The following is a 49,806-nucleotide window of genomic DNA, read 5'->3' on the forward strand; positions in this document are numbered from 1 at the left end:
GTCTTTCTCAGATGGAAAAAAGCGTAAATGCAAGGCTAAATCTTTTGCTTTGCAGAAGTTCTGGACTATTACTTGCTCAATTTATGAAAGAGAGGTTTTCAATACCGTATATGGAGGTCTCTTTCTACGGAATTGAGAATACTATAACCTCACTTAAAAAGATAGCAAAATTTTTTGGAAAAGAAAAGGCTGCTGAAATTGTTGCAGATGAAGAGTTTTCAAAGATAAAACACAAGATACAGTTTTTCAAAAGCAAATTGCAAGGCAAAAAGGCAATCGTACTTTTAGGGGCATCGCGCATAGGTTTTATGACAAATGCTTTCAAAGAAGCAGGGCTTGAAATCTTGGTTTGTGGTAGCCAGTTTGGATGTTCGAACGACTACGAGATGGCGCGCTGTATACTTCCTGACAGCATATTGGTGGACGATTTTAACTGTGCAGAGGTTGAAGAGATAATATTAAGATTTTCGCCCGACCTTTTCATTGGTGGAACAAGAGAGTGGTACCTTTCTCATAAGTTTGGCGTGCCGTTTTTGGTTTTGCCTCAAGAGACAAAGCCGTATGCCTGTTTTGAAGGTTTTTTGCATTTGCTTATTGACGTATACAAAGAAGTCTTTGCACCTGTTTGGAGGCTGATTTGAGATGGGAAATAGAAACTATGGTCATCCATGTTTTGGAAAAGATGCAGCAAGCAAGATTGGAAGAATACATCTTCCTGTTGCAAAAGCGTGTAATATAAAGTGTAACTATTGTGATAGAAACATCTCATGCATGAACGAAAACCACCCTGGTGCCTGCCTTGAGGTTTTGACACCTGAGCAGGCGTTAGAAAGATACAAAAGGTATGCTTCATCAGACAGCAGGCTAAAGATTGTTGGAATTTCAGGGCCTGGCGACCCACTTTTCAACCCCGAGACTTTTAAAACCTTCGAGCTCATAAAAAGCTATGACAAAGGTGCTATATTTTGTATCAGCACAAACGGGCTTTTGCTTGAAGACAGAACTGAAGATCTTTTGAAAAGCAGTGTAAGGTTTGTAACCGTAACTGTCAACGCAGTAAACTTTGAGGTAGCAAAAGAGATTTATGAGTTTGCCTTGTACGATGAGGTTTTGTACTTTGGCGAGGATGCAGCAAAGCTTTTGGTTGAAAAACAGCAAAAGGGTATAGAAAAGGCGTGCAAAGCAGGGCTTGTTGTGAAGGTAAACACTGTCTTGATTCCTGATATCAACCAGGACCACATAGAAGAGATTGCAAAGACGGTCAAAGCACTTGGAGTCAGTGTTATGAACATCATGCCATTGCGACCGTATGCCAAGTTTTCGCATCTGAAAAGGCCGTCTTGCGATGCAGTAAATAACATCAGAAAAAGGTGTGAGAGTATCATTGACCAGATTAGCCACTGCAACCAGTGCAGGTCTGATGCAATTGGCATGCTTATGATTTGAAAAAATTTTTGGTGGTGGGATAAAAGATGAAAAGAAAAAGAGTTGCAATTGCCACCAGTGATGGAAAGCTTGTGAACAGACACTTTGGTAACAGCGAGAATTTTTTGATTGTTGATTTGTTTGACGATGGCAGCTGCGATCTAATCTGTGTTAGAGAGTTTAAAGACCAAGGAATTGAGAGTTGCAGCAGCCAGGAGAGGATGGAAAAGAGAGTTGAGATGCTAAAAGACTGTGATGTGATAATAGCAAACAAAGTTGGACTTTGTGCCTTGGAAAAGCTTTCTGACAAGATTGTTTTAGAAAGACATGGGCTTGTGAAAGATGCTATCAAAGAGGTTTTGGATCTTTTTATGACTTAAAAAATGACCGTTTCTTCAGGAAGAAAAGGAGAGAATAGAATGAAAAATAGAACAAAATGGATAAAATTATTTGTAATCTCAATTTTTGTAATAGCTGTACTTGTGGCAGCTTTGTTTTGTACCTATTCTCGATTTGCTTTTTCAAAGACTACCAAAGCTCAAAGCTCTAAAAATGATAAACTTGTCATTTTTGTACCAAATACTTTAGAAGCGGTTATAGAAAAAATAGCTGACCAGTTTGAAAAAGAGAAAAATTGCAAGATTGAAATGAATGTTGCAGGCACTCATGTACTTGTGACGCAGCTCAAAAGTGGCGCTTCTTGTGATATATTCTTTTCAGCAGACAAAAGATACATTGATGAAATAAAAGGAAAGAGGTATATAAATAGTTACTTGACATTTGCTAAAACTACTCTTGCTATTGTCAGCTCATCGAAAAAGGTGAAAAGCTTTGAGGATATATCTAAAAAGGGTGTAAAGCTTTGCATAGCAGACACTGTTTCACCAATTGGTATGTGGACACAACAGTTTCTAAACAAAGTAAAAAGCAAAGACCCTGCCCTGTACAAAAAGATTTTGCAAAATGTCATCTCACAAGAGTTTCAGATTACTGATGTTATCCAAAAAGTTAAGGCAATGCAGGCTGACGCAGGTGTTGTTTATTTCACAGATGCCATAAATTCAAAACTGGGTATTGTTTCTATTCCTGATGAGTACAATGTTCAGGCTTATCATTATGTTGGGGTAATCAAAACATCTGAGAAAAATAGGCTTGCAAAGGAGTTTATAAAGTTTTTAAGTTCAAAAAAAGTCAAAGCTATTTTAAAGTCAGCAGGATATGAATAGCAAAGAAAACCGATCAAGTTTCTTTTGTGAAAGCGTGTGAGCTTATTATGAAAAAGGTATTTATTCTTTCAGTTCCGTTTTTAATATTTTTGCTTTTACCTTTTTTAAATTTACTTTTTGTTGTACCATACTCAAAACTTTTTAATATGATAACAAAAAAAGAGACCATCACAGCCTTTGGGCTTTCTTTTTTTACAGCCAGCATCTGCTGTATTTTGGCATTTTTAATAGGCACACCTTTTGCATATCTTCTTGCCAGCACAAAAAGAAGAATCGCTTTTCTTGAGCTGATAATAGACCTTCCAAACGTCCTGCCACCGATCTTGATGGGAGTGCTCTTGCTTCTTTTGTATGGCAAAGTCGGATTTGTAGGGAGAATACTTGACAAAGCTTCTCTTGAGATACCTTTTACCACCTTTGCAGTAATACTTGCTCAGCTTTTTGTTAGTATTGGATACTATTTGAAAGTAGCATACTCTTCGTTTTTGGCCATAAACAAACAGTTAAAAGAAGAAGGGCTCATCTTAGGGCTTGATGAGCTTGGAATTTTGTGGCGTGTGTACTTACCAGTTGCAAGAAAAGGGCTTGTGATTGGCATACTTGGCACATTTTCAAGGGCGCTTGGCGAGTTTGGCGCAACAGTTGTCTTTGCGGGGAATGTCTTTGGAAAAACTCAAACAATCTCACTTTATTTGTACAAACTATATGTGCAAAATCAGGAGGAAACTTATTCTGTGAGTTTTGTGATGATAATAATTTCATATTTAATTCTTTACTTAACAAAGAAACTTTTGAACAACGTTGACTATTGAAAAACTTGACTATAAATCTGTTAGGATGTGAGAAAAATGGTAAGTGCAGCAAAAAAGAGTTTTCAAGATTTTGAAAAAGGCGCTCCTAATTACTTTAAAGAAATATTTCCATATGAGAGTATTCCAAGAGTTATATTTGATAGTATTTCTGTTCCCCTCAATATACCGTCAAAGCTATATGTAACAGACAGCACGTTCAGAGAAGGTCAGCAAGCTATTTCGTATATAGGAAAAGAAAATGTAGCAAAGATTTTCGAATATCTTCACTACATTGACAATGGCACTGGAACTATAAAATACTCCGAATTTTTTCTTTATACAAACTATCACAGACAGTGTGTTCAGGAATGCTTGAAAAAAAGATTCAAATTTCCAAAGGTAGTTGGGTGGGTGAGAAGTAAAAAAGAGGAACTAAAACTTGCAAAAGAGTTTGGACTTGATGAAGTAGGGATTTTGATGTCATGCTCAGACTATCACATCTACAAAAAGTTTCAAAAAACAAGGTCAGAAATTGCCGCCCAGTACATCGATGTTATACAAGAAGCCTTTTCACTTGGTATTACCCCAAGAGTTCATCTTGAAGACATCACAAGATCAGATATTGAAAATTTTGTAATTCCACTTATGTTGGCAATTGAAGAGATGGCAAAAAAGTGTGACAAAAAGGTGTATTTTAAACTGTGCGACACTTTAGGGTTTGGTGTGCCATATGAGTATGCAAGCTTGCCACGAAGCGTTCCTAAAATTATTTACACAATTTCAAAGAGCACCAATATACCACCAGAGAGGCTTGAGTGGCATGGTCACAACGATTTTTACAAAGCTCAGAGCAATGCAGTCTGTGCGTGGCTATACGGTGCTTCAATGGTAAACTGCTCTATAAGAGGGATAGGTGAGAGGACTGGCATTGCAGCTTTAGAGGTTGCAATCTTGGACCTTGTCCAGATAAAAGCTGAAAATGCACCAAACTTAAATTTTGAGGCTTTAGATGAGCTTTTGGAGTTTACCTCAAGGTTTGAGGTTATGAAGTAAGCTTCATTATCTTATCCAAAGTTGAATATTGCCATCAAATAGTGGCAATAATAAAATTTATATGATATAATGAAAATGCAAAAAGTGTTTTTAAAGTTGCACGAAAGAAGGCGATAGAGATTGAAAAGCTAAAAGAAGAAATTATCAAAATTTATCTACTCGAAATTAAAAAACTAATAGTAGCAGGGAAATGGGGTTTTGTCAAAAGAGAGAAAAACATAAAATTCTTGAAAGAATGGGGTTTGCTAATAGACGATGTAAAGGACATATTGTTGGAACTTCAGCCAGGAGATTATGTCAAAGGGGCAGAACAAGACCATCTTGATAATAAAGAAGGTGACATTTGGATTTTCAAAAACAACAGATACTTAGATGTTTGTAATATACATAAAACTAAGGTACAATCCACCAGAAGAAGTGGTGTGCATTTCTTTTCATGAGGATGAATCTCAAGAAAAGGGGGTGAAAAAGAATGATGAATAGGGCATATTGTCCGGAGTGTAAAAAGCATGTTGAAATTAAAGTTGAAAAAAATCTGGTTAGAGAATATAAAGGTGTGCAAGTCAATGTTGAAGAACATGTTCCGCATTGCAGTGAGTGTGATACTGAGTTGTTTGTGCCAGACATCGAAAACGAAAATCTAAAAAGGCTCTATCAACGCTATAGAGAGTTGACAGGCTTGATTACCCCTGAAGAAATCCAGAAGATAAGAGAAAAATATGGACTTTCTCAAAGAGAGCTGGGGCAGATACTTGGCTGGGGCAAGATGACAATAAACAGGTATGAAAGAGGAGCTTTGCCTTCTAAATCACATAGTGATATTCTTAAACTGATTTTAACATCTGAAGGGTTTTTCAAAGAAAAAGTGGAAGAAGCATTTAAATCTGGGAGAATAACTGAAAGAACATATCAAAAAACAATGGAGAAAATCAGAGACTCTCTTGCTGATTTGAAGAAAAAAATTATCTCTGCAGAGCTTGAACATCCAGAAGATATCTACAATGGATTCAGAAGGTTTGACTTTGAAAAGCTGGAGAATTTGATAAGCTACATTGCTGAAAAAGTTGAAAATTTATATTTGAGCAGTCTTAATAAGTTTTTATGGTATATTGATTTTATGCACTTTAAACGTTGTTTACGTTCAATAACTGGCTTAAGATACATCAAATATGCTTATGGGCCAGTGATTGAAAAATTCGCATACAAAGAAATAGCAGCATACCCAAGTGATAAATACACTATTGAGGAGTATGAGACTCCTGATGGGGCAATCCAAACAAAGATTAAGAGCAAAGGCAACTACGACTTATCAGTATTTACCCAAGAAGAATTGCAGACCATTAATATGGTCATTGATGCATTGAAAGATAAAACATGCAGCGCTATTTCAGAGCTGTCTCACAAAGAAGTTGGATGGCAGCAAACCCCGTTGCGTGAACTAATCTCATATGAGTATGCAAAGACAGTGAGTTTAGACAGTCAAGCACTACAGAAATAACATAGATTCCTGTTTCTAATATTTTTATTGACAAGTCTTGTTTGTTAAATTAAAATATTCTCAACACATATTATTAAGATATGCACAAAAGGGCAAAGGTGGTCTTTTGTAGAGGTTTTCCTTTGCCCTTTTTTGATACTGCAAAGTATATCTTAGGACGGGAGGATGGTTTTTCGTGAGAAAACTTATGCTCCAAAAAATTCTAATCATTGCATCTGCCTTAATTTTAATCTTAGGTTTATTTGCCTTTGCCTTTGCTTCAAGCTCAAAAACAATAAGGCTTGGAGTAAATCTTGAGTTGTCTGGTGCTGTTGCGCAGTACGGACAGAGGACTTTAGAAGGCCTTAAGATGGCAGTTGAAGAGATTAATAAAAAGGGTGGAGTTTTAGGAAAGAAAATAGAGCTTGTTGTATTTGACAACAAATCTGACAAGACAGAAGCGCTAAATATTGCAACAAGGCTTGCAACAAAAGAGAATGTTTTAGCCCTGTTAAGCCCTGTGACATCAGGTGCAACAAAATCTGCTTCAATTGCCGCAACAAGATACAGAGTACCGCTTGTGTCAGCTACTGCCACAGATGATTCAGTTACAATTGATGAAAGAACTGGAAAGACAAAGGCGTATGTATTCAGAATCTGCTTTAATGACTCGTTCCAAGGAAGTGTTATGGCAAATTTTGCACTCAAGACGTTAAAGGTAAAAACAGCAGCAATTCTTTACAATGCAGCGTCTGATTACAGCAAAGGTCTTTACAAGAACTTTAAAGAGACATTTACAAAAGGTGGCGGTAAAGTTGTAGCAGAAGAAGCGTTCCAGCAGGGTGAACAGGATTTTAATGGGATATTGACAAAGATAAGGGACAAAAAGCCAGATGTTATCTTTACACCTGTTTACTATGACGATGCAGGACTTATCATCAAGCAGGCAAGAGAACTTGGAATGTGGATGCCAATTCTTGGTACTGACGGCTTTGATGACCCCAAAGTTGTCGAAAAGGCAGGGAAAAAATATGCAACAAATATCTTTTTCTCAACCCACTACTCATCACAGGATACAGACAAGAGGGTTCAAGACTTTGTGAAGAGATACAAGCAAAAATACAAGATAGAACCAAATGCCCTCTCAGCACTTGGGTATGACTTAGGATATTTTATGGCAGATGCAATAAAACGTGCAGGTTCTACAACTGACAGAGAAAAACTGAGAAGAGCCCTTGAGAATACTAAAAACTTTGTCGGACTAACAGGTATTATTTCAATTGACTCAAAACACAACGCTAAAAAGTCTGCAGTGATAATTGAGATTAAAAATGGCGTGCATAGATTTAAACAGAAGTTAAATCCATAAGAAGTCCGTAAAAGAACCATATAAAATGCAAAAGGGGCTGGACAAAACTATTCTTTCTTCCAGCTCCTTTTTGTTTTCTTCTCTGATTTTTCAAAAATGATAGTTTAAAATTTAAACTCTCTTGACATTTTGCCTCTCAAATGATGTATAATCAAAAATATAATAAAATTAAAATTTTAGAAGGTGAGGAAATTGTCTAAAAAAGACCCAATGTCGTTTTTAAAAAGATTCGTATTTCAGCAGGGCCTTGCAAGAAAACTGAGTTTGCTTGTGGTGGGGATTTTGGTTATTCCTATTTTAATTATTGACATCATTTCGGTCAGGACTTCTGTAACTTCAGTAATAAACGAAAGTAAAAAGTCATATCTTGCTGCAACAGAGGCAAGCAGTCAGTATTTTCAACTAATCTTTGACACAGTCAGAGACCAAGCCCTGCAGCTTATGTCAAATGACGTCATTCAGAAGCTTTATTCAGAATCACGTCAGCTCACCTTAGAAGACTATGACAAGTACAAGCTGAAAACTGATGCTGATAAAATGATTCAAAACATATTTGTCACAAACATAATGCTCTCTGCAGCGTATATATTAGTAGACAAGGACAATTCTCTTCTTTACCCATATTTTTCTGCTGAGTATATAGATTTTAACAAGCTGAAATCGGCACGCTGGTACAAAAAGATTATGGAAGCAGATGGACCAGTATTTTTAGAAAATCACTATGAAGCATTAGATGAAGTAGCAAACCAAAAAAGCCAAACAATCCCACAATATGCTTTTTCAGTTGGCATGCCCTTTAAGGATATTTCATCATCCCAGACCTTGGGTGTTTTGATTTTGGATGTTAGTTTGCAGTGGCTAAGAAGTGCACTTCAGTCGACAAATATCTCACAGCAGGGCGGTTATATGCTTGCAGTATCACCTGCTGGGAAGGTAATTTTGCCAAGCGAGTGGGAAACAACAAGAAAACTTACTCCAAATGCAAACACACCGTTTATTACCAAGATACTAAGTGAAGTTAAAGGTAAAAACACAAAAGGTACATTCCAAACAGTTTTTGATAACAAGCCATTTTTGGTTACATATTCACGCATTCCTGAGCAAGATTGGATAATAGTAAGTTTAGTTCCTGTTGAAGCGATGCTTGCATCTGCAAGTAGATTAGAAGTTATAATCATCATCCTTACAATAATATTTACAGTTGCAGCTCTTGTGATAGGAATTTATTTTGCTCTAAGGATTGTAAAAGATTTAGAAACTGTTACAAAGACATTTGCTATTGCTGAAAAGGGTGATTTGACAGTAAGTCTTAACATAAATAGAAATGACGAGATAGGCCTTCTTTCCTATAGCTTTAACAACATGGCAAAGAACATAAAGGCCTTGATTGAAAAAGGTGTAAATCTTAGCAAAGAGGTTAGCTCTGCGATCTCAACACTTTCGACAATTGCCTCCGAGACAGCTGCAGCATCAAATGAGGTTGCAAAAGCAATCTCAGAGATTGCAGAGGGTGCGTCAAATCAGGCAAAAGAAGCAACAAGCGTTGTTGAGACAGTTTCTAAGTTTGGCGAGAAAATTGACACGATTGTTTCATCCGCAAATCAAATGAGCGCTCTTTCAAAGAACGTTTCACAGCTTTCAAACAAGGGAACAGAGGTTGTCAATACCTTAAACAACGTTACTCACGAGACTGTTCACATTACAAATACAATGATTCAAACGATCAATCAGCTTGCAGAGTATTCAAGGTCAATTGGGAAGATTATTCAGGTTTTAAGTGGAATTTCTGAACAGACCAAACTTTTGGCTTTGAATGCCTCAATAGAGGCGGCAAAAGCAGGAGAAGCTGGACGTGGTTTTGCAGTTGTTGCAAGCGAGATTAGGAAACTTGCTGACCAGTCAAAAGAGTCAACAAGGGAAGTTGAGGATATGATAAAGAAGATTGTAGCTCAGACAAAAGCTGCACAAGAGGTTGCGGATAAAGTAGAAAATGTCATTGATCAACAAAACAGTGCAGTTGAGAATGTTGCTTCTGCATTTTCTAACATAAAAAGCGCAATGGACGAGCTTATAAAAGGAATTGAGAATATCACTGAGTCAATTTCTGCAATTGATAAAGAAAAAGATACTATTATTCACAGTATAGAAAATATCTCTGCTATTTCAGAGGAGACAGCAGCATCTTCACAAGAGGTTTCTGCCTCGACACAGGAACAGCTTGCAGCAATAGAAGAACTTCGAGCCATGACAGAGCAGCTAAACAAACTTTCTCAAGATTTACAGGCAGCTATGCAGATATTCAAGGTTTAAAAAGTTTTTTGGGCTTTTGCAAAATTATTTCACCAATTTTACAGTTTGGTTACAAATGCTAAAGACCTATTGACTTATTAAAATGCTGTTGTTAAAATTTTAGCTGTAAGTGATGAGGTTATAAAAAAGCAAGAGCCTCATCACTAAAAAATCATACAAGGAGGTTTGGTGAGTAGTTATGAAAAAATTCAAAAGACTCATCGCTATCGTAACAGTATTGCTTTTTGCCCTATCAATAATTGCGCCTGCGTTTGCACAGGACGAAGCTACAACAGAAGAGACAGCTGGTTCTGTGTATGACCAGGCAGCAAAGGTACTTCAGGAAAAGGGCATTTTAAAAGGTAACGAGCAAGGCGACCTGATGCTCGACAAGACTCTTACAAGAGCGGAGATCTTGGCAATGATCATCAGAGCAACAGGTCAAGAAGATGTGGTAAAAGACTATGTTTATGCTGAGCAGTCATTCAAAGATGTTCCACAGGATCACTGGGCATTTGCATATGTTGAGGCAGGTAAAGACCTTGGCATTGTAAATGGCTACCCAAGTGGAACATTCAAGCCAGACCAACCGGTCAAATTTGAAGAGCTCTGTAAGATGCTTGTTGCTGCAAAAGGCGAGAGCCCAGCAGCTGGAACATGGCCAATCAACTATGTAAGAAAAGCTCTTGACCTTGGTTTCTTCAATGGTATTGAAGATGAAGTTGGAATCGGGACATTTGTAATCAGAGGTCAAGCAGCGGTTGCGTTTGCAAATGCATTCTTCCCACCAGAGAAGACAATAGTTGTTAAGGATGTTAAAGCAGTTGCAAATGACACAATAGAGGTTTATGTTGATGTATATCTCAACAATGAGCCTGCAACACTTGAAGATGGAGATGTAATTCCTCTTGACTTTGAGATTAAGGATGCAAAAGATGAGTCAAAGACAGTTGCTGTAACATTAATAGACACTCAGGCATCTGACTTTGGAGCAGGAAAGCTTGTATTGAAGACAGCAGCGCAAACAGAAGGTGCTACTTACAAACTTTACTTCAAGGGTAATGATACAGGCAAGACATTTGTGGCAGTTCCAGTACAGCTTCAAGTTGCAAAAGTTGAAGTACCAAACTTGAAGCAAGTTGTTGTAACGTTCAATAGAGATGTAAAGGACGTTTATGCTGTTGACACAAATAACTATGAAATTAAAGTAGGAGATACAACAAAGTCAATTGGAGCAGTGCGACTGAGCGAAGATAAGAAGAAGGTTACACTAATTTTGAAAGACGATTTAGCAAACGGGGACAAAGTTAAAGTTACACTCAAAACAGGTTTGGGTCTTCAAGAGGCATATACAACTGAAATTGGCCCTGTACAAGATGGAACAGCTCCGGCTATAGTAAAGGTTACAGCTGAGAACCCGCAGAAGCTTAGAGTTGAGTTCAGTGAACCAGTTAAAAACTATGCAAATCCTGCAAATTATACATTGAACGGAATGTACCTCGTAAAAGAAGTTAAGGGATTTAATGAAGATAGTTCTATAGACCCGAACGTAATTATTTTGAATCTTTACATTCCTCTGAATGTTGGTAATAATACATTGAGTGTTACAGGTGTTACAGATATAGCTGGGTTGCTTGTAGTAAATCCATCGATGAGTTTCAGTGTTGCAGAAGACAAGTCACCTATTGAATTGAAGAATGTCACAGCAACTCTTAGCCAGGTTAAGCTTGAGTTTAGCAAAGCAATACAGAGCATTGTAAGTGTATCGTTGTCAAATGGTATTATAGCTGGCACATCAATAGATGGTAACATAGTAACAATAACTTCTGGTGATGAGTTGGCAACTTGCATACCAGTATCTGGTGCTAAGGTTACAATAGAAGTTAAAGATTATACTGGGCAGACAGCAAAATTTGAAAAATACGTTGTTCCAACAATTGACACAGAAAGACCAACTGTTAAATCAGTTTCAGTTCCAGATGCTTATACAGTAAAGGTAACATTTAGTGAAGATGTACGTGTTCCTAATGTCTCTGACAACAAGATTATTGTGAAAGATAAAGATGGTAACCAGAAAGTTATTAGTGTAATTACCTGGGATACAGACAGTAGTGGTAATCAGATTAAGAATACATTGAAAGTTGTATTGGCTTCGGCTCTACCAGCAGGTGTTGTAACAGTTCAAGTAAGCGGTATTGAAGACCTTACACCACTTAAGAATGCAAGCTTGCCGCAGACAGTTACAGCTACACTATCTGATACAAGTGCACCGCAGGTAGTTGCTCCAATAGTATACAATGATGCTTCTGGCGACACAACAGAACTCTATATAACATTTGATAAGACATTGAATGCAGCAAGCGCTAATACAGCTACAAATTATAAGTATCTGGATAGCAACTTTGCACTTAAAGATTTCAGCAGTGCAACTGCGACATTGTTGGCAAACGGTAAGACTGTAAAACTTGTAATTAAAGATACTGATTTTGCTAATATGACATATCTGCAGATAATTGGTGTTGCAGATACAAATGGAAATAAGACAACAGTTGCGATTGCAAAAAGTGCTACTAACTTTGTAGATTCCAATTCAGCAGTTGTTACAATTGACTCAACAAATGGAGTTCAGGCTGTTTCAACAACACAGTTGAAAGTATTCTTGACTGGCAATATTAATGAATATACACTTTATGCAGGTGATTTTGAGGTCAAAGCAGGGACAAATACAATAGGAGTTCTTTATGCAACATGGGATGCAGGTAGCAGAGCTGTTGTTTTGAACCTTGCAACAGCAATTGGTGCTGATGCTAAGAAAGATGGAAATCCAGTAACTGTAGGAATCAAGGCTAATTCAATTACAAAGGACCTGCTTGGAAGATCAATTAATAGTGGCAATGCAGTAGGACCAGTGACTGCAAGTGATAAGATTGCACCAACTATTACTGCAGTTGAAGCTGTATACAATGCAACATATAATGTTACAGAGGTTACAGTTAAATTCAGTGAAACAACTGTTGTAAATAAAGTGTATGTTCTTGATCAGTTTAAGGTATATATCGGAGGAGCAATAACAAATCCTGATATAGGCGTTGTTGTTAACTCCGACAATATAGTCTTCAAGTTCAGTGGTGACAAGAGATACAGCGCAATTAAGGTAGACTATGTACCAGCATATGAAGCAGATAGAAGAGTAAAAGATAGTGCTGGTAATGAACTTGCGCAGACAAGTATGAGTGGAACATGGAAATAATAATTAATAAATTAAATAAAAGAGGGTGAGATTTAATTCTCACCCTCTTTTATTTTGTTTATCATTCATAAAGATTTAAGGAACTAAAAGCGGGTCGCCAATACAAATATAAGTATCACCTAAGTCATTAGCAATTGTTCTTTCAAATTGTAGTGTTAAGGCATTGATTCCTTCTACATTTATTTCTGCTAACGTTGGCTTTCTGTTCAATTCAAGCTTATACTCGCCTAAAAGCCTGTCATCACCCAAAATTCTGACTACACCTTTTGAACCGTTGGTAGAACAATCTGCTATGCCAAGCCAGCAGCTGAATTTCTTGTATTTTCCCTCAATCTTGTACGTAAGGCTAAACTGGGCCTCGTTTGTCCAGTGCTTCCACCAGATATTTTTGAAGAATTTTTGATAATTGACAGTTATATTTTCATCATTAAATCCAAATGAGGAGAACATTCCTAAATGTGTTGGTTTAAGATCAGTAAGCCACGTTCCTTCTTTTTTCTTAAAAGATGATAATATTTTAACTTTCTTTTCTTGAGCATCGAATACATAATCTTTACTAGTAATGCATAAAAAAGTAGTAATAATTGAATCAAAGTGGACATATCTTCGTCCTTTATAGCTGATGAATGGAAGTTTTTCTGAAATAGTCACATCATCTTTAACAAGATCATATTCATATTCCTTAGGCATGCTTGCAACTTTTTGGTTTAACAATTTTACCTGATTTTGAAGTGATGCAATTTGCTTTTTAAGGTTTGCGTTTTCAGTCTTTAAACTATTGTACTGTTTCAACAGTTTTTCATAAAGCTGCTTATAGTCTGGCTTGGCTGCTGCAAAACCAGTAGCTGTCCAAAGAAGAACCACTATAAAAAAAGACATCGCCTATTCATCTAAAATCATCACCTCTCCTATTGGTATTTGAAAAATACTCCCTACAATAAAATATACCTAAATTGTGCAAAAATCTCAATAGAAATAAAATTTTTTATTGTTCTGCTAAGAAGATTAAATGTATTTGCGAATATTTATTTGCATGGTTATAGTAATTAGTGTTGAGCATACTTGATTTCCCATAGAAATGGTTGATCATATGATAAGTCGGCTGACAATTCACAGAAATTATAAGCTTTAAAAAAATGATTTTTTATTTTCCCGCATTTCACAATTTTCACATTTCATTAAAATTTGTTTATAAAAATTTAAAAATTTATTCACAAATTGTTGCTAATATATTTTAAAAAGGAAGAATCTTCATAGAAGGAGGCATGAATCAAAAAATGAGAATAACAAAAAACCTAAAAGCTTTCATGTGCCTTATATTAATACTGAGTTTTATAACAGCAGTGTTAACCTTACCATGGAGCATATCATATGCCCAGTCAAATAATATTCAAAATTCCCAGCCAGATTTAATTGGTGTTGTAAAAAGTATCTCTGGCAGTAAAATCACAATCTACATCGCAAAGCTCTCTTCTCAAAGCAATGGCAGGGGATTTGGAAGAGGCAGAGTAGAGCCAACAAACAAGACGCAAACAATTACTGTTTCAAGCAAAACATCAATTGTAACAAGAACATTTCAAAACGGTCAAATTGCAGAGAAAAAGCTGTCAACAAAGGATTTAAAACCAAATAATATCTTATATATCTGGTATGCAGATAGCAAAAAGAAAACCGTCTCAAGAATTCTTGTCCAGGGTACATACAACCCATATCAGACACCAGAAGCTATTGGTATTGTCAAAAAAGTTGAGTCAAACAAAATAACCATAACAGTTGCAACAATACAAAGACCACAGCCAAGGCAAAACACATCAAACAATCAACCTCAGCAAAGAATGGCTTCTCAAGTACCTCAAGGTGGATTTAGCAGAGACATGATGAATCTAAAGTTATCAAACCAGACAAAGACAATAGCAATTTCAAAGTCAACAGTAATTGTTACAAGAACATTTCAAAATGGTCAGATGACAGAAAAAAAACTGACAGTCAAGGATTTAAAAACAAACAACATTGTCTACATCTGGTATTCTGACAGTAAAAAAACAACTGCAAAAAGGATTATGGTGATGGGAGCATACAGCCAGAGCAGTTCAAAGTAAAAAAGCAGAAAAGTGTGAAAGGAAGGGTGTGCATATGGCATTTAGAATTAAATCATTAAAAACTCCAAAGATTACTATTGGGTTTAAAAACAAAGCTGCAAAAAGGATTATAGTTTCTATATTAGTTGTAGCCATATTAGCGGCAGGTGGGTTTGGCATTTACAAGTTCGTTCAGGGCAAAAAGGATCAGACACAAACAGTTCAGCAGAGAACGGCAAGAGTGACACGAGGAGACATAACTGTCACCGTTTCGGGCTCTGGGCCGATTGAGTCTGCTCAGAGCGTTGATTTGACATCTACTGTCAGTTCAACAATAACAAAAGTCAACTTTAACGATGGCGACACAGTCAAAAAAGGAGATATCATATTTGAGCTTGAAAGCCAGGATGCAAAGGACAAGATTGATTCAATTAAGAGCCAGATTGACGATGTAAACTCTTCAATTGCAGATATTCAGGAGAGCATCAAAAACCTTGTTATCACCGCCCCCATTTCAGGGTATGTTAAAAATCTGAATGCTCAAGAGGGAGACAGAATTTCAAAAGGTTCAACCATTTTGACAATAATTGATACATCAAAGCTGAAAGTTACATTGCCATTTTCAGCAGCGCTTTTCGGCAAAGTCAAGATAGGTGCGCCAGCAGTTGTTTACATTCCTGATATTTCCCAGTCGATCCAGGGCACAGTAAGCTATCTTGGGAACACGACTTACACAAATGACTACGGTGGCAAAGTTTTTGATGTTGAAATAACAATCTCAAACCCCGGTGCTCTGCAAGAAGGCATGAAAGCAAGTGCTGAGATTAAGGCAGGAAATGATGTGTATCTTAGCACACAGGATTCAACCTTGGAGTATGTAGACAAAGAAAATGTCAGGGCAAAGGTTGATGGTGAGGTTGAGGAAATTTTTGCAAGAAATAACCAGTTTGTCGAAAAAGGTACAGTGTTATTAAAGCTTTCAAACGACGACTTGTCAAAGCAACTCAAGAACTATCAGACACAACTTAAAAACTTGCAGGAGCAGTTAAAAGAGGCAGAGAGTAATTTAGAAAACTACTACATCAAAGCACCATTTGATGGAGTTGTAACCAATATAAACTTTAAAAAGGGTGATAGTATAAAACAAGGAGAAACCCTTGCAACTGTATTTGATAACAAAAATTTAGTATTTAGGGTTGACATAGATGAGCTTGATATTGCTAAAATAAAAGTAGGGCAAAAAGTAAATATAACAGTTGATGCACTGCCGCAGACACAGACAGATGCGCTGACAGGGAAAGTAGCCAAAATCCCGCTTGAGGGAACAACCCAGAACGGTGTTACAACATACTCTGTTACAATTTCTATTGACAGTCCAAAAGACCTTAAAATTGGCATGAACGCAAACGCAGAGATAATAGTAAACCAGAAACAAGATATTTTGATGGTGCCGCTTGAAGCTGTCCAGAAATTCGGCAACAGGTACTTTGTGTTTGTAAAAAGCTCAAGTCAAAATAGCTCTCAAGAAGGGCAAAGTGGCGGATTTTTCCCACAGAGAGGTTTTGGAAATAGTCAGCAAAGTCAAAGCTCAAAACAGGACTTACAAAACTGGCCACAAAGGCAGCAGCAAGAAGGAAGCAGCACACAAAATACGCAGCAGTCGGCAAATCGCCAGTCAAGAGGTTCATGGTCACAAAATAGCCAGGGCACAGGCAGTTTTTCCCAGCAGCGAGCAAGAAGGATGGCAAGTTTGCTGGGGAGCAGCTACTACAAAGGAGCGGTTTTGCGACCTGTTGAGGTTGGTATAAACAATGACTCATACATTGAAATTGTAAGTGGCCTTAGCGAAGGAGATATTGTTGTGCTGCCACCACTTTCAACAGGCTCAACAACCACACAGACGCAAACTCAGCAGGGATTTAACATAATGGGCGGGTTTGGCGGACCAGGTGGTGGAATGCCAGGCGAGTTCAGACAGTTCAGGCAAAACCGAGGTGGCACCGGCACAAGGAATCAGTCATCTAGTTCTCAGGGGAGTAACACAAACAGGTAATTAAAAAGAAGGTGAAAGCTTGCTATGATTGAACTTTATGATATTTACAAAATCTACAAGATGGGCGAGAATGAGGTGTATGCTTTAAACGGTGTAAATCTTAAAATCAACCCTCACGAGTTTGTTGCAATAGTTGGACCATCCGGCTCAGGAAAATCAACTCTTATGAACATCATAGGCTGTCTTGACACACCAACATCTGGAACATACATACTGGATGGTCATGAAGTCAGCAGGCTAAATGACAACCAGCTTGCCGAGATTCGAAACAGCAAGATAGGCTTTGTATTTCAAAACTTTAACTTAATACCACAGCTCACAGCTCTTGAAAATGTTGAGCTTCCTTTAATCTACAAAGGGACTCCAGCATCAACACGTCACAAGCTTGCCAAAGAAGCTCTTGCAAGGGTTGGCTTGGAACATAGAATGCATCACAGACCAAGAGAGCTATCTGGCGGTCAGCAGCAGAGAGTTGCAATTGCAAGGGCGCTTGTCACAAGCCCGGCAATAATTCTTGCTGATGAGCCAACAGGAAACTTGGACTCAAAATCAGGTGCTGAAATAATGCAAATATTTAAGGAACTTCATGCACAGGGTAGTACAATTGTTTTAATTACACACGACAACAACATAGCAGCTCAGGCAAGAAGAATTGTGCGGATTCAGGACGGTCAAATAATAGAGGACAAGGAGGTGAGCTGACAGGTGGCTCAGTTTGCTTTAGCTTTCAAGATGGCAATAAAGAGCATCCTTTCAAATAAGCTAAGGTCTTTTCTTACTATGCTTGGTGTCATCATCGGTATCTGGGCGGTGATTGCAGTTGTTGGGCTTGCCCAGGGAAGCACCAAAAGCATAACAGACAGGCTTCAAAGGCTTGGGACAAATCTAATACAGATAAATATTACAGGAAGAAACAGCAACAGAAATGTCACATATGAAGAACTTCAACAGTTTGCCGACCAGCATGCAGATGATATAGAAGCAATTGCACCAACTGTATCAAGTTCTGTCACGCTCAAGTATGGAACAAACACCCACGATACAACCCTCATTGGAACAACAGCAGACTACAGTACAGTTAGAGACGTCAATGTTAGCAGCGGAAGGTTTATTTTGCCCATTGATGTGGACTACCGTCAAAAGGTTGCGCTAGTTGGGACGTACATCGTAAAGGATTTGTTCAACGGGCAAAACCCTATAGGGCAAAAGATAAAAATAAACGGGCAGATATTCACGGTTGTTGGTGTTTTAGAAGAGCGTGCAAATTCGCAGGAGCAGTCAGACGATGACCAGGTGATAGTCCCTGTAACAGTTGCACAAAGGCTTACACGAAACGCAATCATTCGAAACTTTGCAATAAAAATCACAGATGGCAACAGAAGCGAAGCTGTAATGAACTATCTCAACGATTTTCTCATGAAGATTTATAACGATTCTACAGCTTTTAGAGTTTTCAACACAGCCCAGCTACTTGACACCTTAAACAGTGTGACCCAGACACTCACACTCATGCTTGCCGGGATTGCTGCAATTTCGCTGATTGTTGGTGGAATTGGCATCATGAACATCATGCTTGTGTCTGTGACAGAGAGGACAAGAGAGATTGGAATCAGAAAAGCAATCGGCGCAAAGAGGAGAAACATACTTGTTCAGTTTTTGATAGAGGCATCTGTTGTGACAGGGCTTGGTGGAATAATCGGGATTATTTTGGGTTATGTAACAATCAATTTGATGTCAAAGCTGAATGTTGCAACAGCAATATTTTCGATACCGTGGGCAATATTGGCATTTACAATATCACTTGCAATAGGCATTGTGTTTGGACTGTTCCCAGCATCAAAAGCATCGCGCCTCAACCCGATAGAAGCGCTAAGATACGAATAAAACTGGAGGGGATATGAAAGATGAGAAAAAAGTTTTTGACAGCCATTTTACTACTTGGTTTTGTGCTTATAAATTTTAGTTTGTCATCTGCTTTCGCTGCATACAAGGATATTCCAGCAAATGCAAGCTACAAACAGGCTGTAGAAAAGTTAAATAAGCTTGGAATTCTTGTTTACAAGGACTATTTCAAGCCGAACACTGCTGTTCTGCGCAGTGAGTTTGCAGCTGCAATTGTAAAGATTTCAAACGCAGGGGATGAGGCAAACCTGCTAAAAGGATATTCGCAGTATCCCGATATAAAGCCAAATACAGTTCTTTGCGGATATGTCAATTGGGCAGTAAAGAAGAAATACATGACACCAATGGCAGATGGCAGATTTAATCCAAACGGCCCGCTTACCTTTGCCCAGGCAACAACTGCTATTGTAAGGATGCTTGGGTACTCTGACTCAGACCTTTCTGGCATCTGGCCACAAAACTATATCGACAAGGCGTCTGAGCTTGGGCTTATAAAAGGAATAAACCTTTCTGCTTCGCAAAAAGTTCCACGCTGGGCTCTTGCCTTAATGCTATCAAGGCTTCTTGACACTGAGGTCAAAACTGGTGGAAATCAAGCTCAATCTATCCAGTCAGCTTTAAGCGGAGTGTCAGTATCAAACCAGAGCAGCAGCGGCATAAAATTTTCTGAATATGTTGGGCTTTACAAATCGTATGTTGTACTTGATACTGGCAAGACATCATCAAAGCTTCTTCCAAATGAGGTTTTGACAGACAGCGGAGTACTTGTTAACACAACAAAAACGCAACTTGAAGTTGGGAAAAAGTACATGCTTCAGGTCGATGGCAATAAAATTACAAAAGTATTTGGTACAGAAAACTACTCTTTTCAGATTGTCAGCACAAAGGTAAGCAGCAGGACTGTATATTACAGTGAAAGTGGAAAGACAAAATCAATAACTTTGCCATCTTCGGCAACATACTATTACAATGGCTCCAAACAAAGCTACGATGCAATTGAAAATGTTCTAAAACCAAACCAGAAAATAAGCTTTATATATTCTGAAGATAGGAGCAAAGTGGACTTTGTTGTAATTTCCGACATATATGCACAAGAGATTTATGGAAACTACGATGAGGTTTTGATTTTGGCAACTCCCAAAACATCATCGGCACTGGATGCAAACCAGGTTCAGACAGACAAGGGAATATACTTTGTTGCATCTTCGATAAAACCTGAAAACCTTGAAATTGGAGCAAAGTATGGAGTGTATATAAAAGATGATACAATCACAGTAGCTTTGCAAAAGGTATGGGTATCTGACAAGTTTACCATCAAAAATATAGATGATTACACACTTGATGCTGCTCAAAACGGCAAGACACAGAAGATTCAGCTATCAAGCAAACCTGTATATTACTATCAGGGGACAAAACAGAGCTATGAAAATCTGCCAAGCATTTTAAAAGAAGACCAGATACTCTATGTATCAAAAGACCCTGACACAGGCAAAATCATGGCATATGTTATTCAAGACCCATACGGTACACAGTACGGGAATTATATTGAGGCAATAGTTTTGCAGGATGCACTTTTAAACTCAAGCCTTGAGACCAACCAGGTTATGACTGACAAGGGCATCTTTTACCTTCCATCTGCTGATACAAAGCTTGAAATAGGTGCAAAGTACGGACTTTATGTTAAAAACGATAAGATAACTCTTGTTGTAAGGAAGTTGAATAATACTCAGCAATATGAGGTAACAGATGTTGTAGGTGATACTAACGTCAAGCTAAAAGGTACTCAGGGGCAGGAGAACATTATTCTGCCTCAAAAGCCGGTTTATTATTACAATGGTACAAAAACAAACTATACTGAGCTTAAAAATGTGCTAAAAGTGGGTCAGAAAATCTATTTTGGTTTTGCAAAGGATGGCAAGACATACGAATACGTTGTAATTCAGGACCCATACTCTCTTGAGTATGGCACATACACAGAGGTCATAGTGATGGCAGATAGTATTTCGTCAAGCAAGCTTGCAACAAACGAGGTTCTAACAGACAAGGGCATATATGTTGTGGGAAGATCTGCAGGAAAGCTGACAGTTGGAGCAAAGTATGGCGTGTATATCAAAAATGATACAATCACCAAGGTTGTGAAAAAGCTTAACAACGTGGAGTCAGCGGAGATCACGGGAGTGGTTAGTGATACAAATGTAAAGCTCAAAAAAGGAAGCAGTGAAAATACCATGTTTCTTCCTCAAAAACCTACGTACTATTACAATGGAAATAAGCTCAGCTATGACCAGCTAAAGAGCATTCTCAAAACAGGTCAGAAAATCTATTTTGGCTACAACCAGACAGGAAGTTCGTATGAGTATGCAATCATCCAGGACCCATATTATGATGAGTATGGAACATACATGGAAGTTATTGTAATGGGAACAAGTAAGGTAACAAAAGGTCTTGCAGAAAATGAAGTTCTGACAGACAAGGGCATTTTGACCCTGCCGTCAAACCAGAATATAAACTTGGAAGTTGGTGCAAAATATGGGCTTTATGTTGATTCAGATAACGATATAACGTTTATATACAAGAAGTTCAAGTCAACAGATGGCATGACAGTTGTGTATGCTCTTGGAAGCAAAGTAACAGTTGATAAAGGCGGAACACAGGTTGAGATGACTCTGCCACAGAACATAACCTACTACTACAGCGGCACAAAGATTGACTACTCACAGGTGCTTCAGAAGATGCAAAGGGCAACATCGCTTGTGTTTGGGATATCAACACAAAAGAGAGGGTACGACTACTGTGTAATATTTGACCCGGTATACAGCAAGCCATACCTTGCAAACGAGCAGACATATCTGACCTTAAAAGCAGGTGATTTGGATATAAGTGGTAGCAGTAAAGTTATAAAAGACGGGGATGTTGTGGATTACAGCTATATTCAGAAAAACGATGTTGTGTATGCTGTGACAGACATCTGGGGCGGCAACAAGTTCATACTTGTTGTAGATGATAAGGTTGAGGGTTATATCAAGAGCTACCAGCCAACAAGGTTCACACCAAAGTCTATTGTTGTGAGCGTATATGACCAGGCGTCAGGAAAGCTTGTAGACAAGACATACGAGGTGAGTGAAGATTTTGACCCATCTGTGCTTCTTTCTGACACCTTCAAAGTTGGTCAGAGAGTGTACCTCATCTTAGGGTACGATGGCAAAGTTGTGAGCATGGTAAATCCATAAAAAAATATTTATTTAATTGGCTTATGGTAAAAGGGACTGTTCCAAATTTTTTGGCACAGTCCCTTGTTTTTATTTTAAGAAAATTTTTTCAATGCAGTATACTATTAAGTAGATAAATTAATCTACGAGGTGATGATTATGGCAAATAAAACGACAACAGTAAGAGTGGATGTTGAAACATATAAAAGTTTAAAGAAACTTTCAGAGCAGCTCAATCAACCAATGCAAAAAATAATTCAGGAAGCCCTTGCAGAATACAAAAGGAAAATTTTACTTTCAGCTACTGCTGAAGCTTTTGCAGTTCTTAAAGAAAACAGTAAGCTGTGGCAGGAAGAAGTTGAAGAAAGACAACTGTGGGAAAATACATTGCAGGATGGGATTGAATAATGAGTGCAAGAAGAGGAGAAATATGGATGGTTTGGGTGAGAAGGTAGCATAGAAAAGATAAAGCCATTGTCATATTCAATTTTAAATCGGGTTTCCTCTTTTTGAAGGGTCAAAAATTCATCGTATGTGTAATATTCATATTTGTTTAAAAAGCTTGTTTCCAACTTATACCCACCTTTGTTCAAAACACAAACTTTTCTCTTTAATAATTATACCACAAACTTTTTACTCTTTACCATATTAGAAAATTGGCTTGGTAAGCCTTTATACTTAAACAAGGCGTATAGATTTTGTTACAAAAAACAATTAAAAAAGGATTAGAACCGACCTGAGTACATTTGAAAAATACTTTGCTCAGACAGGTAAAGTTGTGTATGAGAAAAAGGTAAAGTGTGGCAGAAAAAGTAAACTTTTGTAAGTGGAAAATTTTTGAAATTTGCAGAAGATAAGATACTGAAAAAGATAGGCTACTTTTTTGTCTTGAAGCCTGCGAATATTTTACACTAAGATATTTTCTAATATAACTTCTAATTGAGCAAAAAGCTGTTTTATTATAAGTCGAGAAAATTGGGGAAAATCTAGGCAATTTAAAGAAAAATATAGTTTATGCCAGAAAATTGGCGAAATAATATATCAAAAAACGATTTTGACATTCTAAAAATACAGGATAAAATTTGCATAGAAATTTCCAGGGACAAGTTAACATAAAAAGAGGTTTTTGTTAGTATGTTCTTATATGTTTTTTAATATTGACAAGATTATAATTTAATGGAAAGTTGACCTAATACGGAAATAATACAAATTCAAGGGCCGCTAAGCGTGAGCAGCGGTCCTTTTTAATTTGCACAATTAATTTATTCTATCTTTAGAGTTTTTTTGATAGACACCTTATACAATATTAGTTCGCTTATTTTGTTCAAATTTTACGTTTCTCTATGTAGTCTGCCAAAAATTTTTGTTTAAAATAGCTTGACAAGAAAACTTTCATATCCTATAATAAAATCAATCACAAATGAGCATATTAAGTCACAAATAATCATAAAAAATGAGCATAATTGAGAAAAGGTGATACTATGTTTGCAGAAGAGAGAAAAAGCAAAATAGCCCAGATGATAAAAGAGGGAAAGAGTGTTAAAGTAAATGAGCTGGCTAAACTATTTGGTGTGTCAGAGTCAACAATCAGAAGGGATTTGAATGAGCTTGAGAGTCTTGGGATTGTCAAAAGGACTCATGGTGGGGCAGTAAACAATTTTGCAACTACGTTTGAGCTATCATTTGCTGAAAAAGAGGACAGATTCGCAAAAGAAAAAGAATATATAGGAAAGCTTGCTGCAAAATATATTGAGGATGGAGATACTATAATCTTAGATTCAGGAACTACAACTCAATACATAGCAAGGAATATAACAGCAAAAAATGTAATAGTAATAACAAATTCGGTTAATATAGCAAATGAACTTTCAAACAGAGAGGATATTGAAGTAATTGTTACAGGTGGGGTGATAAGATCAAAGACAAAAGCTTTGGTTGGAGATATTACTCAAAGTACTTTAAAGCAGTTCAGATGCGACAAGGCATTTATTGCTGCAAATGGTGTATCTATTGAGTTTGGTGTTACAACTCCCACTCATTTAGAGGCAGCTGTAAAAAGAACGATGATAGAAAATGCAAAAGAGGTATTCTTAGTTGCAGATAGCTCAAAATTTGGGCAAGTCACATTTGCTCTCATTTGTCCAGTTGACAGATTAAATTATATTATTACTGACAAAATGGATGAAAAGCAAAAACAGGAATTTAAGGCGCTTGAGGTTGAGGTTATTACTGAGTAAAAATTTTGCAAGGTGGTAGATAAAATTGATATACACTGTTACATTAAATCCTGCAGTTGATATGACAATATACATCGATAGGCTTGAAAAAGGACAGGTAAATAGAAGCAACCACTATATGATTGATGCCGGCGGCAAAGGGATAAACGTGTCTAAGGTTATAAAGGCTTTAGGGGAAGAGTCAATTGCTTTGGGCTTTCTTGGTGAAGAGAATAAAGAGTGGTTTTTAAAGTACCTTCAAAGGTTTGGAATAAAAAATGACTTTATATTTGTCAAGGGGCTTACACGCACCAATATAAAGATTGTTGAATTAGAGACTAAAGAGTACACCGATTTGAATCAACCCGGATTTGAGATAACCGAAAATGATAAACAGTCCTTGTTTGAAAAAATAGAAAATACAGCTAAAAAAGATGACATTTTTGTTCTATCAGGAAGCCTTCCTGCAAATGCCGATGAAGAAATGTATTTTGAGATGATTGAAAAGCTAAAGCAAAAAGGGGCAATTGTAATCTTTGATGCAGAGGGGCAAGCTCTAAAAAGTGGTGTTGAGGCAAGGCCAGATGTCATAAAGCCTAACATCCATGAGTTTAAAACTCTTTTTGATGTAGATGAGAACGATATAAATTCGGTTATAGGATCAGCAAAAAAGCTAATTGAGATGGGGCTAAAAATTGTTTTGGTTTCAATGGGTGCAAATGGAGCAATTTTTGTAAGCGAAAGTACAGCCTTGTATGCAAAACCTTTCAAAGTTGATGTCAAAAGTACAGTGGGTGCTGGTGATTCAATGGTTGCAGCAATAGCTTATGGTATTTTTAAAAAGATGTCTGAGAAAGAGATGTTTAGGCTTGCCTGTGCTTGCGCAGCGGCAAAGATATCAAAAGAAGGTGTTAGAGCACCTGAGAAAAACCAGGTAGATTACTATTTTAAAAAAATAGAATTAGAGAGGTTGGGATGATGTTATGGATATAAAAGAGTTGTTTTCACCAAACCGACTATGTTTTGATTTAAAGGCTAAAACAAAGGAAGAGGTTATTGATGAATTAATTGACATTCTTTACAACGATGGAAAACTTACAGATAAAGAAAAATTCAAAAAAGCTGTAATGAAAAGGGAAGAAGAGTTTTCAACTGGAATAGGAATGGGAATAGCAATTCCACATGGGAAGGATAGTTCTGTTTTAGAGCCTTGTATAACTTTTGGTGTATCCAAAAGTGGAGTGGACTTTGACTCTATGGACGGAAAACCTGCTCATATTTTCTTTCTGATTTCTGTCCCTGATAACGCTGCTGATACACATCTTCATGTGTTAAGCTTTATTTCAAGAAAACTTATGCATGAAGATGTTAGGGAAAAACTATATAATGCTAAGTCTTTTGATGATCTTATTAAAGCTTTTGAGCAAAATTAAAAAAGGAGGAATTAAAAAATGAAGATTGTGGCAGTAACATCTTGCCCCACTGGGATTGCTCACACGTACATGGCAGCAGAGGCACTTCAAATGGCGGCAAAAGAGCTTGGGGTTGAGATCAAGGTCGAAACAAGAGGGTCTGTTGGCGCAGAAAATGAGATAACACCGGAAGACTTAAAAGAGGCACATGCAGTAATACTTGCATGCGACACAAAGATTGATGAAGACAGATTCCAAGGATTGCCAATTGTACGAGCAAGTGTGAAGGATGCTATCAAAGACCCCAAAGGGCTTATTACAAAGGCTATGAACATGGAGAAGAAGGACTATGTTGATAAGGTCTTTGAGGCCAAGAAAGAAGCAAAAGAAAAAGCAACTGGTGTTTACAAGCATTTGATGACAGGTGTTTCTTATATGATTCCTTTTGTTGTCGCAGGTGGCATTTTAATTGCAATATCCTTTGCGTTTGGTATCAAAGCTTTTGAACAAAAAGGAACACTTGCAGCAGCGCTCATGGACATAGGCGGTGGTAGTGCGTTTTATCTCATGGTTCCAATACTGGCTGGCTTTATAGCATTTTCAATTGCAGACAGGCCTGGCCTTGTACCAGGAATGATAGGTGGGCTTTTAGCAAATAAGCTTGGAGCAGGTTTTTTAGGTGGCATTGTTGCAGGGTTTGCAGCCGGGTATTTAGTTGCATGGCTTAAGAAAACCATAAATCTACCAAAAACAATGGAAGGTTTAATGCCGGTATTGATCCTGCCTGTTTTGTCAACATTGATTATTGGTTTGGGTATGATATATGTTGTAGGCGAACCTGTTGCAGCTTTAAATAAAGCAATGACAGAATGGCTCAAAAGCATGAGCAGTGGCAGTGCTGTTTTACTTGGAATTATTTTAGGTCTTATGATGGCGTTTGATATGGGAGGACCTGTTAACAAAGCCGCATATACTTTTGCGGTATCAACTTTGGCAGCAGGTCAGCCATCAACAATAATGGCTGCAGTGATGGCAGCAGGTATGACACCACCACTTGGACTTGCGCTTGCAACAGTAATTGCAAAAGATAAGTTTACCACAGAAGAAAGAGAAGCAGGAAAGGCTGCTTTCTTCCTTGGAATTTCATTTATAACCGAAGGTGCAATCCCGTTTGCTGCAGCTGATCCACTTAGAGTTATTCCATCTATAATGGTAGGTTCAGCTGTGACTTCTGCCTTGAGCATATTGTTTAAAGCCACATTAGCAGTGCCTCATGGTGGAATATTTGTTTTGCCAATTCCAAATGCAGTTGGTAATTTGCCATTATATGCAGTTGCAATTTTGATAGGTACCATTGTGACAGCACTTATGGTTTCGGCCTTGAAACCTAAAAAGGTATAAAGGTAGGGCAGGGCAGCCTGCCTTTTCTTCTTGTAAAAATAAATTTTATGCCTTGGAGGGAATAAAATGGTTGAGGCAAAAGTTATTCTGCAAAATCCAACAGGACTTCATGCAAGACCTGCTAGCATATTTGTCACACAGGCGGCTAAATTTAAAAGTGATATATTTATCGTCAAAGACGGCAAAGAAGTGAATGCAAAAAGCATATTAAATATTTTGGCAATAGGAGCCAAAAAAGGTGATGAGATTACTTTAAAGATTGCTGGTGAAGATGAAAAAGAGGCTTTAGATACTTTAGTAAAACTTCTTGAAGGTTTGAATGAGTAGAAAAAGATGGAGGTATAAATATATATGATCGCAGGAATACCTGTATCAGAAGGAATTGGAATTGGGAAAGCTGTAATTGTCAAAAAAGAATATAGCATAAAACGCTACAGCGTTGATAATACCGAAACAGAGATAGAAAGATTTATAGAGGCTATTGATAAAGCTAAAAAAGAGATTTCAGATATAAAAAAGCATGCAGAGCAAACTCTCGGCTTAGATAAAGCCATGATATTTGATGCACACCTTTTAATTCTTGATGACCCTGAGTTTGTCAAAATGGTGAAAGAAAAGATACAGCAAGGCACAAATGCAGAGTGGGCAGTTGATGAGTCAGCAAAGTTTTATGAAAGCTTGCTCTTGAGCTTGGATGATGAGTATATGAGAGAGAGGGCAAGCGATATTAAGGATGTGTCTAAAAGGCTTATCAGAATTCTTAGTGATGAAAGTCATTCAGAGGCAGATTTAAAAAATCTTGCTGAGGGTAGTATTATTGTGGCTGAGGATTTGACACCTTCTGAAACTGCTCAGATGGATAAAACAAGAGTAGCTGGTTTTGTAACTCAACAGGGTGGAAAGACATCTCACACAGCTATAATTGCCCGAACATATGAGATTCCTGCAATAGTAGGTGTAAAAGGTGCTCTTGAGAAAATAAAAGATGGTGATGTTGTAATTGTAGATGGATATCAAGGCACAGTTTTAATCAACCCTGATAAGCAGACACTTGAAGAATATGAAAAGAGAATGAACGAGGAAAAAAAGAAAAAGGAAAAACTAAAAAGATTTGTTGCAACAGAAGTTAAAACTAAGGATGGCAAAAGAATTAAGGTGTATGCCAACATCGCTCTTCCTGATGAGGCTGAGATTGCGATAAAAAATGGCGCAGAGGGAATTGGACTTTTCAGAACAGAGTTTTTGTTTATGAACCGCAGTTCACCACCTTCAGAAGATGAGCAGTTTGCTGCATACAAAGCTGTGCTTGAGAAGATGGAAGGGAAGCCTGTTATTATAAGAACATTGGATGTTGGGGGAGACAAAAATATTCCGTATTTGAACATAGAAAATGAGCTCAACCCATTTTTAGGTTACAGAGCAATAAGGCTTTGTTTAGGTCATAGGGAACTGTTTAAAACCCAGCTAAAAGCGCTTTTGAGAGCATCAATTTATGGGGATCTAAAAATAATGTTCCCTATGATAACCACTGCTGGCGAATTAAAAGAGGCAAAAAGCATTTTGCAAGAAGCTAAAGAAGAATTGAAAAAACAGGGAATTGAGTTTTCAGAAAAAATAGAAATTGGTATAATGATTGAAACTCCTGCTGCAGCACTTGTTTCAGACATTCTTGCCGATGAGGTAGACTTTTTCAGCATTGGCACAAATGACCTTATTCAATATACACTTGCAATTGACAGGACAAATGAAAAGGTCTCATACTTGTATGACCCATTAAATCCTGCAGTTTTGAGGTTAATTAAAATGACAGTTGAAAATGCGCACAAAAAAGGAAAAGAAGTTGGGGTTTGTGGAGAGATAGCTTCTGATGAAAAAATTGTACCAATATTGATTGGGCTTGGTGTTGATGAGCTTAGCGTAAATCCTGCAAAGATTTTGAGTATTAAAAAAAGAATATTAGATGTGATCTACGGAGCTGAAAAAGATAAAATAAATATGTACTTGCAAAAGGCTAATAATTAAGGCTGTTGCCGAAAAATGCGTGTAACAGCCTTTTTATTTTTGATAAGAGAATGGACAGATTTTATCAAAATATTGAGACAAGCCTAAAAAAATTAAGATATAACTGCTGCCACCAGTAGTTGTAAAATAAAAGATGAGAACAAAAACGAAAGGTGGTAGATTCAGTTATGGTATTTGATATGCCGCTTGATCAGCTCAAAACCTACATGGGAACAAATCCATGCCCGCCCGATTTTGACGAATACTGGCAAAAAGCTTTAAAAGAGATGGACGATGTTGATCCGCAGGTTGAAATTGTAAAAGAAACTTCAATTGAAGCACCTTATGCAGAGTGCTACAACCTCTATTTCACAGGGGTAAAAGGTGCGAGAATAAGATCACAACTTATAAAGCCCAAAAAGATTGAAAAACCTTGCCCAGCAGTGTTAAGTTTTCATGGATATGCTTGGTATTCAGGTGATTGGAGCGACAAGTTTGCTTTGGCAGCAGCTGGTTTTGTAGTTGCTGCAATGGATGTGAGAGGTCAAAATGGCTATTCAGAAGATGTTGGCGGGGTCAAAGGAAATACTGTCCATGGACATATTATAAGAGGCTTAGATGGAGACAAAGAAGACCTTTTATACAGACAGATTTTCTTGGACACAGCTGAGCTTGCAAAGATAATTGCCAATATGCCAGATGTAGACAGCAGCAAAATTGCCGCAATGGGATTTTCACAAGGTGGTGGCTTGGCACTGGCGTGTGGTGCGCTTTCACCTTATGTATCAAGAGTGATATCAGTATATCCTTTCTTGTGTGATTACAAAAGAGTGTGGGAGATGGACCTTGCAAAGGATGCGTATGAAGAAATTAGAACATATTTCAGGTTTAGAGACCCTCTTCATGAAAGGGAAGATGAAATATTTACAAAACTTGGGTACATAGACGTTCAGCACCTTGCAAAGTGGATAAAGGCAGAAGTTTTGATGGTAACAGGGTTAATGGACACAATATGCCCGCCATCTACTCAGTTTGCTGCGTATAACAAGATTCAGAGCAAAAAGCAAATGCTAATTTATCCTGACTTTGGACATGAACAGATTTTCTACTTGAATGACAGAATATTTATGTATCTTATGGAGATGTTAGAATGAGGATAAAAGAGAGTTGAATAATAATGCTTATTAGGGCTAAAGCTTCTGGATGGGGAAACAGAGGTTTTAGCCTTTTTGTTTTTAAACGAAGCTAATTGTGGTATTATTATTTTGTAAAAACAATTGATTTCAAAGGTGATAAAATTGAGCAAAATTTTGTCTGTAAGTGAGCTTTACATGGACTATGGTCAGGGAAATGTGCTAAATGGAATCAGCTTTGAAGTTGAGGCTGGGCAGATTATAGGGTACATCGGACCAAATGGAGCAGGCAAGAGCACTACAATTAAAATCTTTTTGGGGATTATTACAAATTACAAAGGCAAGGTTGAGATTTTTGGTGAGGACATTAGAGGAAAGTATCTTTACAAAAGGAAAATAGGGTATGTTCCAGAGGTCATTGAGCTTTATGAAAGTCTTACTGCAATGGAGTACTTAAATTTTGTCGGGCAGCTTTATGGGCTTGATGAGGAGACAGTTAAAAAAAGATCGTTAGAGCTCATTGAAATTTTTGATTTGAAAGATGCTATAAATTCAAGGCTTTCTACATACTCAAAAGGTATGAAACAAAAACTTGCAATTATTTCAAGTTTAATTCACAACCCTGATCTTTTGTTCTTTGATGAACCCTTGACAGGTCTTGATGCAAACTCAGCAACAATCTTCAAAGAACTTATGAAAGAACTAAAGAAAGAGGGCAAAACCATTTTTTACTCTTCTCATATTATGGAAGTTGTTGAGAAGGTGAGCGACAGGATTATTCTCTTAAACAAAGGTACAATTGTTGCAGACGGTCCTTTTGAAGAACTTGCACAGAAACTTAAACAAAGTAATTTAGAGCAGCTTTTCAATGAGCTGACAGGCTTTACCAATCATCAGGAGATCGCAAAAGAAATTGTAAAGGTAATGAAGGGTGAAAAAGATGAGAGATAGTATTGCAGTGAGACTGTTGGATTTGTTTTTGCCTTTTATAAAAAAAGCAGGTATTGATTATGCCACTTTAAAAATTCTTTTGCGATACAAATTTTTAGTGGCAAAAAGAAGTGTGCCCACCCTGCAGAAGTCTTCTGTTGCAGATAAATTGTCAAAGATTTTCTATATCATTCTTCAATTTTTCATAGGTTTTATCCCTGCGGTGTTTCTTTTAATCAACAGTACAATGTTTGTGAGGATTTCACTTAACATTATGATTTTGCTTTTTTTAGTTGTCTCAACTATAATATCAGACTTTTCGTGGTTTATATTAGACATTACAGAGAAGAATATTATTTTGACAAAACCGGTTGATGATAAGACATATGCTTTTGCGAAAACATATTTTATTGTTGTTATGCTTTTTTCAAGAACATTTTTGATATTTCTTCTTTCTTTAATTTTGGGGGCTATAAAGTATAAATTGGCATTCTTCATTCTATTGTTGTTAATCTATCTGCTTGTACTTTTGTTCTCATACTGCTTATGTAACCTTTTATATGCAGGTATTTTAGTGTATTTTGATGGTGAAAAGCTAAGAGATGTCATAGTGGGTTTTCAGATTACTTTGATGGTTGTTTTTACTATTTTTTACCAGCTGTCGGGGCAAATATTTGAAGCAGTTGTAAAAGCCAATTTTTCAAAAGTACATTCTTGGTGGCTGTATATTTTACCAACATCATGGTTTGCAAGTTTATTTGAGTATTTGTATGGAAGCAATAGAAGTTTATTGAATCTCTCTTTCGGAGTTATGGCAATAGTAATTACACTGTTTTTGGTATATCTTCATGTTTCTTATACAGGCAAGATTTTAGAAAAAAATCTTGTAAAACTAAACGCAGGTGAGATTGAAGTAAAACCAAAAATCTACAAAGTGGGATTTATAAGCAATGTTTTGTTAAGAAATGGGGTTCAAAGAGCTTCATATATATTTGCAAAAGCTCAGCTAAAAAGAGACAGGTACTTAAAAAGCAGTATATATCCAAGCCTTGCATCATTTTTGGTAATTGCCATAGCGCCGGTAATAAGAGAAGCTTTTCAGAAAAAATCAGTCCTTGATGTTATTTCAAAAGAATTTTTCTTTTATTATTCAATGTATGTTTTTATAACAGGTATGATTTCTATATTTCAGATGGTACAGATAACAACCAACAAAAACGCTGCATGGATATATCAGGTTTTACCGATAAAAAAACCTTTTGATATTAAAAAAGGAGCGTATTTAGCTTTTGTCTTTACAATAGGTGTAAGACTATTCATTATACTTTCAATAATACTTTTTGTTTTAATACGTAATTCAATAATTGACTATTTAACAATGTTTTTTGTATTAATATTCTTTTCTCTTTTAGTATTTCCACTTGCGACACAGCAGATGCCTTTTTCAAGATCTGTTCAAGACAAACCACAACAGAAAAAGGGAACAGGAGCTTGGTATTTGGTTTATATGGCTTTGGGTGCTGTTTTAGGATTTGTCCACTATTTTTGGTTCAGAAAATATAAAGTCTATTTTTTAGTAGGATTAATAATAATTAATGTTATTTTATGGTATATTCGGTTTGAAATAGTGAATAACTCTGACGAAGAAGATTTTAAGAAGGATAGTGAAAAAATGATTTTTCCTTATAAAAAGTGGTAAAAGTAAGTTGAAGACACTGGTTAAATAAAGTTAGAAAAAGGGGGGTGAAAAATGTTTTCCAAAGTTTTGAAAGATGTTTAAATACATTGGGTTGCTTCTGCTAAGTGCTATTATTATGGCAATTGTAGTCTTAATATTTAATAGAGATGAAACTGGAAACATGTTATATATTGGAACTTGCCTACTGTTTTTAATAAATTTCTTTAAAAAGAAGAAAAATAGATATGTTAAAGTTATGTAATTTCCGAAAAATAATTTTTAAAGATGCTATTTATACAATAATATTGGCAATATCTTTTCTTTTTATTAGTGCCATTATAGACTCAATCAGCATAATGACTCCTTTTAAAGAGAGATATGAAAATTCAATGCAAAGATTTATAAGTAGCGAGGCAACAGCATTAATAGTTTTTACAATTGTAGTAGCAGCGCCAATTTTTGAAGAGTTTGTATTCAGAGGTTTAATTTTTGGTACGATGCTTGAAAATCAGATGAACATATATTTGGCAGTAATTATCCAAGCACTACTTTTTGGATTGTTTCACTCTAATTTATATCAGGGAATGTTTGCTTTTTTTATCGGAGTATTTTCAGCACTTGTTTTGTACTGGACAAATTCAATATGGAACTCAATTATATTTCATGCTACAGTAAATTCTTTTAGACTTATTGGGCTATTGTTTATGTCTGATAAGGTCGCAAACGCAGAGAATAACTCATCAATAAAGGGGTCTATTTTCATGTTAATAATATTAGGAATTGCCTTGATGTACAAGCCAATGAGATATTTTTACAAAAGAAAATCAGAAATTAGAAATAAAAGTAAAGAGGAGTTATCGCCTTCTTGATAACTCCTCTTTTGGTTTTAAAGTCTTAAAAGAAGTTATTTAGTAATAGAAATTCCAGCCATTTTGAGTATATTTTCAACATTTCTCATTATTGTTTCAAAATCTTTGTCTGAAAGCTTGCTTATATCTGCACCCTTTGATATATCAATCTTTGTTATATTAACTGGTTGATTTAGGGAATTGATAACCCCTTTTAAATCAAACATTACCTTGAAATTGTTAGAATCTTTCAAGTAGAAATACAATCTTTCACCTTTGAAATTATTTTTGCCGTCAACCATCATTCTGTACTGGAGAGTGAATGGAGGAATTTGTGGACTTATTTTATCTAATTGGTAAACAACCTCTTTTATTGACTGAGAATAATTTGCTTCAGCTTGCTTCATTATTTCGTCAATGTTTAAGGTAGTAGTTTTATCTAATTGCTGAGCATTTAGAATAGCTTGTGAATCTTCAAGTATTGCCTTTGCAACGTTTAAAACAACCTCTTTTGTTGCCTTATCATCCGCTGCTTTTGTCAAAATGGCTTTCAAAAGGTCAAGGGAAGAGTTCTTATTGAATTCGAAAATAATCTCATCACAGCTTTCCTTTTTACCATTGCTAAATATAAGTTCAACTTTTTTATCAGAAAGCTTTGCGCAAGATGCAAGTTTTGGTAAAACAACATCTGCGTAGCTTGCAATCAGTGACTGAAGCTGAGGATTGTTTTGAATATCGAAAAGTTTTATATACTTGTTTACATCAATCTGCACAGGCATATTGGCATAAGCTTGGTTCAGCTTTACATAAAGTGGTTTTGAGTAAATTTGTGGGAAGTTGTATGCAACATATTCTTTGTTAACATACATTGAACCTTTTAAGAGTTCTTTATTATTGTAATAAAGGGCAATTTGCATACTGCTTTCGTATTTTGAGACATCTGAAATAACCCTACCTTTGATGTACATTTTTTTGAAAAACTCTTCTAACTTTTTGCTATCTGCTGTTGCATTGTTTCCTGCAGAATACCTCAAATCAATTCTGAACTCTTCATCAATAGTTTTACTACTCTGAGCCTGAGCATAAGCTAAGCCAGCTTTTAAAAGAGGAGTAGAGACCGTTTGAGAATATGCAACAGAGCTGAGAAGTAAACTCAAAAGCAAGACAAATACAATACTTACGTTTAATAAGGTTTTCCTTTTCAAAACATTTACCCCCTCGCAGATTTTGATTAAAAAATTGTGCATATGTCAAGTATATACAATAGAAGTTAAACTGTCAAGAAATTTTTGAAATAACAAATAAAACCGTGGAATATCTCTCTAAGTCATTTGATTTATTAAATTTCAAAAAATTTCTTTACACTTTCTTTACAATTTAATCATACTTTCTTCACATTAAAGGGGTATTATAATATTGAAATCAAAAAACTAAATTGTGAAAGGAGATGAAAATCACATGATGAGATATTTCTATAGAGATTTTGACGGTCTTTGGGGATTTCACATGATTGGAGGATGGATAATGGGTATACTGTTTCTAATTATCTTTGTTGCTTTGATTATTTATGTTGTAAATAAGCTGAGCCATATATATTTGCAGACTAAAAGAGATACTTTGTCAAAATCAGAGGCAGATGATGAAGCATTGCGAATTTTAAATACCAGATTTGCAAATGGCGAGATATCTGAGGAAGAGTATGAGAGAAAGAAAAAGCTGCTGTTAAATCATAGAGTGGAAAGGTAAAAAATAAACAAGAGGCTGTCACCTCATCTTTTGTGACAGCCTCTTAATTTTTTATGTCTGTTTTAATCTTTCTATTTCTTGTTTGATTTGCTTTATTATTTCATTTTCATTGTATATCTCCTTTTTGCCGTCTTCATTTGTGATAGAAAATATAACAAATACTTTTCCTCCGTATTCTTCTGAAAATTTTTTGTGTGTTTGCGAAAGCCATTCTATCCAATTATGTATTTGAGGCATGTGTTCATAAGTAATGGGTTTTATTTGTATTCCAATATACTTGTTGTTTATTTGAATATAAAAGTCTACATTATATAATCTATCCCATTCATCTGGAGCGGGATAAATTTTTACGTTCAGCAATTTTTCTATTTTCCCGTAGATAGTTTCTTTTTCAGTGAGATACCCTTGAAAAGTGCGATTTATTACTAATTGCTTTATATAATTTATACAGTCTTCTTCAGTGACATCGTCAATTTCAGACTGAATAACTTCAGTTATTTTAATATACAATTTTCTACCAAGCTCTTTAAGATATTCTTCAGCGCTAGAGAATTCTAAATTTTGAGGCTTTAAGATATTCTCTTCTACAAGTTTTAAATAAGCCTTTTCCCACTCTTCGAGATTTTTAGGCGCTGTTTCTCTAATCCATTTAGCAACAGGACCCACTTTGTCTTTTTTGTTTAATCCCCATCTATTAGTTGCCATGTTTAAGATCCATTCTTTTGCCATTATTAATCAATCCTCTCTAATTTTTCAAATTTATTTTTGTAAGTGTAAAAACTATCTTTATCGGCTAAAGCAAGTCCACTTTTTATTAAGTAAGCATTGATAAAGATTTTGTTTTTAAGGTACAAATAAGCATTTACATTATTGTTTTTTACAGTAGAGTTGCTATCGTAGCGCAAAAAAACTTCTTTATTTAACACATAATTTTTTAAGTATTCTACAGCTTCCTTTTCCTTTTCTTTTTTTATTTTTACTCCTAATAATTTTACTTCTAAACCACTGTTAAGTTTAACTGTATCAGCAGAAACTATTTCGGAAACTTTAAAATATTGATTTTTTTTCGGTTCAATTATCTTAGGATCTATTATAGGTGATGCATCTTTGATACGCGGTTCATATTTCACAGCTTTTATCTCAGGAGTTTCGATTTCTTTTTTAATAGTCTCAATCTTATAAAGGAACGAGTTATTAATTGTATTTAACTTTTTATTTATTACTTCTAAAAAATCTGGATTGATTTCATACCCTATTGCATTTCTTTCAAGTTCTAACGCAACTTTTAAGGTTGTTCCGCTACCTAAGAATGGATCTAATATTGTGTCTCCAACAAATGAAAACATTTTAATTAATCTATACGGAAGTTCATCAGGGAACATGGCTTCATGTTCAGCTTGTTTTTCACCTTTAAAGTACCAGTGTCCGTTAAAGTATTCTTTCCACTCTTCCTTTGTCAAGATTGATTTTTCTTTAATTTCAGAAGACACCTTCGAGGATTTTCCAGGCTTTTTGAATATAAGTATAAATTCATAATCGATTTCTATCATGCCATTTGGTGGATATGGGTAAGAACCCATAACATTTGCTCCACCACTTGTATTCATAGTGGTTTTTTTCTGCCAAATTATTGCTCCCATATAATCAAATCCTATATCTTCACATTGAGCAATTATCTCAGAGTGTAATGGAATTATTTTATATCTGCCATAGACTATAGAGCGTGCAAATTGGTCACCAATATTAATACACAAACGGCGCCCTTCTTTAAGAACTCTAAAACATTCTTGCCATACCCGATACAAATCTTTTAAGTACTCATGAAGTGTTTGACCATATCCTATTTGGTTTTCTACACCATAATCTTTTAAATGCCAATAAGGCGGTGATGTTATTATCAAATCAATTGTTTCGTTATCTATTTCAGACATATTTCTGCTATCTCCAATGATTATTTTTCCCCAGTTCATTTTTCTAAGCTCCTTTCGCTTTACAGTTAGAAAAAATTCTTTTCACCAAACTATTATAACACTAAATAATTAACCATTTAAATCATTTTACTGCAAGAAATAAAGGCTGCCACACATTAAAAAGCAGTGGTAGCAGCCTTATGTTTTTCTTTATAAATTTGAAATTAATAATTTTCAGCTCTAATTTCAAAGAATGACTGTGGATGTTTGCAGGTTGGGCATACCTTTGGAGCTTCTTTGCCGACATGTACATAACCACAATTTCTGCACTTCCAAACAACAACATCGTCTTTTACAAACACCTTGCCATTTTCAACATTTTCAAGAAGCTTTCTGTATCTTTCTTCATGCTTTTCCTCAACCTTTGCAACAAACTCAAATGCAGTTGCTATCTCATCAAAACCTTCTTCTCTTGCAACCCTTGCGAACTCTTTGTACATCTCAGACCATTCATAATGCTCGCCTTCTGCAGCAGCTTTGAGGTTTTCTGCTGTGTTACCAATTCCATTTAAGAATTTAAAGAAGAGCTTTGCATGTTCTTTTTCATTTTCAGCTGTTTCCTCAAAAATTGCAGCAATCTGTTCATACCCTTCTTTTCTTGCCTGGGATGCAAAATAGGTGTACTTGTTTCTTGCCTGAGACTCACCAGCAAATGCTGCCCACAAGTTTTTTTCAGTCTGTGTTCCTTTTAAATCCTTCATCTCAAAACTCAACCTCCCACAATTTAATTGTTTTTATTTTTGCAATAAGGGCAGGTGCCCTTATAGTAGACATAAATTTCATCAACAATAAATTCAGAAGAAAGAGAAGATTGAATAGACTCTGGTTTTACTGAAAAATCATAAACTTTGCCACAGTTTTTGCACTGAAAATGCCCATGCACTGATGTATCAGCATCAAAGCGCGCAATATTTTCTTCAATTGTGATTATCTGTACAAGTCCTTTTTCTACAAATAAGCTTAAAGTGTTGTACACAGATGTTTTTGAAAGTGTAGGAATCTCAAGGACCAAGCTACTGTAAATCTCATCTACTGTTGGATGAGTTTTGTGATCTGCCAAGTATTCGTAAACCTTAAGCCTTATCAGCGATGGTTTTATTCCCTTTTGTAATAGCTTGCGTTTTAAAAAAGCCAAATCAGAAATTTTTACTTCCCCCTTGTGGATTTAATTTTAGATTGTACTTATTACAATTTTATTATATTTTCAACATTAAAATTTGTCAAGTAAAATTTTTTATAAAAAGTAAAGAGGGCTGTTGTTTCAATCTTCTTTTACCTTTTTTAAACAGCCCTTTTGAAAGTCACCCTCTTATATTTTATATACCCTTGCTTCATAGGGTTTTAAAACAATTTTTTCTTGAATGTTATCATCTACTTCATAGTTGCTAATTAAAAGCTCAGGTTTTTGAGTAAATATTTCTTTTGGTGCTAAAAACTCACTTTCTTCTTCGGAAAAGTTCATGACAACAAGAAGCCTTTCACCTTCATAATTTCTTGTATATGCAAAGATCTTTTCATCGTCCTCATAAAGCATTTGTACATCGCCATATACAATGACAGGATGCTTTTTTCTAAGTTCAATCAATTTCTTATAGTAATAAAACACCGAATTTTTATCTTCCAAAGCTTTTTTAACATTTATTTCCTTATAATTTGGATTTACCTTTATCCATGGGGTGCCTTTTGTAAACCCTGCGTTTTCAGAATCATCCCACTGCATTGGTGTTCGTGCATGGTCTCTGCTTCTTTTGTTTAAGATTTCTAAAAGCTCTTCATCTGATTTTCCAAGCTTTTTCATCTCTTTGTACCAGTTGAGTGTTTCGATATCTCTGAACTCATCAATACTTTCAAACTTGCAGTTTGTCATACCAATCTCTTCGCCCTGGTAAATATAGGGTGTTCCCTGCCATGTGTGAAGCAAAGTTGCTAAAAGCTTTGCAGATTCAACCCTGTATTCTTTATCATTGCCAAAACGTGAGACCATTCTTGGCTGGTCATGGTTGTTAAGGTAAAGTGAATTCCAGCCCTTGTCTTTTAAAGCTAAGTACCACTTGTACATTATCTTTTTCAAATCAGTGAGTTTCCAAGGTTTTATATTCCACTTGCTGCCGCTACAGTCCATATCCATATGTTCAAAATGAAAGAGCATATTAAGCTCATTTCTGTCATACTCCACATATAGCTTTGCAATTTCGGGTGTGACAAATGGGGTTTCGCCAACTGTCATGATATCATATTTGCTAAGAACTTCTCTGTTCATTTCCTGAAGATATTCATGCACTCTTGGACCGTTGGCATAATATCTAAAGCCAATTAGACCTCCTTGCTTTTCACCTTCTTTATCATCTGGCAGCCCTTCAACTTTTGAAATGAGGTTTATTACATCCATTCTAAAACCGTCTATGCCCTTGTCAAGCCACCACTTCATCATTTTGTAAATTTCTTGTCTGACTTTTGGATTGTCCCAATTAAGGTCTGGCTGCTTTACAGCAAAAAGGTGAAGATAATATTCTCCTGTCAACTCATCGTATTCCCACGCAGGACCGCTGAAGAAGGATGTCCAGTTGTTAGGAGGTCCTCCATTTTTTCCAGGTCGCCAGAAATAAAAGTCTCTGTAAGGGTTATCTTTTGATTTCCTGGATTCTTGAAACCATTTGTGTTCATCAGATGTGTGGTTAACTACTAAATCCATTAAAATTTTTATTCCTCGCTTGTGGGCTTCTTGCAAGAGCTTGTCAAAGTCCTCCATTGTTCCAAATTCATCCATAATATCATAGTAGCTACTGATGTCATATCCATTGTCGGCATTTGGAGATTTGTAAATTGGATTTAACCAGATTACATCAACTCCAAGCTCTTTTAAATAGTCAAGCTTTTGAATAATTCCAGGGAGATCTCCAATGCCATCACCATTCGAATCATAAAAGCTTCTTGGGTAGATTTGGTAAACAACAACTTCTTTCCACCATTTTTTATGCATACGTTTGACTTCTCCTTTCTCAGCACCTATGGAATTCTCATATCTAAAATTATACCTTATAATTTACAAAAACAGAAGTCGTTGTTTAGAATATAAAACATTTTCAGAGAAAAAGTTACTAAACGTTGTACTATTGGCTATTAATAGCTTATTTCTTCAATTCATGTTCTTTATTTGTAATAGCAAAATAAAATGTAGAAAGCTTCTCTTTGTTCTTATAGATCATGACAAGTAAATTTAAAAACCAAAGTGTCAAAAGGTATGCAGAAAAATCAAGAAGATAAAGGTAAACACCTACAATCAAAAATCCTAACACAACCATGAAAGCGTCTTCTTCGGTTGTGGTAGAGCCGCCGTGCTTTAGCTTTTTTGCGATTACAAAAAGAAGTGCTAAAACAATTGCATAGAAAAAAGACACTCTAAACTTGGTTGTTGCACTCCACACTCCAAATGTAGTTGCAATGGATTTTCCTCCTTTAAATCTCAAAAAAGGCGAAAATGCATGTCCCAAGATAGGTGCAATTGCAGCAGGGATAATATATGACTTTGGCAGGTATCCCTTTTCAACAAAATACACAAGAGGGAAATACCCTTTTGCAAAGTCCAAAAATACTCCCAAAAGCCCAATTTTGATTCCAGCTGCTTGAATTAAGTTAAAAGCTCCTGGATTTCCGTCGCCTACTTGTGTTATATCTTTTTTGACAAGCTTTCCAAGCCAGTAAGAGAACATCAGCGATCCACAAAAAAATTCCAAAAGAGTAATTGCAGCAAGCATTTTTATTTACCCCCTACTTTAATTTGTCTTCCTTTCCAACAGATGCTGCCCAGGAATTTTACTTGATAGAATGAATATAGAATCATCAGCAAAAAATATGCGGTAGGAATAAAGTGAAGTATAGGAAGCAAAATGCCAAAATTGCCTATATATATTTGAAGGTATAATATTTGAACAACATAAAGAATATAGCCTATCAAAAACTGGATTGCTAAAGGATGATGAATGTAGAGCAAAATGGGTGTTAAGAAACCTGTTAAGACAAGTCCAAAAGCCCACAGAGCAATTAAAAAGACTGTCTTTGTATTTAAAAGCTGCATGCTCAATGCCGCACTCTTTGCAATTCCTTCAAGCTGGCTTTTCATTCCATTTGGGTACATTCTGAATGCTACAGTATCGTATCCTAAAAAATTTTCAACTCTTATACCATTTTCGCAAAATAGCTTGCCAAGACTTAAATCATCTGTTACTATGCTACATATACGTTTGTGCCCGCCAACCTTTTCGTAGTCTTTTCTAAAAACTGCTATACAAGAACCATACATTCCTTTGCTTCTGCTCTTTCTTTCATATGGTGACATAAAAGCAAACACACCGAGAATATTAACAATTAAACACAATCTTTCATAAAACTGCTCTGTCTTATGATATGGTATAACCGAAATTGCACCATTTGTTGAAAAAAGGGTTTTTACAATTCTTTCTACACCATCTTTGGATAATCTCACATCAGCATCTAAGAATATCAGTATATCACCTGTTGAGTTTAAATACCCGTTCCAAAGAGCCCAATTTTTACCTGTCCAGCCTGGAGGCAAAGGAGGATTCTTAATTAATTTAACGCCAAATTCCCTGGCAATCTTAGAAGTATTATCTTCAGAAAAATCATCTACAACTATTATTTCATCAGGAACAGTAGTTTGGTTAAAAAGGCTTTTGAGCAGGTAGGGCAGATTTTTCTCTTCATTCCGAGCAGGTATTATTACCGAAATCTTCTGATTTAGTTCAAGAGACTCGTCCTTAGAGTCTGCTAGAAATATTTTTGAGAAAAGGAGAAATCCCGAAGCTATGCCCAGGATGGAGATAATAAAAAATATCATAAAAAAACCAGCTCCTTTTTAAAAGGGAGAGTATCGCTGAGCGTGTTTATTTATTATATTATATATCATTTGAGTTATTGTTTAAATGAAATAATATCAACAACCTTCTTTCTAACATCTTGAGTTTACAAAAAAGAAAAAATTCTCAATAGTACACTTTTAATATTCTAAAGAGTATGTTATAATATTAACAAATAAAATATTTGCTCCTGACTTAGAGGGCAAAATGGCCTGATAAGGAGGGGATGTAAAAGATGAAGAGAAAGATATCCACCTCTTTTGGCTAAAGATAAGGCTTTGGACACGTAAAAGGTCAGGAGAGGTGGATTTTTTATTTTTACATTAAAGGAGAATGGTGCTTTTATGGAAAGAAGGATTGGTGTTATTGGAATTGTTGTTGAAAACAGAAAAGAGGTGGCAGATAAGCTCAACAAAATCCTAAGTGAACATGGTGACATTATTGTTGGAAGAATGGGTATACCTTATAAAGAAAGAGGGCTTTGTGTAATCTCGCTAATAGTTGATGGGACAACTGACGAGATTGGTGCGCTCACAGGAAAGCTTGGTGCTTTGAACGGTGTTAAGGTAAAAAGTGCTCTTACAAAATAAAGATTGGAGTGTGGTTTGAAAATGTTCAAAAAAGACCAGTGGGAAAGAGCCGAGTTTATAAATGATGAGATGGTTTTTGAGATTCTTGAAAAGGGAAAACAAAACCAAGATAGGGCAGAAGATATAATTCAGAAAGCATTGAATCTGTATGGGCTTGAGCCAGAAGAAGTTGCAGCACTTCTTTATATAGATGATAAAGACCTTTTAGAAAAACTTTTCAAAGCTGCAAAGCAGGTAAAAGAGAGAATCTATGGCAAGAGAATTGTGCTTTTTGCACCACTTTACATCAGCAACTTTTGCGTAAATAATTGCCGCTATTGTGGCTATCACAGATCAAACACTAAAATGAAAAGAAGAAAACTTACTATGGATGAGATACGAAAAGAGGTTGAGATAATTGAATCTCTTGGGCACAAAAGAATTGCTCTTGAGCTTGGCGAAGACCCCAAAGAAGCTCCAATTGAATATGTTATAGATGCCATAAACACTATATACTCTGTTTACAAGGAAAAAGGCAATATCAGAAGAGTAAATGTCAACATTGCTGCAACCACAATTGAAGAATATAGAATGCTAAAAGAAGCAAAAATAGGCACATATGTGCTTTTCCAAGAAACATATCATCGACCAACATATGAATACATGCACCCCGAAGGACCAAAATCAGATTACGACTGGCATACAATGGCAATGGACAGAGCTATGCAAGGCGGAATTGACGATGTTGGTTTAGGGGTTTTGTTTGGGCTTTATGATTACAAGTTTGAAGTTGTAGGATTGATTTTACATGCAAAGCATTTAGAAGAAAGGTTTGGTGTTGGACCACATACAATTTCTGTGCCAAGGATTAGACCTGCCGAAGGTGTTGAGGTGACAAAAGAGAAATATCCATACTTAGTATCTGATGACGAGTTCAAAAAAATTGTTGCAATAATTCGACTTGCCGTGCCCTACACTGGCATGATTTTATCAACAAGAGAAAGACCAGGGTTTAGGGAAGAGGTAATTGACCTTGGAATTTCTCAAATTAGCGCTGGGTCTTGTACAGGTGTTGGTGGATATACACTTGAGTACCAAGGAAAATCCACGGGTGATTTAGATGAAGATCTTGCACAGTTTGAAGTAGAAGATAAAAGAAGTCCTGATGAGGTCATAAGAACTCTTTGTGAGGCAGGTTATATTCCAAGCTACTGTACAGCTTGCTACAGAAGAGGAAGAACTGGAGATTTGTTTATGCAATATGCAAAGACAGGTGATATTCAAGACTTTTGCACTCCAAATGCGCTTTTGACTTTTATGGAATACTTAGAGGACTATGGTTCTGAGAAAACTAAGGAAATTGGGAGGAAATTAATATATGATAGCTTAAATCAAATAAAAGATGAAAAGATGAGAAAAGAAACAGAAAAAAGGCTTGAGATGATACGACAAGGTGACAGGGATTTGTATTTTTGAGCATTATACAAAAACAAAAGACCAGTAAAAACCATAATGGGGCTATTTTATTTTATAGCCCCGTTTTTGCTGTTTTGTTCATCTTCTATTTGTTTTATTATATGCTCAATTGCAAGTTTTGAAAATGGCTTTCGCACAAACTCATATGCTCCACATTTCTTGGCTTCTTTTTCAATATCTGGCTGAGATATTGCAGAGATTATAATAACCTTAACATCAGGAATGATATTTTTTAAGATGCGAGTTGCGGTGAGCCCGTCCATATCAGGCATTGTGATATCAAGTGTGACAATATCAGGTTTTAGGTCCTCAACATTTTCGATAAGCTGTGAAGCTGATGAAAATTCTGCAATAACCTGATGCCCTAGTGATATGAATATGTCTTTTAGAATTTGCCTTATAAATTGGGCATCATCTACAATACAGATCTTCATAACAAATCTCCTCTTTGACATTGTCAAATATTTTCAAGGACACTATAATATATTATAATGCTTTTGCAGAAAAAAACAACACTGTTCATATAGAATTTTAGAGAAAAAATCAAGACTGTAAATTAAAGAAGTTTTAGTACAAAGAGGTAATGCTATGCTTAGAAAGGAAAATTTAAAGATAGGCAACTTTTCAATATATCAAGATACAGATTTTTTCCTATATGGAACTGATGCGGTAGTACTCAGTGATTTTATTGAAGTAAAGAAAAATGACATTGTGGTTGAGTTTGGGACGGGTAACTTGATAATTCCTATTCTACTTTGGGCAAAGAACAAAAAGTTCAAAAAACTGTACGCTTTAGAGATTCAAAAAGAGGTATGTGAGCTTGCAATTCTCAACAGAAATATCAACAATCTTCAAGACAAGATTGAGGTGATAAATGCAGACCTGAAAGATGCACTAAAAATCTTTGGTTCAGAGTTTGCCAATGTTGTGTTTACAAATCCACCTTATAGAAAAGTGAACAGCGGCACAATCAATCCAAATATCAAAAAAGCCATAGCTCGCCATGAGATTATGTGCACAATTGAAGATGTTGTAAAAAGTGCTATGCAGATTTTGAAATTTGGTGGAAGGTTCTATATGGTCTACAGGAGTGACAGGTTAACTGATGCTCTTTACTATTTGAGAGTTTATAAGTTGGAGCCAAGCCTTATAAGGTTTGTTCATCAAAATAAGGATAAAGAGTCTTCGCTTGTTTTGATTGAGGCAAAAAAGGGCAAACAGTGCACACTTAAGGTGGACAAACCACTTTTTGTGGATGAGATGGAGTATTATGGTGAACTTCAAAAAGAAGATACGGAGTGAACAGTAGTGAGTGGAAAGCTATTTATTGTTGGAACACCAATTGGAAACCTTGATGATATATCAAAAAGAGCATTAGATACTCTAAATATAGTAGACTTTATAACTTGCGAGGATACAAGAGTTACAATAAAGCTTTTGAACCACTTTGGAATTAAAAAAAGGCTTGTTTCTTACCATGAGTTTAGCCCAGAAGAGAAAGAAGATAGAATAATACAAGAGCTTAAAAATGGCAAAAAGATTGCTCTGGTTTCAGATGCAGGAATGCCGCTTATCTCAGACCCTGGATATGAACTTGTAAGAAGGTGTCTAAAAGAAGGAATTGAAGTAACAGTAATTCCCGGGCCTTGTGCCTTTGTATGTGCTTTGGTAATATCGGGGCAGAATACTCAAAATTTTGTGTTTGAAGGTTTTTTGCCCAAAAATAAGCGAGCAAAAAAAGAAAAACTTGAAAGTCTTAAATTTGAAAAGAGGACAATGATATTTTACGAGGCACCTCACAAGCTTTTGGATACACTTTCACAGATGGCAGCTGTTTTTGGTGAAGACAGAGAAATTAGCATAGTAAAAGAGATTACAAAAGTGCATGAAAGTGTGATGATCACGACCTTACGTGAGGCTATAGATTTTTTTGAGAAAACTTCCCCCAAAGGTGAATATGTCCTTGTTGTAAGAGGATTTGAAGAGAATGCAAAAGAAAAGAATAAAAAATTTGATGTAGAATCTATTAAGAAGCGTTTAAAAGAAAAGATAGCTCAAGGGTTGACCAAAAAAGAAGCTGTTAAAATTGTAGCTGAGGAGTTGAAGGTTGCCAAAAACATAGTTTACAAAATTGCACTTGAAATTGAAGATTTTAGTAAAAAAGAATAAAGGGGAGGGCTCTTTTTTAAAGAGCCCTCCCCTTTCACTTAAAAATATTTTCCCGCTGTCAGATTAGCTCTTTTTGAGTTCTTCCATACAATCTTTACAGATGTTCTTGCCCTTGTAGTAGATAACATCCTTTGCATTGCCGCAGAAAATGCAAGCTGGTTCATACTTTCTTAAAATAATCTTGTCACCGTCAACAAAGATTTCTAAAGCGTCCTTTTCAGCGATGTCAAGAGTTCTTCTGAGCTCGATAGGAAGAACTATTCTGCCAAGCTCGTCAACCTTTCTTACAACACCTGTTGATTTCATTTTTCATATACCTCCTTCCTACAAATTTCGACATTTTTCTTACACTGCTAATATACCATCGTTGCAATTTTATGTCAAGAATTTTTTAAGTCTTTTTACAATATATTGTGAACTATCAAACTATAACTTATACAGGTTTTATGTGTGGATATCATGCTTAGTCGTAAGTTTTCGCATATTTAGAATTTTAAAGAGTGTATCTATCTAATTAATAGAATAAAATAATTGTAACAAAAAGAAAGAAAAAACTGTAAATATAAAATGACAATTTATCTCTTATGTTTCGACATTTTTCGACAACTATTGACATATTGTATTTCAATCACACAAAGATTTGCCGACTTATCTAAAACCTTATAACTTTAAAGGTAAGATATTTATCAAAATTTGCACAATAAATGTGCAAGTAAAATGACATAGCATATTACATAAGTGTGCGTTTTTTTGTCTATTATATATCTTTTCTACTTGGGATATTGTTTTCTGCTATTAAAATAGTCTTGACAAAAAACAGTACCTATAAAACCGAGAAAAATTTGAGTAGGGATAGCAATTCAAAAGGGGTCTATAGATAACTTAAGAAGATGTGCATATATCGACAACAAATTGATTAAAATAATGCAAAAAATATTGACAAATTATATTTGCTATTATAAAATTTAAATGAGCGGGTTGGCAAAAGATAATGAATTTAACAGTAGGGGAAATAAGAATGAAGAGGGTAACAATTAGCGATATTGCAAGAAGTCTCAACCTTTCAAGAAACACCGTATCTAAGGTTCTAAACAATAGCGCTACTGTTGCTGAAGAGACAGCCATAAAAGTTATAAAAAAAGCTATTGAATTAGGATATCCCAAACTCAAGCCGGAGCTAATTGAAAAGGTCAGGTCTTCAAGAGAAAATAAAAAAGTTGCAATTTTAGTAAAAGCTGCTCTTTCTGAGTTTTGGATTGATATCATCAATGGTATCTCCAATGAGCTTGGAAAGTATGGATATAGTCTATTTTACAATTACATAAGTGATGAGGATGAAAAAAATTTAGTAGTTCCACTTAACATAACAAATCATGAGGTTGATGGTTTGATTGTATTGAGTGTTTTTGAAAAAGAGTATATGGAAAAGATAAAAGAGTATAAACTGCCAACTGTCTATTATGATGCGCCACTTTATGCTGATTTAGAAGAGCTGCAAGGAGATGTTATTTTTACTGAGTGTGAAAACAGTGTCTACAAACTCACAAAACTTTTGATTGAAAAAGGCTATAGCCCAATAGGTTTTATTGGTGATATAACTTATTGTAAATCAATATACGAAAGATGGCTTGGGTTTGAAAAGGCTCTAAAAGACAGTGGATTAGAAGTGGAAAAGGAATATTGTATAATAGAACACATGCCATTTAGGTATTATATTCAGGAAGAAGTTGATAAGAGCTTAGAGAAAATGCCAAAATACCCCCGTGCTTTTGTTTGTGCAAATGATGATATTGCTATTTTTACCATAAGGTTTTTAAAAGAAAAGGGGCACAAAATACCCCAAGATATAGCTATTGTTGGTTTTGATAATTTAAAAAGGTCTGTTCTTGTCGACCCACCACTCACAACTGTCAATATAGATAAAGAAATTCTTGGAAGAAGGCTTGCACAAGCCATTGTAAGAAGAATTGAAAACAATATACCCATTTTCGAAACAGTAAGGTTATCAACTCAGATTATAATAAGAAGCTCATGCTAAGGTCAACGTCAATAATGGCCAAAACGGAAGTAGAAAGAGGTGTAAAAATTGCGTTTAATGGGTAAGAGATTTTTAATAAAACTTAGTAAGTTATCTTTGCTGATTGTTATAAGTATCATCCAAGTTATACTTTTGTCATGTGTTGCATATGCACAGCAAGACTCTAAGCCGTTGTCAATCCAGCAGTATATTACAAAGTACAAAAACTATCCACATCCAAAGCATACAATTATAGTAAATGCCACTGACTATGTAAACTTTAGCGACACTACCTTGAAAAAGCTTGACAATTTAGCTGGTCAGAAGAATGTTTTAGTATGGGAAAAAGAAGGCGGTTTTGTTGAGTGGAAAGTAAACATACCTGAGAGTGGTCTTTACAACATGGCAATGCTCTATTATCAGCTTCCTGGTAAAGGACTTGGTATTGAGCTTTCGATCTTGATTGATGGCAAACTTCCTTTCAATGAGGCTCAGAAGATTACATTTCCACGAATTTGGAAGGATGTAACAGGAATTAGAAAAGACAAAAGGGATAATGACCTTCGTCCAAAAACTCAAGAGTATCCAATGTGGCAAGAAGCTGATTTTATTGACACAGAAGGGTTTTATAACAAACTATTTTCTTTCTACTTTGAAAAAGGTGAGCATACAATCAGGCTTGTGAGTATTCGCGAACCGTTTGCAATAAAGTATATAAAAATATATAACAAAGAAGAAATTCCAACATATGCTGAGATTTCAAAGAACTATACAAATCTTCCTACTGCAAAGAACGTGTTGATCAGATTTCAGGCAGAAAGACCATATCTTAAATCTGACCCAATTTTGTATCCAATGTATGATAGGACTGATCCTGCAACAGAGCCTTTCCACGTATCAAAAATTAGACTAAATACTTTGGGGCAGTGGAACTGGAAGTACCCTGGCATGTGGGTAAGCTGGAAGTTTGAAGTACCAAAGGATGGGCTTTATAAGATTGTAATAAAAAGCAGACAAAACTTTCAAAGAGGAATGTCAACGCACAGGAAGCTTTACATAGATGGAAAGGTGCCGTTCAAAGAAGCAGAGGATATAGAGTTTCCATACAGTATAAGATGGTATATGAAAACATTGGGTGATAAAGGCAAACCTTATCTTGTATATCTTACAAAAGGTGAGCATGAATTAAAGCTTGAAGCAACACTTGGTGAACTTTCGCCGATTCTGACTGAAGTGGAGGAAAT

General features: G+C 35.9%; 44 protein-coding genes and 1 pseudogene. 34 read left to right on the forward strand and 11 right to left on the reverse strand.

Annotated elements, in window-relative coordinates:
* From H964_RS08525 to H964_RS08575, 11 genes are all read left to right on the forward strand, one after another.
* On the forward strand, positions 1–641 hold a 641-nt coding region (locus H964_RS08525), incomplete at its 5' end, for a nitrogenase component 1 (RefSeq protein WP_039766649.1).
* Between the two features lies 1 nt (position 642).
* The gene (locus H964_RS08530) at positions 643–1,446 is read left to right on the forward strand and encodes a radical SAM protein (RefSeq protein WP_039766651.1); all 804 of its coding nucleotides are present in this window, start codon (positions 643–645) and stop codon (positions 1,444–1,446) included.
* Positions 1,447–1,472: 26 nt separating this feature from the next.
* Positions 1,473–1,805: a NifB/NifX family molybdenum-iron cluster-binding protein gene (locus tag H964_RS08535; RefSeq protein WP_039766654.1), complete on the forward strand. Its 333-nt coding sequence runs from the start codon at positions 1,473–1,475 to the stop codon at positions 1,803–1,805.
* A gap of 39 nt (positions 1,806–1,844) precedes the next feature.
* Complete coding sequence (gene modA, locus H964_RS08540; RefSeq protein ID WP_039766656.1) at positions 1,845–2,651, forward strand: molybdate ABC transporter substrate-binding protein; 807 nt, start codon at positions 1,845–1,847, stop codon at positions 2,649–2,651.
* Between the two features lie 47 nt (positions 2,652–2,698).
* The gene (locus H964_RS08545; protein ID WP_039766658.1) at positions 2,699–3,463 is read left to right on the forward strand and encodes a molybdate ABC transporter permease subunit; all 765 of its coding nucleotides are present in this window, start codon (positions 2,699–2,701) and stop codon (positions 3,461–3,463) included.
* Between the two features lie 36 nt (positions 3,464–3,499).
* The gene (locus H964_RS08550) at positions 3,500–4,495 is read left to right on the forward strand and encodes a pyruvate carboxyltransferase (RefSeq protein WP_039766660.1); all 996 of its coding nucleotides are present in this window, start codon (positions 3,500–3,502) and stop codon (positions 4,493–4,495) included.
* A 227-nt stretch (positions 4,496–4,722) separates the two neighbouring features.
* Complete coding sequence (locus tag H964_RS08555; protein ID WP_237738251.1) at positions 4,723–4,935, forward strand: hypothetical protein; 213 nt, start codon at positions 4,723–4,725, stop codon at positions 4,933–4,935.
* Between the two features lie 35 nt (positions 4,936–4,970).
* The gene (locus tag H964_RS08560) at positions 4,971–5,993 is read left to right on the forward strand and encodes a type II TA system antitoxin MqsA family protein (RefSeq protein WP_039766726.1); all 1,023 of its coding nucleotides are present in this window, start codon (positions 4,971–4,973) and stop codon (positions 5,991–5,993) included.
* 187 nt (positions 5,994–6,180) lie between these two features.
* A complete protein-coding gene (locus H964_RS08565; protein WP_039766728.1) occupies positions 6,181–7,341 on the forward strand; it encodes an ABC transporter substrate-binding protein in 1,161 nt (386 codons plus the stop codon).
* 210 nt (positions 7,342–7,551) lie between these two features.
* On the forward strand, positions 7,552–9,651 hold the full coding sequence (locus tag H964_RS08570) for a methyl-accepting chemotaxis protein (RefSeq protein ID WP_051109325.1): 2,100 nt from the start codon (positions 7,552–7,554) through the stop codon (positions 9,649–9,651).
* Between the two features lie 178 nt (positions 9,652–9,829).
* A complete protein-coding gene (locus tag H964_RS08575; protein ID WP_039766664.1) occupies positions 9,830–12,880 on the forward strand; it encodes an S-layer homology domain-containing protein in 3,051 nt (1,016 codons plus the stop codon).
* Positions 12,881–12,955: 75 nt separating this feature from the next.
* Here H964_RS08575 and H964_RS08580 read toward each other — a convergent pair whose 3' ends face one another.
* On the reverse strand, positions 12,956–13,759 hold the full coding sequence (locus H964_RS08580) for an NPCBM/NEW2 domain-containing protein (protein WP_011917948.1): 804 nt from the start codon (positions 13,757–13,759) through the stop codon (positions 12,956–12,958).
* A 398-nt stretch (positions 13,760–14,157) separates the two neighbouring features.
* Here H964_RS08580 and H964_RS08585 point away from each other — a divergent pair, with 398 nt between their 5' ends.
* From H964_RS08585 to H964_RS08660, 16 genes are all read left to right on the forward strand, one after another.
* The gene (locus H964_RS08585) at positions 14,158–14,979 is read left to right on the forward strand and encodes a hypothetical protein (RefSeq protein ID WP_011917947.1); all 822 of its coding nucleotides are present in this window, start codon (positions 14,158–14,160) and stop codon (positions 14,977–14,979) included.
* 34 nt (positions 14,980–15,013) lie between these two features.
* The gene (locus H964_RS08590; RefSeq protein ID WP_039766667.1) at positions 15,014–17,011 is read left to right on the forward strand and encodes an HlyD family efflux transporter periplasmic adaptor subunit; all 1,998 of its coding nucleotides are present in this window, start codon (positions 15,014–15,016) and stop codon (positions 17,009–17,011) included.
* A 24-nt stretch (positions 17,012–17,035) separates the two neighbouring features.
* Positions 17,036–17,713: an ABC transporter ATP-binding protein gene (locus H964_RS08595; RefSeq protein ID WP_039766670.1), complete on the forward strand. Its 678-nt coding sequence runs from the start codon at positions 17,036–17,038 to the stop codon at positions 17,711–17,713.
* A gap of 3 nt (positions 17,714–17,716) precedes the next feature.
* Entirely contained in the window at positions 17,717–18,895 is a 1,179-nt protein-coding gene (locus H964_RS08600) for an ABC transporter permease (protein ID WP_011917944.1), read from the forward strand.
* A gap of 20 nt (positions 18,896–18,915) precedes the next feature.
* A complete protein-coding gene (locus H964_RS08605; protein ID WP_039766673.1) occupies positions 18,916–22,143 on the forward strand; it encodes an S-layer homology domain-containing protein in 3,228 nt (1,075 codons plus the stop codon).
* 138 nt (positions 22,144–22,281) lie between these two features.
* On the forward strand, positions 22,282–22,530 hold the full coding sequence (locus H964_RS08610; protein ID WP_193353823.1) for a ribbon-helix-helix protein, CopG family: 249 nt from the start codon (positions 22,282–22,284) through the stop codon (positions 22,528–22,530).
* 1,073 nt (positions 22,531–23,603) lie between these two features.
* Complete coding sequence (locus H964_RS08615) at positions 23,604–24,359, forward strand: DeoR/GlpR family DNA-binding transcription regulator (RefSeq protein ID WP_039766677.1); 756 nt, start codon at positions 23,604–23,606, stop codon at positions 24,357–24,359.
* A gap of 25 nt (positions 24,360–24,384) precedes the next feature.
* Positions 24,385–25,317, forward strand: a complete 933-nt coding sequence (gene pfkB / locus H964_RS08620) for a 1-phosphofructokinase (RefSeq protein ID WP_011917940.1) — start codon at positions 24,385–24,387, stop codon at positions 25,315–25,317.
* Positions 25,318–25,321: 4 nt separating this feature from the next.
* Positions 25,322–25,771 carry a PTS sugar transporter subunit IIA gene (locus H964_RS08625; protein ID WP_039766679.1) on the forward strand — a complete coding sequence of 150 codons (450 nt, stop codon included), beginning with the start codon at positions 25,322–25,324 and terminating at the stop codon, positions 25,769–25,771.
* Positions 25,772–25,789: 18 nt separating this feature from the next.
* A complete protein-coding gene (locus tag H964_RS08630) occupies positions 25,790–27,151 on the forward strand; it encodes a PTS fructose transporter subunit IIC (RefSeq protein ID WP_039766682.1) in 1,362 nt (453 codons plus the stop codon).
* A gap of 66 nt (positions 27,152–27,217) precedes the next feature.
* Positions 27,218–27,478 (forward strand): HPr family phosphocarrier protein, encoded by a 261-nt coding sequence (locus tag H964_RS08635; protein WP_011917937.1) that lies wholly within the window; start codon positions 27,218–27,220, stop codon positions 27,476–27,478.
* 24 nt (positions 27,479–27,502) lie between these two features.
* The gene (ptsP, locus tag H964_RS08640) at positions 27,503–29,173 is read left to right on the forward strand and encodes a phosphoenolpyruvate--protein phosphotransferase (protein WP_039766686.1); all 1,671 of its coding nucleotides are present in this window, start codon (positions 27,503–27,505) and stop codon (positions 29,171–29,173) included.
* 167 nt (positions 29,174–29,340) lie between these two features.
* Complete coding sequence (locus tag H964_RS08645; RefSeq protein ID WP_011917935.1) at positions 29,341–30,306, forward strand: acetylxylan esterase; 966 nt, start codon at positions 29,341–29,343, stop codon at positions 30,304–30,306.
* Between the two features lie 144 nt (positions 30,307–30,450).
* Positions 30,451–31,236: an ABC transporter ATP-binding protein gene (locus H964_RS08650; protein WP_039766688.1), complete on the forward strand. Its 786-nt coding sequence runs from the start codon at positions 30,451–30,453 to the stop codon at positions 31,234–31,236.
* Positions 31,226–32,914: a hypothetical protein gene (locus H964_RS08655; protein ID WP_039766690.1), complete on the forward strand. Its 1,689-nt coding sequence runs from the start codon at positions 31,226–31,228 to the stop codon at positions 32,912–32,914. Before H964_RS08650 ends, H964_RS08655 begins: the two co-directional genes overlap by 11 nt.
* Before the next feature lie 224 nt (positions 32,915–33,138).
* A complete protein-coding gene (locus H964_RS08660; RefSeq protein ID WP_039766692.1) occupies positions 33,139–33,762 on the forward strand; it encodes a CPBP family intramembrane glutamic endopeptidase in 624 nt (207 codons plus the stop codon).
* A 35-nt stretch (positions 33,763–33,797) separates the two neighbouring features.
* Here H964_RS08660 and H964_RS08665 read toward each other — a convergent pair whose 3' ends face one another.
* On the reverse strand, positions 33,798–34,946 hold the full coding sequence (locus H964_RS08665) for a hypothetical protein (RefSeq protein WP_039766694.1): 1,149 nt from the start codon (positions 34,944–34,946) through the stop codon (positions 33,798–33,800).
* A gap of 256 nt (positions 34,947–35,202) precedes the next feature.
* Between H964_RS08665 and H964_RS08670 the strand changes: the two genes are divergently transcribed.
* The gene (locus H964_RS08670; protein ID WP_237738252.1) at positions 35,203–35,487 is read left to right on the forward strand and encodes an SHOCT domain-containing protein; all 285 of its coding nucleotides are present in this window, start codon (positions 35,203–35,205) and stop codon (positions 35,485–35,487) included.
* A 51-nt stretch (positions 35,488–35,538) separates the two neighbouring features.
* Here the strand turns inward: H964_RS08670 and H964_RS08675 are convergent, their stop codons facing one another.
* The 7 genes from H964_RS08675 to H964_RS08705 all read right to left on the reverse strand — a co-directional run bounded on the left by H964_RS08675 (position 35,539) and on the right by H964_RS08705 (position 42,312).
* A complete protein-coding gene (locus H964_RS08675; RefSeq protein WP_039766698.1) occupies positions 35,539–36,216 on the reverse strand; it encodes an MjaI family restriction endonuclease in 678 nt (225 codons plus the stop codon).
* A gap of 2 nt (positions 36,217–36,218) precedes the next feature.
* A complete protein-coding gene (locus tag H964_RS08680; RefSeq protein WP_039766700.1) occupies positions 36,219–37,457 on the reverse strand; it encodes a DNA methyltransferase in 1,239 nt (412 codons plus the stop codon).
* A gap of 164 nt (positions 37,458–37,621) precedes the next feature.
* Positions 37,622–38,158 carry a rubrerythrin gene (rbr, locus tag H964_RS08685; RefSeq protein WP_039766702.1) on the reverse strand — a complete coding sequence of 179 codons (537 nt, stop codon included), beginning with the start codon at positions 38,156–38,158 and terminating at the stop codon, positions 37,622–37,624.
* 23 nt (positions 38,159–38,181) lie between these two features.
* Entirely contained in the window at positions 38,182–38,592 is a 411-nt protein-coding gene (locus H964_RS08690) for a Fur family transcriptional regulator (RefSeq protein ID WP_039766705.1), read from the reverse strand.
* A gap of 174 nt (positions 38,593–38,766) precedes the next feature.
* Positions 38,767–40,437 (reverse strand): glycoside hydrolase family 13 protein, encoded by a 1,671-nt coding sequence (locus tag H964_RS08695; protein WP_039766707.1) that lies wholly within the window; start codon positions 40,435–40,437, stop codon positions 38,767–38,769.
* Between the two features lie 148 nt (positions 40,438–40,585).
* The gene (locus H964_RS08700) at positions 40,586–41,212 is read right to left on the reverse strand and encodes a glycerol-3-phosphate acyltransferase (RefSeq protein ID WP_039766708.1); all 627 of its coding nucleotides are present in this window, start codon (positions 41,210–41,212) and stop codon (positions 40,586–40,588) included.
* Between the two features lie 2 nt (positions 41,213–41,214).
* Positions 41,215–42,312 (reverse strand): glycosyltransferase, encoded by a 1,098-nt coding sequence (locus H964_RS08705; RefSeq protein WP_039766709.1) that lies wholly within the window; start codon positions 42,310–42,312, stop codon positions 41,215–41,217.
* Positions 42,313–42,675: 363 nt separating this feature from the next.
* Here H964_RS08705 and H964_RS08710 point away from each other — a divergent pair, with 363 nt between their 5' ends.
* Both H964_RS08710 and hydG read left to right on the forward strand, forming a co-directional pair.
* Entirely contained in the window at positions 42,676–42,921 is a 246-nt protein-coding gene (locus H964_RS08710) for a TM1266 family iron-only hydrogenase system putative regulator (RefSeq protein WP_039766711.1), read from the forward strand.
* A gap of 21 nt (positions 42,922–42,942) precedes the next feature.
* Positions 42,943–44,376, forward strand: a complete 1,434-nt coding sequence (hydG, locus tag H964_RS08715; RefSeq protein ID WP_039766713.1) for a [FeFe] hydrogenase H-cluster radical SAM maturase HydG — start codon at positions 42,943–42,945, stop codon at positions 44,374–44,376.
* Positions 44,377–44,423: 47 nt separating this feature from the next.
* On the opposite strand, the gene H964_RS08720 is transcribed toward hydG, so the two are convergent.
* Complete coding sequence (locus tag H964_RS08720; RefSeq protein ID WP_011917922.1) at positions 44,424–44,810, reverse strand: response regulator; 387 nt, start codon at positions 44,808–44,810, stop codon at positions 44,424–44,426.
* 154 nt (positions 44,811–44,964) lie between these two features.
* Between H964_RS08720 and H964_RS08725 the strand changes: the two genes are divergently transcribed.
* Together H964_RS08725 and rsmI are read left to right on the forward strand one after the other, a co-directional pair.
* Positions 44,965–45,678 carry a tRNA1(Val) (adenine(37)-N6)-methyltransferase gene (locus H964_RS08725; RefSeq protein ID WP_039766715.1) on the forward strand — a complete coding sequence of 238 codons (714 nt, stop codon included), beginning with the start codon at positions 44,965–44,967 and terminating at the stop codon, positions 45,676–45,678.
* Between the two features lie 6 nt (positions 45,679–45,684).
* Positions 45,685–46,545 carry a 16S rRNA (cytidine(1402)-2'-O)-methyltransferase gene (gene rsmI, locus H964_RS08730; protein WP_039766716.1) on the forward strand — a complete coding sequence of 287 codons (861 nt, stop codon included), beginning with the start codon at positions 45,685–45,687 and terminating at the stop codon, positions 46,543–46,545.
* Between the two features lie 63 nt (positions 46,546–46,608).
* Here rsmI and H964_RS08735 read toward each other — a convergent pair whose 3' ends face one another.
* Positions 46,609–46,851, reverse strand: coding sequence for an AbrB/MazE/SpoVT family DNA-binding domain-containing protein (locus tag H964_RS08735; protein ID WP_011917919.1), 243 nt, complete (start codon positions 46,849–46,851; stop codon positions 46,609–46,611).
* 712 nt (positions 46,852–47,563) lie between these two features.
* Here H964_RS08735 and H964_RS08740 point away from each other — a divergent pair.
* On the forward strand, positions 47,564–48,583 hold the full coding sequence (locus tag H964_RS08740) for a LacI family DNA-binding transcriptional regulator (protein WP_039766722.1): 1,020 nt from the start codon (positions 47,564–47,566) through the stop codon (positions 48,581–48,583).
* Between the two features lie 57 nt (positions 48,584–48,640).
* Positions 48,641–49,806 (forward strand): annotated as a pseudogene (locus H964_RS08745) (extracellular solute-binding protein); the annotation flags it as partial.

It is taken from the genome of Caldicellulosiruptor sp. F32 (assembly GCF_000404025.1).
GTDB lineage: Bacteria > Bacillota > Thermoanaerobacteria > Caldicellulosiruptorales > Caldicellulosiruptoraceae > Caldicellulosiruptor > Caldicellulosiruptor saccharolyticus.

Bases quoted from the DNA above. Each gene is read 5' to 3' on its own strand.
- H964_RS08530 (WP_039766651.1), top strand. From the start codon at position 643: ATGGGAAATAGAAACTATGGTCATCCATGTTTTGGAAAAGATGCAGCA.
- H964_RS08535 (WP_039766654.1), top strand. From the start codon at position 1,473: ATGAAAAGAAAAAGAGTTGCAATTGCCACCAGTGATGGAAAGCTTGTG.
- modA (WP_039766656.1), top strand. From the start codon at position 1,845: ATGAAAAATAGAACAAAATGGATAAAATTATTTGTAATCTCAATTTTT.
- H964_RS08545 (WP_039766658.1), top strand. From the start codon at position 2,699: ATGAAAAAGGTATTTATTCTTTCAGTTCCGTTTTTAATATTTTTGCTT.
- H964_RS08550 (WP_039766660.1), top strand. From the start codon at position 3,500: ATGGTAAGTGCAGCAAAAAAGAGTTTTCAAGATTTTGAAAAAGGCGCT.
- H964_RS08560 (WP_039766726.1), top strand. From the start codon at position 4,971: ATGAATAGGGCATATTGTCCGGAGTGTAAAAAGCATGTTGAAATTAAA.
- H964_RS08565 (WP_039766728.1), top strand. From the start codon at position 6,181: ATGCTCCAAAAAATTCTAATCATTGCATCTGCCTTAATTTTAATCTTA.
- H964_RS08570 (WP_051109325.1), top strand. From the start codon at position 7,552: ATGTCGTTTTTAAAAAGATTCGTATTTCAGCAGGGCCTTGCAAGAAAA.
- H964_RS08575 (WP_039766664.1), top strand. From the start codon at position 9,830: ATGAAAAAATTCAAAAGACTCATCGCTATCGTAACAGTATTGCTTTTT.
- H964_RS08580 (WP_011917948.1), bottom strand. From the start codon at position 13,759: ATGTCTTTTTTTATAGTGGTTCTTCTTTGGACAGCTACTGGTTTTGCA.
- H964_RS08585 (WP_011917947.1), top strand. From the start codon at position 14,158: ATGAGAATAACAAAAAACCTAAAAGCTTTCATGTGCCTTATATTAATA.
- H964_RS08590 (WP_039766667.1), top strand. From the start codon at position 15,014: ATGGCATTTAGAATTAAATCATTAAAAACTCCAAAGATTACTATTGGG.
- H964_RS08595 (WP_039766670.1), top strand. From the start codon at position 17,036: ATGATTGAACTTTATGATATTTACAAAATCTACAAGATGGGCGAGAAT.
- H964_RS08605 (WP_039766673.1), top strand. From the start codon at position 18,916: ATGAGAAAAAAGTTTTTGACAGCCATTTTACTACTTGGTTTTGTGCTT.
- H964_RS08610 (WP_193353823.1), top strand. From the start codon at position 22,282: ATGGCAAATAAAACGACAACAGTAAGAGTGGATGTTGAAACATATAAA.
- H964_RS08615 (WP_039766677.1), top strand. From the start codon at position 23,604: ATGTTTGCAGAAGAGAGAAAAAGCAAAATAGCCCAGATGATAAAAGAG.
- H964_RS08625 (WP_039766679.1), top strand. From the start codon at position 25,322: ATGGATATAAAAGAGTTGTTTTCACCAAACCGACTATGTTTTGATTTA.
- H964_RS08630 (WP_039766682.1), top strand. From the start codon at position 25,790: ATGAAGATTGTGGCAGTAACATCTTGCCCCACTGGGATTGCTCACACG.
- H964_RS08635 (WP_011917937.1), top strand. From the start codon at position 27,218: ATGGTTGAGGCAAAAGTTATTCTGCAAAATCCAACAGGACTTCATGCA.
- ptsP (WP_039766686.1), top strand. From the start codon at position 27,503: ATGATCGCAGGAATACCTGTATCAGAAGGAATTGGAATTGGGAAAGCT.
- H964_RS08645 (WP_011917935.1), top strand. From the start codon at position 29,341: ATGGTATTTGATATGCCGCTTGATCAGCTCAAAACCTACATGGGAACA.
- H964_RS08655 (WP_039766690.1), top strand. From the start codon at position 31,226: ATGAGAGATAGTATTGCAGTGAGACTGTTGGATTTGTTTTTGCCTTTT.
- H964_RS08660 (WP_039766692.1), top strand. From the start codon at position 33,139: ATGTTAAAGTTATGTAATTTCCGAAAAATAATTTTTAAAGATGCTATT.
- H964_RS08670 (WP_237738252.1), top strand. From the start codon at position 35,203: ATGAGATATTTCTATAGAGATTTTGACGGTCTTTGGGGATTTCACATG.
- H964_RS08675 (WP_039766698.1), bottom strand. From the start codon at position 36,216: ATGGCAAAAGAATGGATCTTAAACATGGCAACTAATAGATGGGGATTA.
- H964_RS08680 (WP_039766700.1), bottom strand. From the start codon at position 37,457: ATGAACTGGGGAAAAATAATCATTGGAGATAGCAGAAATATGTCTGAA.
- rbr (WP_039766702.1), bottom strand. From the start codon at position 38,158: ATGAAGGATTTAAAAGGAACACAGACTGAAAAAAACTTGTGGGCAGCA.
- H964_RS08695 (WP_039766707.1), bottom strand. From the start codon at position 40,437: ATGCATAAAAAATGGTGGAAAGAAGTTGTTGTTTACCAAATCTACCCA.
- H964_RS08700 (WP_039766708.1), bottom strand. From the start codon at position 41,212: ATGCTTGCTGCAATTACTCTTTTGGAATTTTTTTGTGGATCGCTGATG.
- H964_RS08705 (WP_039766709.1), bottom strand. From the start codon at position 42,312: ATGATATTTTTTATTATCTCCATCCTGGGCATAGCTTCGGGATTTCTC.
- H964_RS08710 (WP_039766711.1), top strand. From the start codon at position 42,676: ATGGAAAGAAGGATTGGTGTTATTGGAATTGTTGTTGAAAACAGAAAA.
- hydG (WP_039766713.1), top strand. From the start codon at position 42,943: ATGTTCAAAAAAGACCAGTGGGAAAGAGCCGAGTTTATAAATGATGAG.
- H964_RS08720 (WP_011917922.1), bottom strand. From the start codon at position 44,810: ATGAAGATCTGTATTGTAGATGATGCCCAATTTATAAGGCAAATTCTA.
- H964_RS08725 (WP_039766715.1), top strand. From the start codon at position 44,965: ATGCTTAGAAAGGAAAATTTAAAGATAGGCAACTTTTCAATATATCAA.
- H964_RS08735 (WP_011917919.1), bottom strand. From the start codon at position 46,851: ATGAAATCAACAGGTGTTGTAAGAAAGGTTGACGAGCTTGGCAGAATA.
- H964_RS08740 (WP_039766722.1), top strand. From the start codon at position 47,564: ATGAAGAGGGTAACAATTAGCGATATTGCAAGAAGTCTCAACCTTTCA.